The sequence below is a fragment of the Cellvibrio sp. genome (genome assembly GCF_046347455.1).
Lineage (GTDB): Bacteria > Pseudomonadota > Gammaproteobacteria > Pseudomonadales > Cellvibrionaceae > Cellvibrio.
Genome location: NZ_JAXMGC010000001.1, coordinates 230,687 through 288,357, shown reverse-complemented (window position 1 = coordinate 288,357; position 57,671 = coordinate 230,687). Strand labels below are relative to the sequence as shown.

General features: G+C 46.1%; 53 protein-coding genes (2 of these 53 running past the window's edge). 34 read left to right on the top strand and 19 right to left on the bottom strand.

Features of this window, described 5'->3' with window-relative positions; genetic code table 11:
- Window positions 1-1,356, top strand: the 3' portion of a protein-coding gene (sthA, locus tag U1F02_RS01285; RefSeq protein ID WP_409988539.1) for a Si-specific NAD(P)(+) transhydrogenase. 42 nt of this gene lie to the left of the window's left edge; the window shows 1,356 of its 1,398 coding nt (coding positions 43-1,398); the start codon falls outside the window, past its left edge; it ends in the stop codon at window positions 1,354-1,356.
- 43 nt (window positions 1,357-1,399) lie between these two features.
- On the opposite strand, the gene U1F02_RS01280 is transcribed toward sthA, so the two are convergent.
- Window positions 1,400-1,750 (bottom strand): hypothetical protein, encoded by a 351-nt coding sequence (locus tag U1F02_RS01280; RefSeq protein WP_409988538.1) that lies wholly within the window; start codon window positions 1,748-1,750, stop codon window positions 1,400-1,402.
- 9 nt (window positions 1,751-1,759) lie between these two features.
- Window positions 1,760-2,329: a PilZ domain-containing protein gene (locus U1F02_RS01275; protein WP_409988537.1), complete on the bottom strand. Its 570-nt coding sequence runs from the start codon at window positions 2,327-2,329 to the stop codon at window positions 1,760-1,762.
- A gap of 150 nt (window positions 2,330-2,479) precedes the next feature.
- Here U1F02_RS01275 and U1F02_RS01270 point away from each other — a divergent pair, with 150 nt between their 5' ends.
- Genes U1F02_RS01270 through U1F02_RS01260 form a run of 3 tightly spaced genes read left to right on the top strand, consistent with a single transcriptional unit; the run spans window position 2,480 to window position 5,653 of the window.
- Entirely contained in the window at window positions 2,480-3,715 is a 1,236-nt protein-coding gene (locus U1F02_RS01270) for a lipoprotein-releasing ABC transporter permease subunit (RefSeq protein WP_409988536.1), read from the top strand.
- Window positions 3,708-4,406: a lipoprotein-releasing ABC transporter ATP-binding protein LolD gene (gene lolD, locus U1F02_RS01265; protein WP_409988535.1), complete on the top strand. Its 699-nt coding sequence runs from the start codon at window positions 3,708-3,710 to the stop codon at window positions 4,404-4,406. Before U1F02_RS01270 ends, lolD begins: the two co-directional genes overlap by 8 nt.
- Window positions 4,403-5,653, top strand: a complete 1,251-nt coding sequence (locus U1F02_RS01260) for a lipoprotein-releasing ABC transporter permease subunit (protein WP_409988534.1) — start codon at window positions 4,403-4,405, stop codon at window positions 5,651-5,653. The genes lolD and U1F02_RS01260 overlap by 4 nt, the downstream gene beginning before the upstream one ends.
- 10 nt (window positions 5,654-5,663) lie before the next feature.
- Here the strand turns inward: U1F02_RS01260 and U1F02_RS01255 are convergent, their stop codons facing one another.
- Together U1F02_RS01255 and U1F02_RS01250 are read right to left on the bottom strand one after the other, a co-directional pair.
- Window positions 5,664-6,161 (bottom strand): DUF2062 domain-containing protein, encoded by a 498-nt coding sequence (locus U1F02_RS01255; protein ID WP_409988533.1) that lies wholly within the window; start codon window positions 6,159-6,161, stop codon window positions 5,664-5,666.
- A gap of 112 nt (window positions 6,162-6,273) precedes the next feature.
- Window positions 6,274-7,008 carry a phosphoadenylyl-sulfate reductase gene (locus U1F02_RS01250; RefSeq protein WP_409988532.1) on the bottom strand — a complete coding sequence of 245 codons (735 nt, stop codon included), beginning with the start codon at window positions 7,006-7,008 and terminating at the stop codon, window positions 6,274-6,276.
- A gap of 300 nt (window positions 7,009-7,308) precedes the next feature.
- Here U1F02_RS01250 and ndhC point away from each other — a divergent pair, with 300 nt between their 5' ends.
- The 14 genes from ndhC (at window position 7,309) to thrH (ending at window position 22,856) form a co-directional block, all read left to right on the top strand.
- Window positions 7,309-7,707: an NADH-quinone oxidoreductase subunit A gene (gene ndhC / locus U1F02_RS01245; RefSeq protein WP_409989055.1), complete on the top strand. Its 399-nt coding sequence runs from the start codon at window positions 7,309-7,311 to the stop codon at window positions 7,705-7,707.
- A 68-nt stretch (window positions 7,708-7,775) separates the two neighbouring features.
- On the top strand, window positions 7,776-8,396 hold the full coding sequence (locus U1F02_RS01240) for a NuoB/complex I 20 kDa subunit family protein (protein ID WP_409989054.1): 621 nt from the start codon (window positions 7,776-7,778) through the stop codon (window positions 8,394-8,396).
- Window positions 8,397-8,426: 30 nt separating this feature from the next.
- Window positions 8,427-10,208, top strand: coding sequence for an NADH-quinone oxidoreductase subunit C/D (gene nuoC, locus U1F02_RS01235; protein WP_409988531.1), 1,782 nt, complete (start codon window positions 8,427-8,429; stop codon window positions 10,206-10,208).
- Window positions 10,195-10,713, top strand: a complete 519-nt coding sequence (gene nuoE, locus U1F02_RS01230; protein ID WP_409988530.1) for an NADH-quinone oxidoreductase subunit NuoE — start codon at window positions 10,195-10,197, stop codon at window positions 10,711-10,713. The genes nuoC and nuoE overlap by 14 nt, the downstream gene beginning before the upstream one ends.
- A complete protein-coding gene (gene nuoF, locus U1F02_RS01225) occupies window positions 10,710-12,011 on the top strand; it encodes an NADH-quinone oxidoreductase subunit NuoF (RefSeq protein WP_409988529.1) in 1,302 nt (433 codons plus the stop codon). Before nuoE ends, nuoF begins: the two co-directional genes overlap by 4 nt.
- A 107-nt stretch (window positions 12,012-12,118) precedes the next feature.
- Window positions 12,119-14,821, top strand: a complete 2,703-nt coding sequence (gene nuoG, locus U1F02_RS01220) for an NADH-quinone oxidoreductase subunit NuoG (RefSeq protein WP_409988528.1) — start codon at window positions 12,119-12,121, stop codon at window positions 14,819-14,821.
- Window positions 14,821-15,822, top strand: coding sequence for an NADH-quinone oxidoreductase subunit NuoH (gene nuoH / locus U1F02_RS01215; RefSeq protein WP_409988527.1), 1,002 nt, complete (start codon window positions 14,821-14,823; stop codon window positions 15,820-15,822). Before nuoG ends, nuoH begins: the two co-directional genes overlap by 1 nt.
- 15 nt (window positions 15,823-15,837) lie before the next feature.
- Window positions 15,838-16,374 carry an NADH-quinone oxidoreductase subunit NuoI gene (gene nuoI, locus U1F02_RS01210; RefSeq protein ID WP_409988526.1) on the top strand — a complete coding sequence of 179 codons (537 nt, stop codon included), beginning with the start codon at window positions 15,838-15,840 and terminating at the stop codon, window positions 16,372-16,374.
- Window positions 16,375-16,396: 22 nt separating this feature from the next.
- Window positions 16,397-16,921 carry an NADH-quinone oxidoreductase subunit J gene (nuoJ, locus tag U1F02_RS01205; RefSeq protein ID WP_409988525.1) on the top strand — a complete coding sequence of 175 codons (525 nt, stop codon included), beginning with the start codon at window positions 16,397-16,399 and terminating at the stop codon, window positions 16,919-16,921.
- A complete protein-coding gene (gene nuoK, locus U1F02_RS01200) occupies window positions 16,914-17,234 on the top strand; it encodes an NADH-quinone oxidoreductase subunit NuoK (protein WP_409988524.1) in 321 nt (106 codons plus the stop codon). The genes nuoJ and nuoK overlap by 8 nt, the downstream gene beginning before the upstream one ends.
- The gene (gene nuoL / locus U1F02_RS01195; protein ID WP_409988523.1) at window positions 17,231-19,069 is read left to right on the top strand and encodes an NADH-quinone oxidoreductase subunit L; all 1,839 of its coding nucleotides are present in this window, start codon (window positions 17,231-17,233) and stop codon (window positions 19,067-19,069) included. Before nuoK ends, nuoL begins: the two co-directional genes overlap by 4 nt.
- Before the next feature lie 18 nt (window positions 19,070-19,087).
- Entirely contained in the window at window positions 19,088-20,611 is a 1,524-nt protein-coding gene (gene nuoM, locus U1F02_RS01190) for an NADH-quinone oxidoreductase subunit M (RefSeq protein WP_409988522.1), read from the top strand.
- 7 nt (window positions 20,612-20,618) lie between these two features.
- Window positions 20,619-22,121 (top strand): NADH-quinone oxidoreductase subunit NuoN, encoded by a 1,503-nt coding sequence (gene nuoN / locus U1F02_RS01185; protein WP_409988521.1) that lies wholly within the window; start codon window positions 20,619-20,621, stop codon window positions 22,119-22,121.
- 117 nt (window positions 22,122-22,238) lie between these two features.
- Window positions 22,239-22,856 (top strand): bifunctional phosphoserine phosphatase/homoserine phosphotransferase ThrH, encoded by a 618-nt coding sequence (thrH, locus tag U1F02_RS01180; protein ID WP_409988520.1) that lies wholly within the window; start codon window positions 22,239-22,241, stop codon window positions 22,854-22,856.
- A gap of 74 nt (window positions 22,857-22,930) precedes the next feature.
- Here thrH and U1F02_RS01175 read toward each other — a convergent pair whose 3' ends face one another.
- Window positions 22,931-23,683 carry a dienelactone hydrolase family protein gene (locus U1F02_RS01175; protein ID WP_409988519.1) on the bottom strand — a complete coding sequence of 251 codons (753 nt, stop codon included), beginning with the start codon at window positions 23,681-23,683 and terminating at the stop codon, window positions 22,931-22,933.
- Between the two features lie 20 nt (window positions 23,684-23,703).
- The gene (gene pabB, locus U1F02_RS01170; protein ID WP_409988518.1) at window positions 23,704-25,104 is read right to left on the bottom strand and encodes an aminodeoxychorismate synthase component I; all 1,401 of its coding nucleotides are present in this window, start codon (window positions 25,102-25,104) and stop codon (window positions 23,704-23,706) included.
- A 160-nt stretch (window positions 25,105-25,264) separates the two neighbouring features.
- Here pabB and U1F02_RS01165 point away from each other — a divergent pair, with 160 nt between their 5' ends.
- The 7 genes from U1F02_RS01165 (at window position 25,265) to U1F02_RS01135 (ending at window position 33,673) form a co-directional block, all read left to right on the top strand.
- Window positions 25,265-28,096 (top strand): DUF2339 domain-containing protein, encoded by a 2,832-nt coding sequence (locus tag U1F02_RS01165; protein ID WP_409988517.1) that lies wholly within the window; start codon window positions 25,265-25,267, stop codon window positions 28,094-28,096.
- A gap of 4 nt (window positions 28,097-28,100) precedes the next feature.
- Window positions 28,101-29,495 carry a DUF3999 family protein gene (locus tag U1F02_RS01160; protein ID WP_409988516.1) on the top strand — a complete coding sequence of 465 codons (1,395 nt, stop codon included), beginning with the start codon at window positions 28,101-28,103 and terminating at the stop codon, window positions 29,493-29,495.
- A gap of 51 nt (window positions 29,496-29,546) precedes the next feature.
- Window positions 29,547-30,077, top strand: a complete 531-nt coding sequence (locus tag U1F02_RS01155) for a hypothetical protein (protein WP_409988515.1) — start codon at window positions 29,547-29,549, stop codon at window positions 30,075-30,077.
- Between the two features lie 71 nt (window positions 30,078-30,148).
- Window positions 30,149-31,129, top strand: coding sequence for an HPP family protein (locus tag U1F02_RS01150; RefSeq protein ID WP_409988514.1), 981 nt, complete (start codon window positions 30,149-30,151; stop codon window positions 31,127-31,129).
- A gap of 115 nt (window positions 31,130-31,244) precedes the next feature.
- The gene (locus tag U1F02_RS01145) at window positions 31,245-32,078 is read left to right on the top strand and encodes a peptidylprolyl isomerase (RefSeq protein ID WP_409988513.1); all 834 of its coding nucleotides are present in this window, start codon (window positions 31,245-31,247) and stop codon (window positions 32,076-32,078) included.
- Between the two features lie 101 nt (window positions 32,079-32,179).
- Entirely contained in the window at window positions 32,180-32,548 is a 369-nt protein-coding gene (locus tag U1F02_RS01140) for a hypothetical protein (RefSeq protein ID WP_409988512.1), read from the top strand.
- A 129-nt stretch (window positions 32,549-32,677) separates the two neighbouring features.
- On the top strand, window positions 32,678-33,673 hold the full coding sequence (locus U1F02_RS01135; RefSeq protein ID WP_409988511.1) for a right-handed parallel beta-helix repeat-containing protein: 996 nt from the start codon (window positions 32,678-32,680) through the stop codon (window positions 33,671-33,673).
- Between the two features lie 96 nt (window positions 33,674-33,769).
- Here U1F02_RS01135 and U1F02_RS01130 read toward each other — a convergent pair whose 3' ends face one another.
- The 5 genes from U1F02_RS01130 to U1F02_RS01110 form a co-directional block, all read right to left on the bottom strand.
- Entirely contained in the window at window positions 33,770-36,886 is a 3,117-nt protein-coding gene (locus U1F02_RS01130; protein WP_409988510.1) for a glycoside hydrolase family 15 protein, read from the bottom strand.
- Window positions 36,887-37,155: 269 nt separating this feature from the next.
- Complete coding sequence (locus tag U1F02_RS01125) at window positions 37,156-37,374, bottom strand: DUF2892 domain-containing protein (RefSeq protein ID WP_409988509.1); 219 nt, start codon at window positions 37,372-37,374, stop codon at window positions 37,156-37,158.
- A complete protein-coding gene (locus U1F02_RS01120) occupies window positions 37,364-40,591 on the bottom strand; it encodes an efflux RND transporter permease subunit (protein ID WP_409988508.1) in 3,228 nt (1,075 codons plus the stop codon). Before U1F02_RS01120 ends, U1F02_RS01125 begins: the two co-directional genes overlap by 11 nt.
- Before the next feature lie 10 nt (window positions 40,592-40,601).
- A complete protein-coding gene (locus tag U1F02_RS01115; RefSeq protein WP_409988507.1) occupies window positions 40,602-41,612 on the bottom strand; it encodes an efflux RND transporter periplasmic adaptor subunit in 1,011 nt (336 codons plus the stop codon).
- Window positions 41,613-41,635: 23 nt separating this feature from the next.
- Entirely contained in the window at window positions 41,636-41,959 is a 324-nt protein-coding gene (locus tag U1F02_RS01110) for an ArsR/SmtB family transcription factor (RefSeq protein ID WP_409988506.1), read from the bottom strand.
- Between the two features lie 176 nt (window positions 41,960-42,135).
- Between U1F02_RS01110 and U1F02_RS01105 the strand changes: the two genes are divergently transcribed.
- The 5 genes from U1F02_RS01105 (at window position 42,136) to U1F02_RS01085 (ending at window position 49,973) form a co-directional block, all read left to right on the top strand.
- Window positions 42,136-45,129, top strand: a complete 2,994-nt coding sequence (locus U1F02_RS01105) for an EAL domain-containing protein (RefSeq protein WP_409988505.1) — start codon at window positions 42,136-42,138, stop codon at window positions 45,127-45,129.
- 170 nt (window positions 45,130-45,299) lie between these two features.
- Window positions 45,300-45,698: a hypothetical protein gene (locus U1F02_RS01100; RefSeq protein ID WP_409988504.1), complete on the top strand. Its 399-nt coding sequence runs from the start codon at window positions 45,300-45,302 to the stop codon at window positions 45,696-45,698.
- Window positions 45,699-45,820: 122 nt separating this feature from the next.
- The gene (locus U1F02_RS01095; RefSeq protein ID WP_409988503.1) at window positions 45,821-47,857 is read left to right on the top strand and encodes a copper resistance system multicopper oxidase; all 2,037 of its coding nucleotides are present in this window, start codon (window positions 45,821-45,823) and stop codon (window positions 47,855-47,857) included.
- Between the two features lie 9 nt (window positions 47,858-47,866).
- Complete coding sequence (locus tag U1F02_RS01090) at window positions 47,867-48,583, top strand: copper resistance protein B (RefSeq protein ID WP_409988502.1); 717 nt, start codon at window positions 47,867-47,869, stop codon at window positions 48,581-48,583.
- A 616-nt stretch (window positions 48,584-49,199) separates the two neighbouring features.
- Entirely contained in the window at window positions 49,200-49,973 is a 774-nt protein-coding gene (locus U1F02_RS01085; RefSeq protein ID WP_409988501.1) for a tyrosine-type recombinase/integrase, read from the top strand.
- A gap of 128 nt (window positions 49,974-50,101) precedes the next feature.
- On the opposite strand, the gene U1F02_RS01080 is transcribed toward U1F02_RS01085, so the two are convergent.
- Window positions 50,102-50,380 (bottom strand): glycosyltransferase, encoded by a 279-nt coding sequence (locus U1F02_RS01080; RefSeq protein ID WP_409988500.1) that lies wholly within the window; start codon window positions 50,378-50,380, stop codon window positions 50,102-50,104.
- Between the two features lie 8 nt (window positions 50,381-50,388).
- Window positions 50,389-50,577, bottom strand: a complete 189-nt coding sequence (locus tag U1F02_RS01075) for a hypothetical protein (RefSeq protein ID WP_409988499.1) — start codon at window positions 50,575-50,577, stop codon at window positions 50,389-50,391.
- Here U1F02_RS01075 and U1F02_RS01070 point away from each other — a divergent pair.
- Together U1F02_RS01070 and U1F02_RS01065 are read left to right on the top strand one after the other, a co-directional pair.
- The gene (locus U1F02_RS01070; RefSeq protein ID WP_409989053.1) at window positions 50,554-51,453 is read left to right on the top strand and encodes a U32 family peptidase C-terminal domain-containing protein; all 900 of its coding nucleotides are present in this window, start codon (window positions 50,554-50,556) and stop codon (window positions 51,451-51,453) included. The two genes, U1F02_RS01075 and U1F02_RS01070, sit on opposite strands and share 24 nt — an antisense overlap.
- Window positions 51,450-51,689 (top strand): 4Fe-4S dicluster domain-containing protein, encoded by a 240-nt coding sequence (locus U1F02_RS01065; RefSeq protein WP_409988498.1) that lies wholly within the window; start codon window positions 51,450-51,452, stop codon window positions 51,687-51,689. The genes U1F02_RS01070 and U1F02_RS01065 overlap by 4 nt, the downstream gene beginning before the upstream one ends.
- Before the next feature lie 80 nt (window positions 51,690-51,769).
- On the opposite strand, the gene U1F02_RS01060 is transcribed toward U1F02_RS01065, so the two are convergent.
- The gene (locus tag U1F02_RS01060) at window positions 51,770-52,012 is read right to left on the bottom strand and encodes a hypothetical protein (RefSeq protein WP_409988497.1); all 243 of its coding nucleotides are present in this window, start codon (window positions 52,010-52,012) and stop codon (window positions 51,770-51,772) included.
- A 109-nt stretch (window positions 52,013-52,121) separates the two neighbouring features.
- The gene (locus tag U1F02_RS01055; protein ID WP_409988496.1) at window positions 52,122-53,735 is read right to left on the bottom strand and encodes an antiporter; all 1,614 of its coding nucleotides are present in this window, start codon (window positions 53,733-53,735) and stop codon (window positions 52,122-52,124) included.
- A gap of 259 nt (window positions 53,736-53,994) precedes the next feature.
- Here U1F02_RS01055 and narL point away from each other — a divergent pair, with 259 nt between their 5' ends.
- Both narL and glp read left to right on the top strand, forming a co-directional pair.
- On the top strand, window positions 53,995-54,645 hold the full coding sequence (gene narL / locus U1F02_RS01050) for a two-component system response regulator NarL (RefSeq protein ID WP_409988495.1): 651 nt from the start codon (window positions 53,995-53,997) through the stop codon (window positions 54,643-54,645).
- A 3-nt stretch (window positions 54,646-54,648) separates the two neighbouring features.
- Window positions 54,649-55,899 (top strand): gephyrin-like molybdotransferase Glp, encoded by a 1,251-nt coding sequence (gene glp / locus U1F02_RS01045; RefSeq protein WP_409988494.1) that lies wholly within the window; start codon window positions 54,649-54,651, stop codon window positions 55,897-55,899.
- 22 nt (window positions 55,900-55,921) lie between these two features.
- On the opposite strand, the gene moaE is transcribed toward glp, so the two are convergent.
- The 4 genes in view from moaE to moaB are tightly spaced (at most 6 nt apart) and all read right to left on the bottom strand, a layout consistent with a single transcriptional unit that may run on beyond the window.
- Window positions 55,922-56,362 (bottom strand): molybdopterin synthase catalytic subunit MoaE, encoded by a 441-nt coding sequence (gene moaE / locus U1F02_RS01040; RefSeq protein WP_409988493.1) that lies wholly within the window; start codon window positions 56,360-56,362, stop codon window positions 55,922-55,924.
- Between the two features lies 1 nt (window position 56,363).
- Window positions 56,364-56,612: a MoaD/ThiS family protein gene (locus tag U1F02_RS01035; protein ID WP_409988492.1), complete on the bottom strand. Its 249-nt coding sequence runs from the start codon at window positions 56,610-56,612 to the stop codon at window positions 56,364-56,366.
- Between the two features lie 6 nt (window positions 56,613-56,618).
- Window positions 56,619-57,131, bottom strand: coding sequence for a cyclic pyranopterin monophosphate synthase MoaC (gene moaC / locus U1F02_RS01030; RefSeq protein WP_409988491.1), 513 nt, complete (start codon window positions 57,129-57,131; stop codon window positions 56,619-56,621).
- Between the two features lie 3 nt (window positions 57,132-57,134).
- Window positions 57,135-57,671: the 3' portion of a molybdenum cofactor biosynthesis protein B gene (moaB, locus tag U1F02_RS01025; RefSeq protein ID WP_409988490.1), read on the bottom strand. It continues 9 nt past the right edge of the window; 537 of the gene's 546 nt are visible here — the last part of the coding sequence; its start codon lies beyond the right edge, outside the window — the gene reads right to left on this strand; the stop codon is at window positions 57,135-57,137.

Below are 57,671 nucleotides of genomic sequence, written 5' to 3'. Positions count from 1 at the left end.
CCTTCCGGTGAAAGTTCCGCTATTGCTGCCGCTAAAGCGGGCAAAAAGGTAGGAATCATCGAAAACAGAACTGTGGTTGGCGGCAGCTGTGCTCACAAAGGTACGATTCCCTCAAAATCCCTTCGCCATGTTGTTAAGCAAGTTATCCAGTTTAAAAACAACAGTTTGTTCCGTGAGCTGGGCGATACCCGCCGCCTGACATTTCCCCGCGTACTGGAATCTGCTGCGCGCGTTATCCCGAAACAGGTGGAGCTTCACACTAACTTTTATGTGCGCAACCGAGTGGCTGTGCACATTGGTGATGCATCTTTTATTAACAAACACGAAATTGAATTGGTAGCACCGGACGGCGCTAAAGAAATTATCGGCGCGTCAGATATTATTATCGCCACTGGTTCTCGCCCTTATCGCCCAGATGATGTTGATTTTACCCATCCCCGCATTTACGACAGCGATACGATTTTGGATATGCAACATACTCCGCGTCATTTAATTGTTTACGGCGCGGGCGTGATTGGGTGTGAATATGCCTCGATTTTTTCTGGCTTGGGCATGCGCGTTGATTTGATCAACAACCGCGATCGTTTGCTGTCATTTTTGGATGACGAAATTTCGGACGCGTTGAGTTATCACTTACGCGATAGCGGTGTGACTGTTCGCCACGGCGAAGAATACGAATCTATTGAGGCCAGCGAGCATAGCGTGACCCTGCATTTGAAATCCGGCAAGCGCTTACGTGCGGATGCAATTTTGTGGTGTAACGGCCGAAGCGGTAATACCCATACGCTCAATTTGGATGCGATTGGTTTGAAGGCGGATCATCGCGGCAACTTAAAAGTGGATGATTGCTATCGCACCGAAGTTGAGAATATTTATGCCGTAGGTGATGTTATTGGTTGGCCTGGTTTGGCGAGTGCGTCTTACGGTCAAGGTCGTGCCGTGTCTGGTGGTATTTTGGGTGACGCGTGCATCAAGCTTTCCAACGTACCAACCGGTATTTATACACTACCTGAAATCAGCTCTATTGGTCGCACAGAAACCGAACTAACCCAAGCAAAGGTTCCATATGAAGTGGGCCGGGCTTTCTTCAAAAATACTGCGCGCGGGCAAATATCGGGCGAATATGTGGGCATGTTGAAGCTGCTGTTCCATGTGGATACCTTGGAGGTTTTGGGCGTTCATTGCTTTGGCGCTGAAGCCGCTGAAATTGTGCACATTGGCCAAGCCATTATGGGACAAAAAGGCGAGGGCAATACTATTCAATATTTCCTCACAACAACCTTCAACTATCCGACCATGGCAGAAGCTTATCGAGTAGCGGCTCTGGATGGAATGAATCGTATTAGTCGTCGATAGGATTTGATACTGCGAAAAAAAACGCATCTTCGATGCGCTTTTTTTATTTCAGCTTTAAATTCTCTTCCGGCATCTCATCCGTTGTTTCTATTTTAATCTCCTCGCTTTTGTGCAGCTTGGGTTTAATAACGCTGTGAATTACGTGGTCGCTCTCAAAGTAAACCGTAAATTCTCCGTAATCCCAGCTGGAAATAGGCGGCTTACCTTTAGCGGGGTTTTCTTTTTGAGGTTCGCCGTATTGGCTTTTAACTTGAGCTTTGGTTAAGCCTGTTGTGGGTGTAGCAATATGTTGGCTTCCCGCTTGTTCGCCTAACGGAATTTTAACGTCGTCCGCCAAAGCGGCTGCACCTAAAAGGCTTAGGCTTAGAGCGCTGGATAAGATCATCTTTTTCATAGGTATTCCTTACGCATTTCCTTGAAGACGGCGTTTTTCCGCCATTTGGGCGCGCATGATTTGTTGGCCTATCAGTTGCTGTTGAATTTCTGTAATTCGGTGAAACTTGGCGGCAACTTGGAACTCGCCGGTGTTGCTGGAATCGCAGCGGATTATCTTGGCAAAAAGAATTAAGCCTGCGTTACTCGGCAAAAAAACAATACGTAAAGCGATGTAATCATCCACTTTCAGCTCGCCCGAACTACCAAATGCAATTCCGCCTTCACTCAGGTTAACCTGCTTAATCGTTTTTGAGGGTGGTTGCGGCTTTTGGTCCGCCATAAGCTGCTGGCCTAGCAGTTCGATTTTTCGATTCAAATTGTGCAGATATTCAGCAAGTGGACGACTCAATTCCTTAATTTGAAACATAAACTGCGCATTTTCTGCGTCTATTTTTTTTAGCTCCGAATAGAGCTTCAAGGAATTGGCGTTGCTGAAAAGTGCTTCTGGTTCGCTTTTATTAGCAGCGAGTTCGTCAACCTTTTTGAACTCAAGGGCGATAGTTTCATCAATCCGGAAAAAACTGCGTCGTTCTGACATGGTCATTTCTCTTGTAAATCAACAGGTATGGTTACAAACATAGCACAAGCTCACGTCTGCCGCGAAAACTTGGATCTTCAGCGAGAATAATCCGGAGCTTGTCAGCTTCAGCTTTACATACATGGCCTTAGTCGGTTTAATGCGCCCATGATGAAAAACATACCTCTCTATATCGGCTTGCGTTACACCCGCGCCAAACGTCGAAATCAGTTTATCTCGTTCATTAGTGCGTTTTCGCTCATTGGGATGGCTCTGGGTGTAACCGCACTTATCCTCGTGTTGTCTGTCATGAATGGCTTGGACCGTGAGATGAAGCAGCGGTTGTTAAGCGTTATCCCGCATGGATACATTGACCGTGATCCTGCACTGAATGACTGGCAGCAAATCGCTCAACAAGTCCAACAGCACCCCAAAGTGGTAGGTACTGCGCCATATATTGCGAGTGAAGCTTTGGTGGGTTACGGGAGTGATATTCAAGGCATTCAGATTGAAGGTGTTTTACCTGAAGAAGAATTGAAAATCTCCGTTATCGATAAGCATATGCTTTTGGGGTCACTCGAAAATCTCAAGCCCGGTGAATTCGGCGTGGTAATGGGAAGCATGATGGCTCGCCAACTCGGCTTGGCGCCGGGTGACAAGGTGATGATTACATCGCCTGATATCAACATTACTCCCGCTGGCGTTTTTCCGCGCAACAAAAATTTTACTTTGGTTGGTGTGTTTGAAGTGGGTGGGCAGGTTGATTTTAATTTGGCGTTAATACATTTAAACGATGCGCAAAAATTCTTTCGTGTGTCTGGTGCGCAAGGTCTTCATGTTAAAACAACAGATCTCTATGAAGCCGCGTCTGTTATGAAAGAATTGCGTGAAAAATTTGGCAGCGACTATAGCGTAAAAGATTGGAGCCAAACCCAAGGCAGTCTTTTCCAATCGGTAAAGATGGAAAAAATCGTCACGGGTACATTGCTAAACATTCTTATTTTTATCGCCGTATTTAATATAGTTTCGAGCTTGGTGTTGATGGTCGCAGACAAACGATCTGACATCGCCGTGTTGCGCACGCTCGGCTTAACGGCCAAACAGGTGATGGGTATTTTTATTGTTCAGGGCAGTGCAGTGGGTTTTGTGGGAACTTTGGTTGGCGTAGTTGCTGGATGCATTTTAACCTGGTTACTCAACCCGATTATGGCTGTGCTTGAATCGCTCTTTGGTTTTCACTTTTTTGATCCTGAAACTTTTTATATCACGGGCTTACCGAGCTACTTAATGTGGCAAGACGTGCTGACGATTACGCTAACTGCACTCGTCTTAAGTTTTCTAGCCACTCTTTATCCCGCTTATCGCGCCAGTAAAATTGAGCCCGCTGAGGCATTGCGTTATGAATAATCAATCAATGACAACATCGACAAATGCGGTTTTGACTTGTGCAAATGTCAGTAAACATTACGGCGACGGCGCGCTGCAAGTAAATGTGCTGCGCACAATTAATATGTCCATTAATTCTGGCGAACGTGTTGCAATTGTGGGCGCTTCAGGTTCTGGAAAATCTACCTTGCTGAATATTCTCGGCGGATTGGATGTTCCTGATTCAGGTGAAGTGACTGTAGCAGGTGAAGTGCTTTCCAGAATGAGCGCAGATGCGCGCGGCTTTTTGCGAAATCGAAAATTGGGTTTTGTGTATCAGTTCCACCATCTGCTTCCCGAATTTACTGCGCTTGAAAATGTGTGCATGCCTTTATTAATTGGCGGAGAAAGCAAAGCTCAGTCGCAAGAAAAATCTACTCAAATGTTGCAACGAGTGGGCTTGGGGCACCGCTTGCATCATAAACCGTCTGAGTTGTCGGGCGGCGAGCGCCAGCGTGTCGCAATCGCTCGTGCCTTAGTGACTTCGCCCGCCTGTGTGTTGATGGATGAACCCACCGGAAACTTGGATACACACTCTGCCGATAGCATCCAGCAACTTATGTTGGAATTGAATCAATCTATAGGCACCAGCTTCGTGGTTGTCACACACGATTTACGACTCGCAGCAAAAATGGATAGAACGCTTACCTTGGCTGATGGCGTTTTGGTATGAAATTGAAAGCACTGTTTAATCGATTTACGTTTTTGGTCGGTGCACGTTACGGTATTTCACGTAAGCACAGCCAACTCGTATCGTTTATATCCACACTGTCCACGGCAGGTTTAGTGATTGGCGTTGCGCTTTTAATTGTAGTGATGTCAGTTATGAACGGATTTGATCGTGAATTGCGCGAACGAATCTTGGGCATCATGCCGCAAGCGATGATTTATCATCGCGAAGGCATTACAGATTCCACCGCACTTATCGCTCAATTAAAGCGAGATAAGCGCGTTTTGGAAGCTGCCCCATTTGTGCAAATTCAAGGGCTGTTTAATCATCAAAAACATGTAGCTCCTGCTAATGTGTTCGGGGTAGATCCAGCCCAAGAATCTCGCCTCAATTCTCTTGAAGATTATTTGCCGCCCAAGGCATTCGAACAACTTGATCGGAATCCTCAAGGCGTTATTGTTGGTCAGGGAATTGCGGACAAACTTCGTGTAGTCGTTGGCGATAAAATTAGTTTGATTATTCCGCGTTCGAGCGATGCGAATTCGGCGCCGGGTATACTGATGTTGGATGTAGTTGCCATTTTAAGAAGTAACACCAACGTGGATCAAACGCTTGCCTTAATGAATGTAAACACCGCCTCGCAAGCGTCGGAATTTCCAGGCAAGGTGAGCGGAATTCGTCTTAAGGTAAATGATCTGTTTGAAGCACCGACTATCGTAAGTGATCTCATCAATGTCTTACCAGTCGGTTATTTCGGCTCTCATTGGATGCGCACACATGGAACGATTTATGAAGCCATTCACATGTCGAAAAATCTCGTCGGCTTGCTGCTGTTATTAATCATCGGTATCGCGGCATTTAATCTGGTGTCCACTTTAATTATGGTTGTGGTGGATAAACAAGGTGACATTGCGATCCTGCGCACACTAGGTGCATCCAGCAAAGAAATTATCGGAATTTTTATGATTCAAGGCGGGCTGATTGGCTTGATCGGTACCAGTATTGGTGCGGTCTTGGGTGTGATCTTGTCTTGGGTGGTGACTGATTTAATTGCTGGGTTAGAAAAAATATTAGGCATCCAATTTTTGCACTCGGATGTTTACCCAATTAGTTATTTGCCATCCAATTTATCCTGGCTCGACGTTGTGCAGGTTTCTGCAACATCCTTATTCATTTGTTTCTTTGCGGCACTTTATCCCGCTTGGCGAGCAAGTCGTGTCCAACCGGCTGAAGCTTTGCGTTATGAGTAATTAAAGTTTTTTAATGGCTATTCAAACGCTCATTTTTTCTCGCTGTCCACTTTCGCTTTACATTTAATCGCCATAAGTAATTTGATAAGAAATAGGCGAGGGTGGATATTCCTGTTGCACCGATTAGTGAGCCGAGTAGATAAGGTCTCCAAATCACCTCGAATTCGTGCACAAGCCAAGCCCAGGTAAATTCAATATCAGGCGCAGGTTCTAAATTTAAAATCAAACGCCCCAAGTGATAAAAAGCGTACATGATGAAAGGAATGGTGATGGGATTGGCGATCCAACAAGCCGCAATTGTCAGCGGTAAATTAGCTCGCGTTACCAGAGCAGCCGTTGCAGCCGCTGGCGTATGAACGGGCACTGGCGGCAACAAGCCGATAAAAATTCCCCAAAAAAAAGCTTTGGAAACTGACCGGCGATTCATATGGAATAGGTTTGGGTCGTCCAGCACATCTCCCAGAAAGCGCAAAGATCTGCTGTTCTTCACTTTCTCTGGGGGAGGCATAAATTTTTTTAACGAAAAGCGTGACATCCTGAAACCATCGCATCATCAAGCGGCGTTTTGCTAAAACAAATGCCTTCGACCGCTAGGTTTCAGGCTATAGGTTTATATTATTTTAGATTTTTGGGCTGGGGATATTTCCGGAATGCAACCCACACTCCTTTTTAGTGGCTTCTTCCCACCACCACCTGCCTTCTCTCTCATGCTGATTGGGGCCAACGGGACGAGTGCAGGGCTCACAGCCAATTGAAATGAAGCCTTTCTCATGAAGCTCGTTATAAGGAATTTCACACATGCGGATGTAGGCCCACACATCCTGCGAGGTCCAATTCGCCAAGGGGTTAAATTTGGTGAGTGTGGCTTCCGGGCGAGCGAACAAAGTGTCGTTTTGGATTACCGGAATTTCAGCGCGGGTAGGGCTTTGGTCTTTTCGTTGGCCTGTTATCCAAGCATCAACAGTTGCGAGTTTTCTGCGGAGAGGTTCGGTTTTGCGAACTCCGCAACATTCTTGGTGCCCATCTTCATAAAAACTGAACAAGCCTTTTTCGGTTGTTAGCTTGTGCAAGGCTTCGCTGTTGGGTGTCATGATCTCAATTTTGATACCGTAATGCTTACGTACTTTTTCCAGATAACGATAAGTCTCCGAGTGGAGTCTGCCGGTATCGAGACAAAAAATCTGAACGTCTGGGCGATAGTTGCGAGCCATCTCGATAAGTACAACGTCTTCAGCTCCGCTGAAGGAAATAGCGATATTTTCAAATTGTGAGAGCGCATATTTAATGATTTTTTGTGGCGACTCTTGCTGCAACTTTTGTTCAATATCAACAAGCGAAATTAGAGGGTCATTCATAAGAGCAATTCTGTTGGTATAAACGAAGGGCGCCTAGAATAGCAGAGCTACACTAAAAACTCTTGGGGCCAGCGGGGTAAATTATTCTGAATTTGCGGCTCAATGTAGTGCAAATAACTGAATTTTGAAGGAATAACAATTTGTCGTTATTCCTCATCTTTGCTATATTACACCCCGATTTTGTTGGGTATGTCGTGATTCGGTTACTTTTTATACCAATTGCGCATTTTGTTTTCTCATCTAAAAAGTAGGGTGATTCGCTTGTCATTATCCCCGGAAAACAGCACTGAATTTTGGTCAATTGCAGCCTACCTCGGCGGAATTGGCTTCCTCCTCTTCGTAATGCTTTTTATTCCCCAGTGGCTCGGTGGTAAGGCCTGGGGTAGAGCTAAAAACGATCCGTTTGAATCGGGTGTAGTCTCTCAAGGTAGTGCCCGTCTAAGGCTCTCAGCTAAATTTTATCTGGTAGCTGTATTCTTCGTAATCTTCGACGTTGAAGCACTTTATCTCTACGCATGGTCTGTTTCTGTTCGTGAAAGCGGATGGCTTGGCTTTGCGGAAGCCGTTTTATTTATCGCTATCCTGCTGGCAGGTTTGGTTTATTTGATTCGTATCGGTGGTTTGGATTGGGCGCCAGCCCAGCGTCATCGTCGCGCTGAGCTTGCGCGCGCTCGCCTTGCCGATAAATCAGCAGAATAATTGAGGTTTAATCAATGAAGTACACGCTTACTCGCGCCAACCCAGAAGGTGCACAAGGTACTTATCCTATGCAAACGCAACAAGTCGTTGCGGACCCAATGGAAGACGAAGTTCATAAAAGTGTGTTTATGGGTCGCCTTGAAGACATGATTCACGGTGTGGTGAATTGGGGACGCTCAAACTCCTTGTGGCCATACAACTTCGGTTTGTCTTGCTGCTATGTTGAGATGGCGACTGCGTTTACTTCCCCGCACGACCTCGCTCGTTTTGGTGCTGAAGTAATTCGTGCATCACCCCGTCAGGCAGATTTGATGGTTGTAGCGGGAACCTGTTTTATCAAGATGGCTCCTGTCGTTCAGCGCTTGTATGAGCAAATGCTCGAGCCCAAGTGGGTTATTTCCATGGGCGCGTGTGCAAACTCAGGCGGCATGTACGATATCTATTCTGTAGTGCAGGGTGTTGATAAGTTCCTTCCTGTTGATGTGTATATTCCTGGTTGTCCTCCTCGCCCTGAAGCATTCTTGCAAGCATTGACCTTGTTGCAACAATCCATCGGTGAAGAGCGCCGTCCATTGTCATGGACAGTGGGTGAGCAGGGCGTCTACCGTGCAGAGTTGCAACCTGAGCGTGACCGCAAGCAGCCGGAGCGTATCGCCGCTGTTAACTTGCGTACACCTGACGAAGTTTAATTTTAAAATTAGCCTAAGCGACCGTAAATAATGACCGAAAACGTCACCACAAGCCCACTACCGGGCGCTGAGCATGAAGTAGTGCGTGAACTGCATGAGCAGTTTGGCGCTGAGACTTTTGTGTTTCAGAACACTCTCGATAAGGTGCCTACGCTGTGGGTGCCGCGCGATAAGCTGATCGATGTATTGAGCTGCCTGCGCAAATTGCCACGCCCCTTCGTCATGTTGTACGACTTGTCTGCGACTGACGAGCGCCTGCGCCAAAATCGTTTGGGAATGCCTGTTGAAGACTTTACTGTTTTCTACCACTTGGTTTCCATCGACCGCAACAGCGATGTTCGTATTAAAGTTGCGCTCAAGCTCGATGACTTAAAAGTTCCTACTGCGACCGGTATTTGGCCAAACGCCAACTGGTACGAGCGTGAAGCTTGGGATTTGTTTGGTGTCGTATTTGAAGGTCATCCGCATTTATCCCGTATTTTATTGCCCCCTAAATGGGAAGGTCACCCGCTTCGTAAAGATTATCCTGCACGCGCTACCGAGTTTGATCCTTTCAAGCTTGATGCTGCAAAACAAGATTTAGAGCAGGAAGCTTTGTTGTTCAACCCTGAAGAATGGGGTATGAAGCGCAGCAATAAAGACAACACCGAAGACTTCATGTTTTTGAACCTCGGTCCAAACCACCCATCAGCGCACGGTGCGTTCCGTATAGTGTTGCAATTGGATGGTGAAGAAATTCTCGATTGCGTTCCAGACATTGGTTACCACCACCGTGGTGCTGAGAAGATGGCTGAGCGTCAATCATGGCACTCATACATTCCATACACCGACCGTATCGACTACCTCGGCGGTGTAATGAACAACTTGCCCTATGTTCTTGCCGTTGAAAAATTGGCGGGAATTGAAGTGCCTGATCGCGTTAAAACTATTCGCGTGATGCTGGCAGAGTTCTTCCGTATTACCTCGCATTTATTGTACCTCGGTACCTATATTCAGGACGTGGGCGGAATGTCGCCGGTGTTCTTTATGTTTACCGACCGTATGAAAGCCTATGACGTGATTGAGGCTATTACCGGCTTCCGTATGCACCCAGCTTGGTATCGTATCGGTGGTGTTGCTCACGACCTGCCAAAAGGTTGGGATCGTTTGGTGCGTGAATTTGTTGAGTGGTTGCCAGGTCGCTTGAAAGAGTACGAAAAAGCCGCTTTGCAAAACTCCATTCTCGTTGGTCGTTCCGTCGATGTTGCTAAATACAACAAAGACGACGCTTTCGCTTGGGGCGTTACAGGTCCAGGCTTGCGTGCGACTGGCGTGGACTTCGATTTGCGTAAAGCGCGCCCTTACTCTGGCTACGAAAATTTTGAATTTGATGTTCCTGTTGGTCAGCATGGCGATGCCTACGAGCGCGCGGTATTGCGCCTTGAAGAAATGCATCAGTCAGTTCGCATCATCAAGCAGTGCTTGGAAAATATGCCAGCAGGACCTTACAAGGCCGATCACCCATTGACTTGTCCGCCTCCAAAAGAGCGTACGCTGCAAGATATCGAAACCCTGATTACCCACTTCTTGTCGGTTTCATGGGGTCCGATTATGCCAGCGGGTGAAAGCTGTCAGATGATTGAGGCCACCAAAGGCATCAACAGTTATTACCTGACTTCTGACGCAAGCACCATGAGTTACCGTACGCGTATTCGTACACCCAGCTTTGCGCATTTGCAGCAAATTCCGTCTGTGATCAATGGTTCTATGATCCCTGATCTTATCGCCTACCTAGGCTCAATTGACTTTGTGATGGCCGATGTTGACCGCTAATACTACCCAGACAATTGCCAGCGATCGCGTTGGCGACTTTGAGTTCAGTGCTTTCGAGCGTGAACAAATTGAACACGCGATTCATCATTACGCAGAGCCTCGCGCTGCGATTATTGATGCGTTGAAAATCGTACAAAGCCAGCGTCGCTGGGTGCCGGATGGTGCTGTCTACGCTATCGCGGATATGCTCGGTGTAGGTGCGGGTGATGTAGAGGGCGTTGCCACCTTCTACAACCGTATCTATCGTCAGCCCGTTGGACGCCATGTAATTGCCGTGTGCGATAGCATCGGCTGCTTCTTGATGGGCTTTGACCAATTGTATGGTGCTCTCCAGCAAAAATTGGGCATCAAACCCGGTCAAACAACCCCCGATGATCGCTTCACCTTGTTGCCTATTGTTTGCCTGGGTGCATGCGATAAGGCGCCGGTGTTGATGGTTAACGACGCGACTCACTTTAACGTGACTCCCGACAATATCGATTCTGTGTTGGAGCAATACAAATGACCTCCAATATTAATGTTGGCCTCACAAACGTAGGCCCCGAAACACACCCACTTACTTGGCGTTATACCAAGGCTGGTAAGTCTGTACTGACCATTCAAGATTACGAAGCGCTTGAAGGCTATTCTGCGCTGAAGAAAGCTATCGCCATGCAGCCGACCGATGTTCAAGCTGAAGTGAAGGCTTCTAATTTGCGTGGTCGCGGTGGTGCAGGTTTCCCTACAGGTATCAAATGGTCACTCATTCCTATGGGGCCAGATGCCGGTCAAAAATACCTCGTTTGTAACGCAGACGAAATGGAACCGGGCACCTTTAAAGACCGTTTCCTGATGGAAGAGCTTCCACATCAGCTGGTTGAAGCCATGATCACCGCGGCTTATGCCATTGGTGCAACCAAGGGTTACATCTTTTTGCGCGGTGAATATGTACTGGCTGGCGAGCGTTTGAACGCCGCCATCCAACAAGCCACAGCTGCTGGTTATATTGGCGAAAATATTTTAGGTTCGGGCTTCAACTTTGAACTTCATGTTCACTTGGGTGCTGGCCGTTATATTTGCGGCGAAGAAACAGCGTTGATTAACTGCTTGGAAGGTCGTCGCGCCAACCCTCGTACCAAGCCACCATTCCCACAACAAGCAGGTGCATGGGGCAAACCAACCATCGTTAATAACGTTGAAACCTTGATGAACATTCCTGCTATCGTCTTGCGCGGTGCGGATTGGTTCAAAGGTTTGTCGCAAGGTAAAAGTCCAGACGCCGGTACCAAAATGTACGGTATCTCTGGCCGTGCAAAAATTACTGGTTTGTGGGAATTGCCTATAGGTACTACTGGTCGTGAACTGCTTTATACCCACGGCGGCGGTATGGCAGATGGTTACGAATTAATGTGCTGGTTACCTGGCGGTGCGTCTACTGACTTCCTGATGCCAGAACACCTCGATTTGGCCATGGACTACGACACCATTATGAAAGCCGGTAGCCGTATGGGGACTGCCTTGATCATGGTGGTTGATGATAAGCAAAACATAGTTTCAGCAGTGCGTAATTTAGAGCAGTTCTTTGCACGCGAGTCGTGCGGTTGGTGTACACCTTGCCGCGACGGTTTGCCTTGGACTGTGAAGCTTCTGCAATCCATTGAAGCGGGAACAGGGCAGGAGGGCGATATAGCCACCTTGCAACAACTGACCCGCTTCCTCGGCCCCGGCAAGACATTCTGTGCTCACGCTCCGGGTGCGATGGAACCACTGCAAAGCGCGTTGAAGTTCTTCCCGGCGGAATTCGCCAAGGGCATAAAAGCTTAAAACGTAAGAAACGCGCAGTTTTCACGAGGTGATTTCACGATCACCTTAAACTTTAAATCCGTTGATAACTATAACGGTAACGACCTTAAGAAAAGGTAAGACGCAGAATGGCGACCATTCACGTAGACGGTAACACATACGAAGTTGACGGTTCAGACAACCTCCTTGAGGCGTGTTTGAGTCTCGGCCTCGATATTCCTTATTTTTGTTGGCACCCCGCTTTAGGTTCTGTTGGCGCTTGTCGTCAGTGCGCTGTGAAGCAATTCAATGACGAAAACGACACTCGTGGTCGTTTGGTTATGTCGTGTATGACACCCGCCAACGATAAAACCTACATTGCAATTAAAGACGAAGAGGCAAAATCCTTCCGTAAGAGCGTGGTTGAATGGTTGATGACCAATCACCCGCACGATTGCCCTGTGTGTGCTGAAGGTGGCCATTGCCATCTGCAAGATATGACAGTAATGACCGGTCACAACACCCGTCGTTACCGTTTCTCCAAACGTACTCACGTTAATCAGGATTTAGGGCCTTTCGTAAATCACGAAATGAACCGCTGTATTGCCTGTTATCGCTGTGTTCGTTACTACGACGATTACGCGGGCGGTAAAGATTTCGGCGTTTACGGCGCTCACGACAATGTCTATTTCGGTCGCCCTGAAAGTGGTGATTTGGAAAGCGAATTCTCTGGTAACTTGACTGAAGTGTGCCCGACCGGTGTATTCACCGATAAAACTCATGCTGACCACTACACCCGTAAGTGGGATATGCAGTTTGCTCCAAGCGTGTGTCAAAACTGTTCTGTGGGTTGTAATACCAGCCCCGGTGAGCGTTACGGTGAAATCCGCCGCATCGAGAACCGTTTCAACGGCTCGGTAAACCATTATTTCCTCTGCGACCGTGGCCGTTTTGGTTATGGTTATGTCAACCGTGAGGATCGTCCAACAAAACCACGCTTGAACGCTAGCTCTGAGAGCTTCACCATCGATTCTGCTCTGGATAAAGCCGCGGAATTGCTGCGCGGCAAACGTGTTCTGGGTATAGGTTCTCCGCGCGCATCACTCGAAACCAATTTTGCGTTGGCGAGTTTGGTGGGTGCTGGAAACGTTTCTTATGGTGTATCTGCACAAGAGCAAACGCTCAATAGCTTGGTTCACAAGGTGTTGAAAGAGGGTAGTGTTACTACCCCAAACCTGCGTGATATCGAGAAAGCCGATACTGTGTTGGTTCTGGGTGAAGACATTACTCAAACCGCACCTCGCGTAGCCTTGGCGGTTCGTCAAGCAGCCAAAACCTTGGCTCTTAAAATGGCGGCCGCTAAGAAAGTTCCTGAGTGGAACGCCTATCCTATTAAAAACATTGCGCAATCTGAAAAGAGCCCTGTGTTCGTCGCCAGCGTTAACGCAACGCGTTTGGACGATGTTGCAACTAGCACTGCGCGTGCCTCTGCAAATGACATTGCTCGTTTAGGTTTTGCGGTGGCTAATATTATCGACCCAGCTTCTCCCGCTGTTTCTGGCTTGTCTGACGACTTGGCTGCGCAAGCGCAAGCTATCGCAGCTGGCTTATTAGCGGCAGAAAAACCTTTGGTCATTTCTGGTGTTGGTTTGAAATCCGAAGCGGTTGTTCAAGCAGCGGCAAACATTGCTTATGCGTTGAAGAAGCGTGAAAAAGATGTTGGCATTGCCTTAACCCTGCTCGAAGCGAATAGCCTCGGTACCGCTTTGTTGGATACCCAAGGCGGCCAATCTGTTGAAGCCGTTTTAACAGCGGTGCGCGATGGTCAAGCTGATGCATTGGTTATCGTTGAAAACGATCTTTACCAGCGTGCTCCTGCAGAATTAGTCGATGCAGCCCTGAAAGCGGCAAAAGCAGTCGTTGTGTTGGATCACCAATCAACCGCGACCGCTGAAAAAGCAACCTTAGTACTGCCAGCGTCTAGCTTCGCGGAAGGTGACGGTACATTAGTGAATATGGAAGGTCGTGCTCAACGCTTCTTCCAGGTGTTCGAACCCTCTTACTACAAGCCAGAAGTTCTGATTCGTGAAGGCTGGCGTTGGTTGCACGCAATCAAATCAACCTTGGATAACAAAGCGGTTGATTGGACTCAGTTGGATGATGTAACTGCGAATTTGGCTAGCTCAAATGCTGCATTAGCAACAATTGTTCAAGCAGCACCTGATGCGGATATTCGTATCGCGGGTGCGAAGATCGCGCGTGAGCCACGCCGTTATTCTGGCCGTACCTCAATGCGTGCGAACATCTCCGTTCACGAGCCTCGCCAACCACAAGATCAGGATTCAGGCATGTCCTTCTCAATGGAAGGTATTTCTGGCCCAACAAATACTACCCAGCTGATCCCATTCGCGTGGGCTCCGGGTTGGAACTCACCGCAAGCTTGGAACAAGTTCCAAGACGAAGTGGGTGGTAGTCTTCGTGCAGGTGATCCTGGTACTCGTCTGATCGAAGCGACAGGTTCAGCTAATTACTTTACAAGTGTTCCTGTGGCGGCTTCTGGCTTGCAAGTAGCACCGCTTTATCACCTGTACGGCAGTGACGAAATGTCTGCTCGCTCGGAAGTGGTTGCGACACGCGTTCCAACGAATTACGTTGCGGTGTCATCTGCAGATGCCCAACAGCTTGGTTTAGTGAACGGTCAGAACGCTGAAGTGGTAGTTGACGGTGCCGTGTTTGTAGCGCCAGTCAAAGTTGCTGCTGATTTAGCGGTCGGCGTGGTAGGTGTTCCGGTCTTGGCTGGTTTGCCGAAAGTTGTCGCTGGCTCTGCTGTTAGTCTTAAGGGAGGTGTGTAATGTCGTTTTTCACTCCCGAAATTATCGCTATCGTCTGGTCAGTTGTTAAAGCACTTATCGTATTGTTCGGTGTAGTGGTCTGCGCAGCGTTCCTCAGTTTTGTTGAGCGTCGTTTGCTAGCGTTGTGGCAAGATCGTTACGGTCCAAATCGCGCGGGTCCTTTCGGTTTGCTCCAGTTGCCAGCCGATATGATCAAGATGTTCTTCAAAGAAGACTGGACTCCTCCATTCGTTGACAAGTTGACCTTCTGGTTAGCTCCGGCGATTGCAATGAGCGGTTTGCTTTTGTCGTTCGCCGTGGTACCCATCATTCCAGGTTGGGTCGCCGCCGATCTCGACATAGGTATCCTGTTTTTCTTCGCAATGGCTGGCTTGGCGGTATACGCCGTTATGTTTGGTGGTTGGTCATCGAACAACAAATACGCTTTGCTCGGCGGTGTTCGTGCTACCGCACAAACCGTTAGCTACGAAGTCTTTATGGGGTTGTCGTTGATGGGCATTGTGGCCATTACCGGTTCCTTCAATCTCACCGATATCGTTAACGCTCAGAAGGACTGCTGGTTTGTGTTTCCACAAATTCTCGGCTTCCTAACCTTTGCTGTAGCAGGCATCGCGGTAACGCACCGTTCACCTTTCGATGCTCCTGAAGCTGAACAAGATTTGGCTGCGGGTTATCACACGGAATACTCTGGCTTGAAATGGGGTATGTTCTTCGTGGGTGAATATATTGGCGTAGTGCTGGTGTCTTCCTTGATCACCGTATTGTTCTTCGGCGGTTGGTTGCCACCCTTTGGATTCTTAAGTTTCATTCCGCCATTCTTCTGGTTCGCCATCAAAACAGCATTTTTTATCATGATGTTTATTTTGGTGCGGGCGGCTTTGCCCCGTCCACGTTATGACCAAATTATGGATTTTGGTTGGCGCGTTTGCTTGCCAATCACGCTTGTAAACCTTGTAGCTACTGCTGCGGTAGTGCTTATGCTAGAACCGTCAGCGGCTTAAGGGTGAGGTACAGACATGATTAAATTATTGAAAGGTACATATTCCCAGTTCCGCAGCTTGTGGATGGTATTTACCCATGCGTGGCGTAAGCGCGATACGATTCAGTATCCCGAGCAAATGCCCTATGTTCCACCACGTTACCGCGGTCGTATTGTTCTTACTCGTGATCCTGATGGTGAAGAGCGTTGCGTGGCTTGTAACCTTTGCGCTGTGGCTTGTCCGGTTGGCTGTATCTCGTTACAGAAAGCTGAGCGGGAAGATGGCCGTTGGTTCCCAGAATTCTTCCGCATCAATTTTTCGCGTTGTATTTTCTGCGGCATGTGTGAAGAAGCCTGCCCGACAACAGCGATCCAGTTGACACCGGATTTCGAAATGGCGGAATTCAAGCGTCAAAACCTGGTATATGAGAAAGAGCATTTGTTGATCTCTGGTCCAGGAAAATATCCTGACTACAACTTCTATCGCGTTTCTGGTTTGGCCATCGCTGGCAAGCCGAAGGGTAGTGCGCAAAATGAAGCACAACCTGTGAACGTGAAGAGCCTCTTACCTTAATCAATCAAAGGAATACACAGACGTGGGACCTGCAATAGCTTTCTACCTCGCCGCTGCGATTGCCTTGATTGCATCGATTCGAGTTATCACTAGTACAAATCCAGTACATGCATTGTTGTATCTGGTTGTGTCGCTACTTGCGGTAGCGATGATTTTCTTCGCCTTGGGTGCGCCTTTCGCGGCAGCGCTTGAAATGATTGTTTACGCCGGTGCCATCATGGTGCTGTTCGTATTCGTTGTGATGATCCTGAACCTCGGCGCCGTGATTGATTACCAAGAGAAAAAATGGTTATCACCGCGCGCGTGGATTGGCCCATCCTTTTTGTCATTAGCACTGTTGGTGGAATTGGTTTACACCATCAAACCGAATTTAGAAACACTCATCACCATCACTAAAGTTGGTCCAAAAGAAATCGGAATCGCGTTATTTGGCCCCTATGTGTTGGCGGTAGAGTTAGCGTCTATGTTGCTGTTGGCGGCTATGGTTGCCGCGTGGCATTTGGGTCGTGACGCGGATAAAGACGATAAGGAGACTAAAAATGCTTAGTATTCCCCAAGGCATTCCGCTTGAGCATGGTCTTGTTGCTGCTGGAATGTTGTTTGTTGTTGGCTTAGCTGGTGTGTTGATTCGTCGCAACCTGTTGTTTGTGCTCATGAGTATCGAAATCATGATGAATGCCGCCGCTATGGCATTTGTGATTGCCGGTGCGCGCTGGGTACAACCCGACGGCCAAATTATGTTTATTTTGATTCTGACCTTGGCTGCCTCCGAAGCTGCTATCGGCTTGGCAATCGTTCTTCAACTCTACCGTCGCTACCAGTCTTTGGATGTTGATGCAGTAAGTGAGATGCGCGGATGAACCAGCTCTATTTAACAATTTTATTTCCTCTTATCGGATTCCTTATTCTGGTAACCGCACGCAAACGTTTGTCTGAAAATGTTGCGGCTGTTGTTGGTGTGGGTTCTGTTGGTTTGGCAGCTATTTTTGCTGCTCTTGCCGGTTATGATTTCTTACAGCACAAACCTGAAACGGGTGCTTTCGTTCAGCCATTGTGGACTTGGGTAAACGTAGCTGGTTTCGCACCCGCGTTTAATCTGTATCTCGATGGTTTGTCATTAACCATGCTCGGTGTAATTACCGGCGTTGGCTTCTTGATTCATTTGTTCGCCTCTTGGTACATGCGTGGTGATGAAGACTTTGCTCGCTTCTTCTCTTATATGAACCTCTTCCTGGCCAGCATGATTTTGTTGGTATTGGGCGATAACTTGGTTTCATTGTATTTCGGTTGGGAAGGTGTAGGTCTATGTTCTTACCTCTTGATCGGTTACTACTATCGCGACCCTGCCAACGGCGCTGCAGCCCGTAAAGCTTTCGTGGTTACCCGTGTGGGCGATGCCTTTATGGCAATCGGTTTGTTCGTGCTTTATCAACATTTGGGCACCCTCAATATCCAAGAAGTTATAGCTAAAGCGCCTACCGTATTTGCTGTAGGTTCTTCAGCCGTAGTTTTCGCCACTATGATGTTGTTGGGCGGTGCAATCGGTAAATCAGCACAATTACCCTTGCAAACTTGGTTGGCTGATGCGATGGCGGGTCCGACACCTGTTTCTGCATTGATTCACGCTGCAACCATGGTAACTGCAGGCGTTTATTTGATTGCTCGTACTCACGCGCTGTTTGAATTAGCCCCCGATGTTCTTTACTTGGTTGGCGTAATTGGTGCGGTAACCTTGTTCATCGCCGGTTTCGCTGCTCTGGTGCAAACTGACATTAAACGCATCCTCGCTTACTCAACCATGAGCCAGATTGGTTATATGTTCTTGGCTCTGGGCGTTAAGGCTTATCAACCGGCTATTTGGCACTTGGTATATCACGCCTTCTTTAAAGCTTTGCTGTTCCTTTCGTCTGGTGCGGTGATTATTGCGTGCCATCACGAGCAAAACATCTTCAAAATGGGCGGTTTGCGCAAAAAGATTCCGTTTGTTTATGCGTGCTTCCTGGTTGGTGGTGCAGCGCTTGTGGCCTTGCCATGGGTTACCGTTGGTTTCTATTCGAAAGACGAAATTTTGTTAGAAGCTTACAGTCATCCAGAGCTGTTCTATGCCGGTTTGGCTGGCGCCTTCATGACTGCAATTTATACCTTCCGCTTGATCTTCATTGCCTTCCACGGTGAAGCTAAAACTGAAGTTCATGCAATTCACGGAGCAGATTACTGGCTGCCATTGGGTATCCTGTTGGTGCTTTCAACGGGGCTTGGCGCCTTGATAGTTCCTCCACTTGATGGTGTATTGCCGGGCAATCACGAAGTGGAAGCGGGCGCGAAGCATTTTGTGGAGATCATTACGATTGCAACAGCGATTACCGGTACTTTGCTTGCAGTCTTCTTGTTCTTGTTCGATACCAAAATTGTCCGTTCAATCGCGTCGTCTTCAATCGGTAAGGTGCTGACTAAATTTTGGTTTGCTGCATGGGGCTTCGACTGGTTCTATGACAAAGTTTTGGTTAAACCCTATTTGTTCTTCGCGCATCTTTTGCGTAGAGATCCAGTTGATAAAACCTTCAACCTTATTCCTGCTGGTGTTACCCAGTTATACAAAGGGTTGAGCGCAACTCAAACCGGTAGTGTACGTTGGTACGCTGCCACCATTGCTGCTGGTGTGGTGATTATTCTCGCCGCGCTCGTGTTGTTGTAAGACTAATAAGGAACCGAGATGCTTACCTGGCTCATACTCATTCCATTTATCGGCGGCTTGCTCTCTTGGCAGGCCGAGCGTTTCGGCAATAAAGCTCCGCGCTGGATTGCTTTGTTTAGTATGTTTGCGTTATTCGCATGCACTCTACAGTTGTGGCTTAAACACGATTACTCGTTGGCAAACTTGTCCGCTGGTCAATCCGTTTGGGCAGAAGAATTACAAGTAAATTGGATTCCACGCTTTGGCATTAGTTTTCATTTGGCCTTGGATGGTTTGTCAATTTTGATGTTGTTGCTCACCGCATTTTTGGGTGTGCTTGCCGTTATTTGTTCATGGTCAGAGGTTCAACGTAAAGTAGGCTTCTTCCACTTGAACTTGTTGTGGATTTTGGGTGCGGTTGCGGGTGTTTTCTTGGCTCTCGACTTATTCTTGTTCTTCTTCTTTTGGGAAATGATGTTGATCCCAATGTTTTTCCTAATCTCCCTCTGGGGCCACAAATCAGTGGAAGGAAACAGCAGGGTAGGTGCTGCAACTAAATTCTTTATTTATACCCAATCGTCTGGCTTGTTGTTGTTGCTCGCTATTATCGGTTTAGTGTTTGTTCACTACATGCAGACTAATGTCCTCACCTTCGACTACGCGGCATTGCGTAACACGCAAATGAGCGAAGGTATGGAAATGATTTTGATGTTGGGTTTCTTCATCGCTTTTGCTGTGAAGTTCCCCATCGTTCCTTTCCACTCTTGGTTGCCTGATGCTCACTCCCAAGCACCTACAGCGGGTTCAGTGGACTTGGCAGGTATTCTATTGAAAACTGCCGCTTACGGTATGTTGCGTTTTGCTATCCCGTTCTTCCCTCATGCATCGCAGGAGATCGCACCGATTGCTATGTGGCTCGGTGTTGTTGGCATTATCTACGGTGCCTTTGTTGCTTACGCGCAAGATGATATTAAACGCTTGATCGCCTATACCTCTATTTCTCACATGGGCTTTGTATTGATTGGTATTTACTCCTTCAATCAAATCGCAATGCAGGGTGTGGTTGTGCAGATGTTGGCGCACGGTGTTTCAGCGGCAGGTTTGTTCATCATTTCCGGCCAGTTGTATGAACGCTTGAAAACTCGCGACCTTAATAAAATGGGCGGTTTGTCTGCCCGTATGACCGGTATTCCACCTATCGCTATGTTCTTTGCTGCAGCATCGCTCGGCTTACCCGGCTTGGGTAACTTCGTGGGTGAATTCTTGATTCTGGTAGGCACATTCAAAGTTAACCAAACGATCACTCTGTTTGCGACATCTGGTTTAGTGCTGGGCGCGGTTTATTCATTGATTATGGTTCAGCGTTCAATCCACGGCGCACCGCAAAGTACAGAACAGTTGCCGGGCATCAACGCACGTGAATTAACCATGATGGCCAGCTTAATTTTAATTATGGTGTGGTTGGGCTTATATCCTCAGCCAGTGTTAGACACATCAGCAGCGGTTATGTCGAGTATCGAGCAAATAATAACTGCTTCTCAAAGCATTCCGGTTGCGCAGTGAGGTTGTAATGACAATAACTTTGGAAAATCTTCAGGCGCTTTTGCCTTTATTGATTACATGCGCGACCACCGTGTTTGTGATGTTGGCAATTGCCATTAAGCGTAATCATTGGTGGAACGCTACAGTAACCGTTGCTGGTCTCAATATCGCGTTACTCTCAACTGTTTTTGTGGCTTTTAAACCATACTTTTTTCCGCAAACAGAGGCACTTCTTCCGCAAACAATCACCCCGTTGTTTGTTGTCGATGGATATGCTTTGTTCTTTTCGGCTTTGACGCTCATTGCTGCCTTGGGTGCGACCACTTTAACCAACGCATACATTGAGTCTTCGAAGCGCAACCGTGAAGAAGTTTATTTGCTTATAGCAATCGCTACCGCAGGTGGCATTGTGATGTGTTGTGCGCACCATATGGCTTCGTTGTTTATTGGTTTGGAGATGATGTCGATTGCGCTATACGGTATGGTTGCTTATACCTATGATCGAGCTCGCTCATTGGAAGCCACTATCAAATACATGGTTCTCTCTGCAACTGCGTCAGCGATTATGCTATTTGGTATTGCGTTAATTTACGCTCAAATCGGTTCTCTCGCGTTCGCAGAAATCGGTGCCAAAATCACCCAAGAACCAAGTCTGCTTATTGTTGTTGGTGGCATGATGTTGGTGATTGGCTTGTTCTTCAAATTGTCGCTCGCGCCTTTCCACTTGTGGACCCCTGATGTTTACGAAGGCGCACCTGCACCCGTCGGCGCGTTCCTTGCCACCGCTGCGAAAGTAGCTGTGTTCGCTGTTTTGGTTCGCTTTGCCATTATTGAGTCAAAAAATGTATTGGCTTCCGCGCCTTTCGTTATCACGATGATTGCCGTAGCTTGTATTTCTATGCTCGTCGGTAACTTACTTGCGCTCAAGCAAAACAATATCAAACGTATGTTGGGCTACTCCTCAATTGCGCATTTCGGTTATCTGTTGTTGCTTGTTCTCGTAGGCGGCCCGCAATTTGGTGTTGAAGGTTTTGCGGTTTATCTCGCGATCTACGTGATGACCTCCTTGGCTGCATTTGGTGTTGTGACTCTGATGTCTTCTGCTGATGCTAAACGCGACGCAGATACACTGAATGACTACCGCGGTTTGTTTTGGCGTCGTCCTTATCTCGCCTCCATCTTTACCTTGGCGCTTTTCTCGCTCGCCGGTATTCCGCTCACAGCAGGCTTTATTGGTAAGTTTTATGTGGTGACTGCTGCGGTGGGCGCCGGCCCTTGGGGTTGGATGGCTGCTGCTTTTGTTGTTCTGGGTTCGTCTATCGCGATTTACTTTTACCTTCGCACAATCATTAGCTTGTACCTCGCCAAGAAAAACATGCATCGCTTCGATGCGGATATCAACTGGGGGCAACGCACCGGTGGCATCATGGTGTTAGGTGCTGCGGCATTTATTTTGGTGATTGGTATTATCCCGAACCCCTTGATGTTTATTGCACAAATTACTCAATTGATCTGGTTGCCAACGCCATAATAGGTTGAGTTAACCAATACGAATGCCGACCTAGGGTCGGCATTTTGTTTATGAGATCCCTAATTATCAGAAACCTATCTTTTACCAACTATACGCAGAGCTTTTTTGGAGGTTGTTGTGGAAATTGCATGTCTCGACTTGGAAGGTGTTTTAGTTCCAGAAATTTGGATTGAATTTGCAAAAGTAACTGGCATTGAATCACTTAAAGCAACAACACGCGACATTCCTGATTACGATGTGTTGATGAAACAACGTATTCGTATTTTGGAAGAAAACAATCTTGGTCTGAAAGAAATTCAGGACGTGATTGCTACTTTAAAGCCTTTGGATGGCGCAGTCGAATTTGTAGATTGGTTGCGTGAACGCTTTCAAGTTATTATTTTGTCGGACACTTTCTACGAGTTCTCACAACCGCTTATGCGTCAGTTGGGCTTCCCAACCCTTTTGTGCCACCGTTTAAATATTGATGAGCGCGGTATGGTTGCTGGTTACACTTTGCGTCAGCGTGATCCAAAGCGTCAGTCAGTGCTCGCTCTGAAAACCTTGTACTACCGTGTAATTGCGGCGGGTGATTCCTACAACGATACAACCATGTTGGGCGAGGCTGACCAAGGTATTTTGTTTCATGCTCCGCAAAATGTGATTGATCAATTCCCGCAATTCCCTGCTGTGCACACCTATGAAGACTTAAAGAAAGAATTCATTAAGGCAAGTAACCGCGAGCTAACTCTTTAGTTGTTTGGCTCTTTGCAGAAACAAAAAAGCCGAAGAATTTCACTTCGGCTTTTTTGTTTATCATCTGACGAAAATCAGTAAAGATTTGCTCTGAAAAAACCAATTGCCATTTGGTAGCCTAAGAGTTGTAACTCCGCATCGTACCTGTCTCCTTCATCACGCATAAACGCGTGTACGCCATTGAATTCATGCCATTCGAATTTAACTTTGGCATCAACCAGTTCTTTATAAACAATCGCGCGCCCTTCCGGTGGAATATGCGGGTCTTGTTTTCCCCAGATCATTTGCATAATACCGCGAATTTCTTTTGTCCGGGTACGACTATCGTTGCCAGGTTGTGACGGTGTTAGGCCAGAATGAATATCTGTTGCATAAAAACAACTTGTCGCGGAAATCGCTGGGTTGATTGCAGCGCGATAAGCTAAGCCACCACCTAAACAAAAACCCATAGCCCCGATGTTGCCTGAAAAATAGGGCAGGGTACGTACATAATCAACCATGGCTTGAGTGTCTGTATCGTGTGCTTCTAAAAATTTGGCAACTTTATCTGCATTACCTTTGTCTCGGCCTGCATCATCGTATCCCAGCACAGTTCCGATCGGATTAAGTTCGTGGAATACCTCGGGAACAATCACTATAAACCCATGGCCGGCCATGATTTGAGCGCTGCGGCGAATGGGTGAAGTTTGTTGAAAGATTTCGGAGTACAACAAAATAGCGGGATATTTTTTTGAAATATTCTCAGCGTCTTCCTTCGGACGATATACATAACAACGCATTGTTCCCGTTGGCGTTTCCAAATCGACCTGATGATTTTGAATGAGCATTTTTTCCTCTCTTGTGTTGTTTAATTGCCAAAATGGTTTTCGAGTGTGTCCAATAGCACCTTCACTTTGGCGATACTTTCTTGGTATTCGTTGTCCGCATCTGAGTCGGCCACAATGCCGCCACCGCCCCAGCAGTGAATTTTTTGCTGATCGCAAATCAAGGTGCGAATTGCGATATTGGTATCCATATTTCCGCACGCACTGATGTAACCAATGCTTCCACAGTAAACAGAACGGCGTACAGGTTCCAGTTCTTCAATAATTTCCATGGCGCGGATTTTAGGCGCGCCTGTGATGCTTCCTCCTGGAAAGCTATTGGCGAGTAAATCTATAACGGTTGCGCCATCTCTTAGGGTACCCGTGACGGTGCTGACTAGGTGGTGGACGTTGGCAAAGCTTTGCAAACGAAATAGCTCAGGAACCCTAACGTCTACACAAGTCTTGCTCAGGTCGTTGCGTAGAAGGTCTACGATCATCAGATTTTCGGCACGGTTTTTTAAGCTCGCTTCCAGTTCACTGGCGTTGGCTTTATCTTCTTCCGGTGTTCTGCCCCGCGCGATAGTACCTTTGATGGGCTTGGTTTCGGCTTGCCCCTGTTTCAGTTTTACAAAACGTTCTGGCGATAGGCTAAGAACGGCTCCTTGTTCAAACTCCATATAGGCGGAGAAAGGAGACGGCAGAGATTCCCGCAGCTTTAGGTAGGCCTGGTATTGGTCTCCCTCGTATTCGCTGCTGAATCGTTGGGCAAAGTTAACTTGGTAGCAATCGCCAGCGGCGATGTAATGTTTAATCTTCGCAATTGATTGGCGACATTCGTCTACATTAAGATTGGCTTTAAACCTATTGATTTTAAAGGGTTTTTCATCAGAGTTATCATTCTGCTTTAAGTCGTGAAACACTCCCATTTCCGATGCGGTCTTACAAATTTGCTCGATATCAAAAAAGTTATAAGCCGGAGCCAAGGCATTGTTAACCACAAGCCAAGCTTTTTTTTCGTGATGATCCTGAATAATTGCCCAAGGGTAAATGCCTACACACATATCGGGCAACTCAACATCCCGCTTAGCCAAAGAGGGTATATCTTCCAAACGCCTACCTAAGTCATAGGCAAAATAACCCAAAGCACCGCCACAAAATGGAACCTCAGTAAGCGTATTGGCGTTTCGGGTGAGGCATGTTTGAAGAATCTCGAAGGGTGCATCGCAAGAAGTAGTTTCCCCGGCGGGGCTATAGACGGTTGTTTTATCGCCGCAGGTGATGATCTTGACGGCTGGAGCTGCACATAGAATATCGAACCGACCATAACTGCTTTGCGGGTAACAGGAATCCAGCCAGATTGGCATAGGTAAATGGCGAATCTGCGTGAACCAATCAGATGACTTCTCACGATATGAAACGGGGATCAAACGAGCAGTGTGCATCAACTAAACACCTGAAAAATGTCGCTGCATTTTAGCCTAAAGCGGTACGTCTGTTCGCGCAAAATAGTGCTTTTGAGATACGCCTCTGTAACAAAAATGGTTTTTGCTGTCAGAATACCGCATCAATAAAAACGGGTATTTAAGCCTAAGGGAGTTTTTGATGGTGTTAATGATTGTTGGTGCAGTTCTTGGCTTGCTTTTCGGGTGGGGATTTTTAGGTTACCAAGGTTGGGTTTTAGGATCCATGCTAGGTGGGTTGGCTGGGCTTGTTATTCATCAATTAAAGAAAATTACTCTTCTCGAAAAATCTCTCCAGTTATTGAAAGAAGAGCAGTTCAAAATCAGTCATCAGCTATCAGAGCTAAAAAATAGCCCTCTAAGTAAACCCGCCAGTGCCATCGCGCCGGAAATCAAAAAGCCACTTGCAGACCGCGTAAACGAATTGGCAGCAACTCAATCCATAAAAGCTAATTCAACGAATAATGAATCGCTTAGTCTCGATCTAGATTTGCCTGAAACACCACAAAAATCCAACGTTAAGTTGCCTCCCGCGCAACCGCAAGTACAACAGCCGCGTGAACCGAGTATTGGGGAGAAAATTTTTTTTATGGTGCGACGTTTTTTTACCGAAGGAAATCCCATCGTCAATATTGGCATGGTGATTATGTTCTTTGGTGTGAGCTTTCTTGTTAAGTATGCGTCCGGCCAAGGTTATTTTCCCATCGAGCTTCGCCTCACCGGCGTGATCCTCGGCGCTATTGCGCTACTGATATTTGGATGGAAAACACGCACACGTGCGGGTAATTATGGATTGGTTTTGCAAGGTGGTGGTATCGCTATTATTTACCTGACGCTTTTCGCCGCCGCAAAAATGTACGGGTTGATTCCCTTGGGTGCAGCATTTGGTTTGCTATTTTGTGTGGTTGTTTTCGGCGTTTTACTGGCGCTTTTACAGAATACACAAACGCTTGCGATACTCGCCACAGCTGGTGGTTTCCTTGCGCCCATTTTGACTTCAACAGGTGAGGGTAGTCATGTCGGTTTGTTTAGCTTCTACCTAATTTTAAACTTGGGTATTTTGGCAATAGCGCTTTATAAAGCATGGCGCCTGTTAAATTGGGTGGGCTTTATGTTCACCTTTGTAATCACTACTGCTTGGGGTGTATTGAAATACGAGCCGATTTTTTACGTGAGCACACAACCCTTTTTAATTGCCTTCTTTGCGCTTTATCTTATTGTTTCCATCTTGTTCTCTTTCAAACAGCCAACCAATTTAAAAGGCGTGGTTGACGGAAGCTTAGTGTTTGGTTTGCCTCTCATAGCATTCGGATTGCAAACCGCTCTTCTAATACATACAGAGCATGGTCTTGCAATTAGCGCGATTGTACTAGCGGCGATTTACATTTTGTTATCGCTGTTTATGGCGCGCCAATACCTTGATACGCATCGCGTGTTGATTGAATCATTTTTGGCTTTGGGTATTTCCTTTGCCACTCTCTCAATCCCATTAGCCTTAGATGCAAGTTGGACTTCTATAACCTGGGCATTAGAGGCGACTGGGCTGGTGTGGATTGGTTTGCGCCAGCAACGTTTACGCGTGCGAGTTGTTGGTTATTTATTGCATGTGGCGGCAGCCTGTTCGTTAGTTATTTTCGGTGACTTGCATACAGGAATAAAACCGATTATCAGCGGCGATTTCGTGGGATTAGCCTTGCTCTCATTTACCTCATTTATTATTGGTTATTTGTTACATCTCTTTGTTGACAATACCAAATCGGTGGAACGAGTTATCACCAAGCTTGCAATAGTCTTTGGCGTTGTGTGGTGGTTTGTCGCGGGTATTAATGAAATCAATGCCCACATTTTAGAGCAACATTTATTCAGCGGTATTATCATTTTTGCAACGCTTTCGTCAGCAGTTCTAATGTGGGCGGGTCAAAAGCTTGTATGGGAAAGTTTGGGTAAGAGCGTATTTGCGTTGTTGCCGTTCATGCTAATTTTGTTTGGTTTGGAATGGTTTTTTAACCTAGATGATCAACATCCTACGCAAGGATTCACTCCACTCGCTATTGCTTTTTTCTTTGCTCTCCAATACCTATTCTTACGCAAGCAAGAAAGCGCGTCACAACCTCCCGTTAGTTTGTTGCGATGGTGGCAAGTTTTTAGTGCTTGGGGATTGATAGGTTTAATATTTTGGGAGGTGTCGTGGCAGAAAGACCATTTCAATTTGCACGGTACCGCTGGTTTAATGGTTTGGTTTGCTGCTTTGATCATTCCGGTGATTGCACTCATAGGTGCCGGCCAGAAAAAGTTGTGGCCTTTTGCTCGTTATCAACACGAATTTAAAAATTGGATTCCAGCGCCTTTATTTATATTGGCGGTCGCTTGGTTCGTTTCTGTTTGCAATAAAAACCCATCCGGTTCTACACATTACATACCGCTTTTGAATCCATTGGATCTGGCGCAGTTTGCTGTTGTGTTGGTGTTTGCCTACGCCGCTAAACATCAATTTATGAATGCGATTGGCTTTGTATCTAATAAGGTTCGCTTTAGCTTTTTGGGTGTGATGTTTTTTGCTTGGCTTAACGTGGTGGTTCTGCGTGCTGTTAGCAACTATCAGCAGATTCCCTATTACATGGATAGTTTATGGGATGCGGCACAAGTGCAAATGGCTTTATCCATTTTGTGGACTGCATGTGCATTAGTTATCATGAATCTATCGAGAAGAATACAACGACGCGAATTATGGTTAGTTGGGGCAGGATTCTTAGCCATTGTTATCTTAAAACTTTTCACTAAAGACCTTTCTGGCAAAGATACCTTGGCGGGTATTGTTTCTTTCTTGATTGTAGGTGTGTTAATTCTGCTAATCGGGTACCTATCACCCATCCCAGCCAAAATTGTAGCTGCTAGAGAAAGCGCGCCTGATAAACGAGGTGAAGACAAGCAGTTGTCAGGTGAACAATTACAAAAAGTAGGTGCTCAGGAATAATTTCATGAAATATTTTTTAAAAACCTTGTGTTTTGTACTTCCTCTAATTACTTCAGCTATTGGATATTGCGCAACACCCGTTTATGAAATCCAATCTGCCAATGGAACCTTTATACAGGTTCCATTGAGGCATGAGTTGTTTCGGTACAGCAAAACTCCAAGATTGGACGATGTTGTCGTGTTGGATTCGACAGGAGCGTCTCTGCCTTTTAGGGTTGTAAGTGTTGCGCCCGCACAACCAAAGAAAACGGAAGAAGTTGTTACAGAGCCTTTGGCTTATTTTCCGATTGCGTCTGATGCAACTCCAGATACATTACGCCAGTTGCGTACAACGCAAATAAAAACCAGTAGCGACAAAACCCAAGTTTTTACAAGCAACAAGGTACTCAACAACGCTACACCAGATTTCTATTTAGTTGATGTGAGTAAAATCGATAGGAATCTTTCAGGTATCGGTATTGATTGGACTGCTCAAACAAATAACCAGTACCTTGAGGTGGAGCTGGAAGCTACTCGAGATTTAACTAATTGGTTTTCTTTAGCTAAAGCCAATTTGGTTAATATCAATCAGGATGGCGAAAGTCTTGTACGCAATGTTGTTTCTGCAGTAATCGAGAAGGGAAATGTTGAGTTTCTGCGCATAAAAATTTTGCGCGGTGCAGATAATTTAATGATTAACCGAGTATTCGGAGAAATTCGCGAGCAACAACAGCTTGAAAAGCCAATGCAAGAAACTTGGAGTTTGCAAGGCGAATCTGCTAAAAGCCAAACAACAGCGTATTTGCCCAGTTCTCACAGCAAGGCAGTTACTGTGGCAGCCTGGGAATTTGTACGCAATGAAGTTACACCTGTTGATAGTGTCGCGATTGATCTCGAAACCCGCGCTTACGCAGGTGGTATAAAGATATTCTCGAGAGCCTCTGAAAACGCAAACTGGATATTACGCCATCAGGGGATTTGGTTTAATACTCAAATTGGCGATAAATGGGAGAAAAGTAATCCCATAAGTACTTACGCGGTTCGTGATACTTTTTGGCGTGTTGAACTCAATGAGTCGATGAAAGCGAGTGCTACACCGAAGATTCTTTTCGGTTGGTCCCCTTACCAATTACAGATAATCACCAACAACAAGCCTCCTTACACTTTGGCAATTGAAACTGGAAAGAAACCTTTAGATAACCGAGATCAAGTTTTTAACCAGATATTATCAGCAACTAATCCGCAGTGGATTCAGGCCAATCTAATCTCTCTAAGCGTGCCTCCCTCTGCACTAGCGGCGTCTGAACAAATAGATTGGAAGCAATGGCTTTTTTGGGTGGCGCTTATCTTGGCGGTAGGCGTATTATTGGCATTTTCTTTAAGGCTGCTTAAGCAGCTAAATATCGCCAAAACCGAATAAAATGTTTCGCTTCAAATACACAGGATTCATAAAACCATAATGAAAGAGTTAATGAGTGCTAGTTCTGCGATAGCAGTGCCATCCATACCTGCGGTCATTGACCTTGAGGCATCTGGTTTTGGCAGCAACAGTTATCCTATCGAAGTGGGCTTCGCTTTACCCAATGGTCGGTTAGCCTGCACATTAATTCGCCCTGAGCCGGAATGGACACACTGGGATGAATCAGCTTATGCGGTGCATGGGATAACCCGCGACCTGCTCATGGCATTTGGTAAACCCGCCAACCAAGTTGCGCACTGGTTGAATCAGCAATTGAAAGGGATGACCGTTTATTCTGATGCTTGGGGGCACGATTACGCGTGGCTCGCCATTTTGTTTGATGCTGCAAATCTCGCCCCAAGTTTCAAGCTGGATCATCTTGCGAGCATAATGCCGGAATGCGAAGCAGCACGCTGGAATTCCATTCATCAAGATATCGAAAAAGAATTAGGACTAAAACGTCACAGAGCCAGTAACGATGCGCTCATGTTGCAACGCACCTGGGTTCGTCTCATGGATAGTAACCGTTTCACTCACGCTTAAAAATGCGTTGAAAATTTAGCAAATTTTCACGCTGACGCTTCTAGCGAAATTGATAGTAATCCTTCATCCCTATGAATATAAGAACGGTTTTACATGAGCTACGTTTGCTCATCGGATTTGAACGCAATACAACTAGCCATGGCGAAAAATGGATTTCTGCGGTAGGCGCAACACTCGGTATAATTTCGGTTTATTGGATCACGCGTTGGCAGTTTCCCCATGGTTTTATGGAGAATGCCGGTTCTTTAATAATGGTCACGTCCATGGGAGCATCAGCGGTGTTGTTGTTCGCTGTTCCGCAAGGTGCGCTTTCACAGCCCTGGTCCGTTATTGGCGGTCATTTATTATCGGCGTTTGTCGGAGTGAGCTGTCAAAAATTATTTCCAGATCAAACTTGGACTGCTGCCGTGGCAGTAGGTGTGGCCGTAGGCGTTATGCATTACGCGCGCTGTATTCATCCACCCGGTGGCGCAACTTCATTGGCGGCAGTGATTGGCGGTTCGGAAGTTCATGCGCTTGGTTATCACTATTTAATCATGCCTATATTAGTTAACGTGATTGCTATTTTATCGATGGCCATTTTGTTTAACGCATTCTTTCATTGGCGTCGTTATCCTGCACATTTACACAAACGCATTCGCGAATCCAGACAAACACAACCCGCTGAGCGCCAATTTGAATTAACTCAGGAAGATTTTTCGGCAGCGATGCAGCAATTAAACTCCTATGTGGATATTACTTCGGAGAATTTGACTGAGCTTTTAGAGCTTGCAAAGCAGCATGCGGAAAAAAATATTACGCACCCTAGTGACATTATTCCCGGTAAGTTTTATAGCAATGGAAAGCTCGGAAAATTGTGGAGTGTTCGTCAAGTACTGGATGGGTCTGATGATAATGTGATCCCTGAAAAAGATCGTGTTATTTATAAGGTGCTTGCTGGCAATGGAGCTTATCAAACGGGAATTTGCCTGCGTAGCGAATTTCGCCAGTGGGCGCGTTTTGAAGTCAAGCCGCAAGGCAATGGGCGTTGGGTAAAAGTTGAGGCGGATTAATCTAATCACCCATTCGAAATCCCATTACAAATTTCAACAAATAATTTGATGTGCTTCATTGTTCTACTCCGATACCATAAGCACTTAATACATTTCAGCTTATTTGGATAATAAAATGCTTTCTAAGAATCTCAGTTTTTATAATTTGTTCAAGCGTCATTTTCGCATATTTGGTTTGGCTTTTTCGTTACTGATTGCTCCTTCAGCAATGGCAACTATTGTGCAGTTTCAAACGGTAATGGGCGACTTCCAGGTTAACCTCTACGATAAGAACACACCTAAGACGGTTGAGAATTTTTTAGCGTATGTTAAAGCGGGAGCCTATAGCAACACCGTTATTCATCGTGCCATCCCGGGTTTTATTGTGCAGGGTGGCGGATTCAAATATGACACCAAGTTTCCGTTAGTTGACGTTGTGCAAAATGCGGCTGTAATAAATGAGCCTGTATATGCAAATAAGCGTGGCACTATTGCCATGGCAAAAGTACGCGAAAACCCAAATTCCGCAACGAATCAGTGGTTTTTCAACGTGGCCGATAACAGCAGTAAATTGGATGCCCAAAATAGTGGCTTTACTGTTTTTGGTGAGGTGATGGGAAATGGTATGGCTATAGTAGATGCCATGGTTACGCTCAATATTTTCAATTTAGGTTCCAATACGGCGTTTACTGATATTCCGCTAAGAAACTACACATCAGCCAACGCAACTAATAATGTCGCCATAACCGACAAAAACTTGGTAATGATATTAAATGTTGTTGTTCTTGATGCTAACGTAGATACAGCTGCAAATTTAAATCCTACAAAAACGACTTACACTCCAAATTCTGGTGGCGGCTCTTCTAGTGGTGGGAACAATAGCAGCAGCGATGGCGGGGGAGGCTCTATAAATTTGTGGGGATTACTGCTTCTTGCTGGTCTTGCTTTACCGAGGCTGCGTCGCAAATAGTCGTTTACAAATGATCTAAACTCATTTGTAATACCGCGAATTTCGAATGAAACTGTTTGGTGAGTAATTGCCAAGCAGTTTTTTATTTTTAAGGAGTTCGCATGATTACCTATTTATATTGGCTTGCAGTGATTCTTGGGGCAGGCTTTGTGGGATGGGCCATTGGCAAATTTGTAAATTATAAATACGGCGCGCTCGCAGCACTTGTCCTTATATTTATCGGTTGGGTCGCTTTTTTCTTCAAGTACGAGCAAATGTTTGTGAAGAATTACGGTGGCGTGATGACTATTAGCGTGCCACAAGGTCAAATTCATTTGTCTTCAACCTGGAAGGACGATCATCTGTGGATCGAAAACTACGATCCTAAAACCAATTCCTGTTATTTCAATGAGTACTCAAAGGGGCACCTCTTGCAAGGCAAGGTGATCATTGAAAACTGCAATCCAGCATTGCCAGCCAGCTCCAAATAATATGAGTCTAAGGACTAAAAAATTAGATCATTTTCTTCTAACTACCCGTATTTCTTTAAAAGCTATCATTAGAAGCTACTTTTAAAGAATGCAAAGTGGTTTGCTAGTGTTTGAATATTGAGGTGTTTGATGAGACGTGTAAGTGTTTGGGCGAAATTAATTAGCGTAGTTTTAGTAGTAATGTGTTCCCACCAAAGTTTGGCTGTAACTGTTCGTGGCAATACCTGCGACGCAATCCAGAAAACCATTGATAAGTTGCCGGCAATTGGTGGTGAAGTCATCATTCCTGCGGGGACTTACACCTGTGCAACACCTATTATTTTGGATCGTGACAATGTGATTGTAAGAGGCGAGGGTGCAGCAACCTTGTTGCGCGTGGCAGATAAAGCCAATATACCCGTATTTGTGATGGGGCAAACCCAACGCTCTCCAACGGTGACCCGTCGTTATATTCAAGTGAAGAATTTACACATCGACGGCAACCGCGCAAAGCAAACATCAGAATGCATGGGTGGTCCCTGCAGTGATGAATTTCCATTGCGCAATAACGGCATAACAATTCGCCGCTGTGAAGACTGTGTTGTTGACAACGTCACTGTGTATGGCGCTATTTCGGGCGGCTTGGTAACCGAATTAGGATGCTATCGCTTGATGATTCGCGATTACACATCTTACGACAATGAGTTTGACGGATTTGCAGGTTATGAAACAGAGAACAGTACCTTTTCCGGGATAAACCTCTACAACAACAAAGGCGCGGGCATATCTGCCGACATACACTTCGACAACAACAAGTTTAGCGACGTTACCATTACTAACACCCAAACAGTGGGTATTTTTATGCGTGACTCATCTAACAATTCTTTTACAAACGTTCACATTCGTAATTCAAAAGAGCACGGTGTGTTTTTGGCGCAGGTCGATGATGACATTACCAAACCTGCGGCAGGCAATACTTTTAACAGCTTGGTAATTTCCGGATCGGGGGGGTACGGTATTTTGATTAGCGATGCGTCCTGCGTGAACAATTTATTTGTCGCAAGCCAATACATTGATAACGTGAAAGGTTGTTATGGTGAAGCGGCGTCTAACTTAATTGAAGGCGTTGGGGCTATTTGCCGTTAGATTGCTTTATATATGCGCCAACTGACATTCATGCCTAACTGATACAATTAGTAAGTAAAAAAATCCATCTGTCTAGATGGATTTTTTTTGATAGTTTTAAGTTAAAACTGGCTCAAAAGTTTCAGGTTTGGCCATGCTCGCATAAGTTAAATTTATGTATAAATTCAGAACATGTGGGGACTGATGCATAAATATATCTAAATAGCGGGCGCTGCTTGGTAACTTATCTTTTAAAGTCTCTACACAGAAAGCCTTGGCAGATTGCTCCAGAACTTCGCTAAATATCACAGGCTTTTTAAAGCGAGCGGTAGGGTTATTATTGCAGTATTGAGTGAAAGCATAAAGCGCTTCAACCACAGCGCTTTTATAATAGGCGGGGTGAAGCTGATGCGTCAGCTGATCAATAAGCAGCGCAAAGCTCTCTTCCCCAGCAGTCATTGAACTTAGAACCATATCGCAATCCAGCACAAAACTTTCCGGATTCGTCACACCAAACACGAGTTTTTTAGCGTGGCTCAAACTGTTCCATATTTCCTTCAAGAAGTGGTTATCAAAATGCGTGATGAGCCCGCGCGCTAATCGCCACTCTTGCCAATCAGTACTGGCTGCATCCGCAGCCATAATGTCGCTCATCATGGTGTATTCATCGTGGTGCATTTTATAAGGTACCAAATGGTTAACACCTTGTGCGAATACTTTGGTGCGCGATATCAATACGTTCTTCAACTTTTTATAAATTTTTGCCGGCGATTGCAAACCAATCCATTCCAGCATGCTTACATCTTCAGCATCGTCTTTATCTAACGCAAACAACATGAGGAAGTTACGCAATTGAATTGAGCGCAAGCCATCAAATAGTTTAGGATCTGTACGAATCAGACCGCCAATTGCTGACAACAGTTCGAGAACAAGTGTTTGTTCGAGTGGATCTTTAAAGTTGTGATAAATACCTTCGAAGAACTCTGTGTTTGAGAAAGATTGGTCCACTTTAATCTCGGTGTGATTATTGTCGCCCACAGTTATAGATAGGTTGCGAGCCGCAATTACGGTCAGACTATCGCCAAGATCTACCGGTGAATAATTCATACGGGCAAAACAATAACGCGCTAAGAGCCAGTTGTTTTTGCTTTGGGCGCGATAGTAAATTTCTTTAATAAAATCACGAATAGTTACGTTAGTATTTAAGTCATCGATGACCGTATCCATCGGTTTGTCGGCCAAATACGCAACAGATTTTCTGAAATTGATAATGTCATTTTCAGTATTGAAGTTGCTGAGAATGTTTTTAGCCGTAGCTTCAAGCCAGGTGCAGTCCAGCTCTTTGTCTAATACAGTGCTACTGTCATTCAACGAGGTAACAGAGTTCACGTGAAAGTAGGGGATAGTTAACTGATTCACCCGTGAGGCGCGGTAAGCGAGGTTTGCAGAGGCATAGCCCACATATTCTTGCTCAGTACGCAATTGATAATCGCGGAACATGGCAAACAAGCTGCCTGCATCGGGAATTTTGCTGAGCTTTTTATCCACTAAAAATGAAAACACAGCAACTTCAGAGCTCAACCAATGTTTGTGAATGTACTGAATTTCTTGCGTCACATATTCGATGACCATTTGCGAGTCGAACATGCGGTAATCTTCTTTCTCACTCTGCAGCCAACTCAAACACAAATAGACTTTGTTGTTAATTTCATGAGATTGCGAGGTGGTTAAACTTTGCAAACGACGACGTGGTCGGCCACTTAATCCCAAAGCTTTATTCTCACCAACGTGAGCGTAAGCTTCCATTAAGCTGGGTGCGCTTACCACCGCCATGGGTTTAATATCTTGAATGGTTTCTGCAATCACACCGTGTTTGGCCAAGGTGTTTTTAACTTCTTCGTTCTCAGCAAGCACAACCAATGCAATTTGTGATTTTACAAACTTGGTTGAACGGCGGCGCATTTTTAACGGATCCAAATCCTCTGTACGAAGTAAACCTTCGTCCATCATCAACCCGGTTAAATACAAACTTTGCGCCCACACGAGTGGTAAGTTTTCGTTGGGAACACGTGGCTGTGTACGTGGATTTTTCTTTTCGGCATCGATATTTTCTTTGGGTACGTAGTAAAGCTCAGGTAACAAACCAATACCATCTACGTGAACCATTAATGCTTCGAGTTTTTTTCGGTAATGTTTCGCTGTTGCTTCACTTCCATCGAACAGTGCGCTGATATAGAGATAGGTAAAAAACAGCGGCCACTCGGATTCAATGTTTTCGAATTTCCCTAATTCGGTTTGCTCGTAATAAATACGAGAACTTTCTTCTACAACGGTTTGGTGACCGTCGAGCAAGAAACGCTTGCAGCCGTAATTACCGCCGAGTTTGGTCATAATCGCATCGCGTGTTTGTGTGGCAAGCGTTTCTTTACCTACCGCGAAGGCTGGGAAACCAATAATACTTAAGAGCGCGCTGTCAGTTTCTTTTGAAAGTGATTCGCGCGGTAAGAGAGAGGTTAGGGTAGTGCGCGCCAAGGAAATCGCATCCGCGATTACGTGAATAACACCGCGTTTGGACGCGTGCTCACCGTACAAATTAAATCCATCCAATGCTTGCAACGCAGCTTTCGCCATGCCCACTGAGCTCGCATTAATTTCCGTACGCCCGTTGTTTACTTTATTTCCGCGCTCCCAAATACCGTAGTCGGGCATGCGGTATGCGCTGGAGATGTAATACACGAGGTTTTGAATAAAATCGACTTCGTCATGCGTGCAAATAATTCGCAGGCCGGATGCCGTCATTTGGGCGAGCATTAACAAATAGAGGGAAGTTGCGTCAATCTGCAAGTGCCCCCAAGCGTTATCGGCAACAACGGGCAGGCCAGTTGCAGTGTCATATTTCGCGTGAAGCGCATCTATGTTGTTAAGCGTGTGTTTGAATTTTTCGACCTTGGGCGCTTGGCGCATCATGGATTGCAGCAGGCCACGCATTAACTTGATGGTGGATTGTTCCAGCTGATCGCTCTTATTGGTTTCACCTTGGCGGCGGTAGGCCAAACCGAGGCCCCACACGCAAATGATCGAATAAACGTTATCGCGAACCCACGCATCGGTGTAATCGCCGTGAATGTTAACGCTGGTACTAGCGGGCAAGAGACCAGTCACAGGGTGCTGGCGGTTCAAAATGACTGTTTCAACTTCAGCGTACAAACGCTCTAACAGCTGGGTATGTTTCATAGTTAATCGCAAATTATCAATTATGGGAACGCGGTGGGGCGTGGATCAGGTAAGTCTTTCTAAGAGTTTAGCTTATATCGACCTGATGGTGGCTCCAAGGAAAACTTAAGCTTAGGAAATGCAGCAATTATGATGCCACGGACTTTTAGTAAAAGTCCTTCAGATGCGTGATGATGGTTTAAAAGCTTCAAACGTTAAGACGGATCAAATCTCAACCCCAAGATAGGTTAAAAGCGCCGATTTGACGCTCTTTTTGATCATAAAATTAACTACTTAGTGGCGCGGGCGAGTTCTTTTTCAGATTTCAACTTAAAAACTTTACGCATTATGAGCGTTGCTGGGCAGAAGCCCGTAAACGACTGCTGAAATAAATTTGCACCAATAAAGACCGTGAACCAGAAAAAGTTTGGATGAACCAATTGGGTGAGTGCAACACTGATAAGAACCATAAGGCCTGCAAAAGCGGTTAATGCACGTTCACTGGACATAGATGTCTCCTGAATGAGTTTGAGGATGTTGTTGATAGTGATAGGCGTAGTAAACGACCGGAATTACCACAAGGGTTAGCAGGGTTGAAACCAGCAAACCAAAAATAAGCGATACCGCGAGCCCGCCAAAAATGGGGTCGTCGATGATAAAGAATCCACCCATCATGGCTGCAATAGCGGTCAGACTAATGGGGAGTGCCCGAACGGCCGCCGCGTTGATAGTCGCGTCTTCAAGTGTTTTACCGTCGCGAACTTCTTGCTGGATGAAATCCACTAACAGAATGGAGTTGCGCACGATAATGCCCGCCAATGCGATCATACCGATCATGCTGGGCGCCGTGAATTGTTGGCCGAGCAGTGCGTGGCCAGGGAGAATGCCGATAATGGTTAAGGGGATTGGTGCCATGATAATGAGTGGCACTGAATAGCTGCGGAACATGCCAACCACTAACAGGTAAATCATCACCAAGCCTACCGAGTAGGCAATGCCCATGTCGCGGAAGGTATCGAGTGTGACTTGAAGTTCGCCATCCCATTTCAGGCTCCAGCGGTAGGGATTTTCAGGCTGGCGGTTTAAGAACTGCTGAATGGGCTGGCCGTCTACATCGGTTTCCTTCAGTGTGTTGTAAATCGCGCCCAAACCATAAAGTGGACTGTCAGCTTTGCCCGCAACATCACCGGTAACGTAAACCACCGGCAACAGATCTTTGTGATAAATACTCTGGTTTCTGTGGCGCTCCAGAGTTTGCGTTACCTCGGTAATTGGGACTAGCTGCCCTTGCTGGCTGCGCACCTGAATATTTTTCAGATGTTCCAAGCGATCCTTCTCTGTGGCTGGCAAAGTGAGACGCAAAGGAATGGGAGATTTGGATGTCTCACTGTGTAGATAGGAGGCATCGTCGCCTTTTAAGGCAGTGCTGATCGCTTGGGCGATAGTGGTTTGGTCAACACCCAAGCGTGCGGCGCGGGCGCGATCCACAGCGATAAGCCACTGGGTTTGGTCGGCTTCGAGTGTGTCATCCACATCAACAACATCAGCTGTGTGTTCGAATACATGGCGTACTTGTTTGGCAACTTCACGCTGGCGGCTGTAATCGAGCCCATAGATTTCCGCAACCAAAGGCGATAGCACTGGTGGTCCCGGTGGAACTTCGACGACTTTCACATTCGCGTTGTAACGCTTGGCAATAGGCGCTAACAATTCGCGTGCTTGCGCAGCAATCTCGTGACTTTTGCGCTGACGATCATGTTTCTCAACCAAGTTCACTTGAATATCGCCCATATGTGCTTCGCGGCGTAAATAGTATTGACGAACCAATCCGTTGAAGTTGATGGGCGCGGCTGTGCCCGCATAGAGTTGGTAGTCGGTAACTTCAGGAAGCTTATCCAGTTCAGTTGCTAAAGCCTGCAACGTTAGCTGCGTGTTTTCAAGCGGCGTACCTTCGGGCATATCTACAATGATTTGAAATTCGCTTTTATTGTCGAAGGGCAACATCTTAAGCATTACGGCTTGTATGACGACCAAACCTATCGACAATGTAATTAAACCGAGAATGCCACCGAGTAAATAAAGGCGCGCTTTTTTGCCGTCTTCCTGACGCAAAAATGGCGTCATTATTTTTGTGAATAGTGGTAAAAAACGATGTTGGTCGGATGTCTCGTGCTTGTGTACGTATTTAAATCTGGCAAATAATTTTCGGTATAGCCAAGGGGTAAACATAAAAGCTACAGCGAGTGAAATCAGCATCCCGCTGGATGCATTAATGGGAATAGGGAGCATATAAGGCCCCATCAATCCGCTGACAAATGCCATGGGTAAGAGCGCGGCAATAACCGTAAAGGTGGCAAGTATGGTGGGACCACCGACTTCATTCACCGCAAGTGGAATAGCTTCGTCAAGTGATAGTTTGCTGTGAGTAAGGTGGCGATGAATATTTTCAACAACGACTATCGCATCATCTACCAAAATTCCGATGGAAAAAATAAGCGCAAAAAGTGATACGCGGTTGAGCGTGAACCCCCAAGCCCAAGAAGCAAACAAAGTAATCGCGAGCGTAACAATAACGGCCGCACCAACAACAAGAGATTCACGCTTGCCCAGTGCAACTAACACTAAAACAATGACAGACAGTGTGGCAAAAATTAATTTTTTTATCAGCGTTTTTGCTTTATCGGCTGCGGTCTCGCCGTAGTTGCGGGTGATAGTTAGTTGTACGTTATCTGGCAGGCTAATGCCGCGCAAATTATCTATGCGCTTGATAATTTCATCAGCCACTTCCACTGCATTTTCACCGGGCTTCTTTGCAATAGCGATAGTAAGTGCAGGAAACTGTCCGCTGGGTTTTCCATTTTTTGCCGGGAAGCCGTGGGTGACATATTGCGTAGCGTAATCTGCTCCTATTGTGATCTGTGCAACATCCCGCATAAACACAGGAGCATCGTGGTATACGCCTACCACTAGTTCTGAGAGCTCCTCGGGCTTCATTAAAAAGCTACCAGCTTTTACTAACTGCACTTGGTTATTGCTTACTAAAGTGCCCGCGGCAATCGATGTGTTTGCACCACTTAATGCCTGGTGCAAATCAGCCAAACTTAAGTTGTAAGCAGCTAAACGTTGTGGGTCGAACGCAATACTCACAACTGGATCTGAGCCGCCAATAATCGTAATGTCCCGCGTGCCAGAAACACGTTGCAAATCTGTTTGCAGTCGATGTGCTGTCGCTAATAAATCGCTGTTGGTGAGCTCGCCTTCTGACCAAATTGTTGCGCTTAAAATTGGAACGTCATCAATACCTTTAGGCTTGATGAGCGGTTTTCCCACGCCAAGGTTTGCGGGCAGCCAATCATTTTTTGCGTAAAATGCATTGTATAAACGTACGATTGCATCTGTGCGTGGTTCACCTACTTTGAATCGTACTGTTAAGGCGGCCATTCCCGGAGAAGAGGTGGAATAAATATGTTCGACACCTTTTATTTCAGAGATTAAATGTTCTGCGGGATTGGTAACTAAAGCCTCCACCTCGGCAGGACTCGCACCGGGGAAAGGAATAAATACATTGGCAAAGGTTACATTAATTTGCGGTTCTTCTTCGCGCGGTGTAATTAACACGGCGAAAATTCCGAGCAGCACACCTGTGAGCGCTAATAGTGGTGTTATCTCAGTGGTGAGAAATGTTTTTGCAATGCGACCGGAGATGCCCAAAGATTTTTTTTCCATCGCTTTCACCTTAGCGTGAAGCTTTTAAAGTTGTTGCAGCAACTAAAGGATCTACCGCTATGCGTTCACCCGGGTTCAAACCTGCCAACACAGGAAGGCGGTTATTGCTGGTGCGGCTTCCTAAACGCACTTGGCGCAAAGTTAAGTTTTTGTCTGTCACTACATAAACTCCAGACATTTCGCCGCGCTGCGCCACAGCCGATGCTGGCACCAATAGTTGTTCCGTTTCGCCTGTTACAAAAGCAACCTTTACCAAAGTGCCTGGAAAGAAATCATGTTGACCTTCAGGTAAATTAATCAACAGCTTAAAGCTATGACTTAGGGCGTCTGCGCTGGGAGGAATTCGTAAATCCCTAGTGTCTAACCAACTTCCATTGTTTAGTTGCACGCGTGCAGTTTTAAATTTTCGTATAGCACCCATGTAAGCTTGCGGAACATTTACCTGAACGCGTAATTGTTCCAGTGACAATCCGGTCATTAATGGAGTGCCAGGGGCAACTGATTCGCCCAGCTTCACTAAACGGTTGACAACAATTCCAGCATAAGGCGCATAAACGGCTGTGTACCCCAAGGCTTGTTCCGATTCTTTTTGCGCAGCTTCGGCCGATTTGAAAGCGGATTCGGCTTTATCAAAATCAGCTTTGGCAATTAACTTTTTAGCCAGCAAATCTTGCATGCGTTCATATTGCGCTTTTGATTCAGCGTATTTTGCTTGTGCTGAGTTCGCGCGTGCTCTTTGCTCAATATCAGTAATTCGTAAAATCAAATCGCCTTTTTTAACAAAATCACCCACGTCCACGGGCAAGTCGGTCACGCGGCCGCTGGTTTGTGCAGATACAGTCGCTTGATTAAGCGCTTCAATAACTCCATCAAACCGAATCTCTTGCGCGACCTTGGTGTTCTCCAGCGTAATGGTTGCAAGTTGAGGCACGCCAAATGCCGACTCATCTTTTGTCTTTTGGGAGCAGGCGCAAATCATTATTGCTGCTAATAAGAGCGAGCTAAGAGTTTGTAGAGTCATAAATATGTCCTGATTATTGGCGTTTAGACCGGGCAATAAATCGATTTCAATACGCTAATTACTTGCGATGCTTCCGTACCATTTAACCGGTAATAAACAGTTTGGGATTCTTTGCGGGTGCTTACCAAACCTGCCTCCCGCAAACCAGCAAGATGTTGGGAGAGTGCCGATTGGCTCAATGGAACGACTGCATTTAGGTCGCTTACGGACATCTCGCCAGGTATAAGGGTACAAAGAATCATCAAACGGTTTTCGTTTGCCAGGGCTTTCAAAAGCGCGGCTGCGGCTTGAGCGTGAGCACGAATATCGAGCGGGTCTTCGGGCGACATAGGTTGTGGATTGTTCATGGTTCACCTCCTTTTAACCATTATATTAGAGATATCTAAATTAGCAATATCTAATTTTGTGTTCACCTAAGTGGAAAAAGGCGAAATAAGCGCTAAGGTTAGGTGCATATAACAAAAAATTTAGAGGGTGATAAATGCCTGCGGCACCAATAACAAATACTGAAAATGAACGCCTAATGGCATTACTGGACCTTGAAGTACTTGATACACCACCCGAAGAGGAGTTCGATAGTTTGACGAATGCGGCCGCCATTGTGTGCGGGGCGCCCATTGCGTTGATTAGCTTGGTGGATGAACATCGCCAGTGGTTTAAGTCAAATGTCGGCCTGGATGGGGTTGTTGAAACCCATCGCGACTTAGCCTTTTGCGCGCATGCAATCAACGAAGATCATCTCTTTGAAGTTACCGATGCCTCTCGCGACTCTCGTTTTTGCGAAAATCCATTAGTCACTGGTGAGCCTAATATTCGTTTTTATGCGGGGGCTCCGCTTAGATTATCGAATGGCGCAAACGTGGGCACACTATGTGTTATTGACCGAGTTCCCCGAGCGCTTACCGACCAACAAAAGCAGGTGCTAAATCAGCTTGCCCGCGCCGCAACAAAAGCATTGGAAAGCAGACGCTCCTTCGTAAACTTGCAGAAAATGAAATTGGCAATTGCTGAAGTTGCTAAATCATTAGCGGAAAGTGAATCAGATTTTAGAGCCCTTGCTGAATCCAGTCCCCTCGGTATTTTCAAAACCGATGAAGCGGGGTCCTGTATTTACACCAATGAACGTTGGCAGCAAATTTTTGGGATGAGCTTGCAGGGTAGTTTGGGGGAGGGCTGGGCTTATGGAATTCACCCAGAGGATTCATCTAAAGTTTTCAATATCTGGAAAGAAAAATCCGCATTAGGTTCAGAGTTTGATCTGACATTCAGGACGCGTCATCCAAACGGGCGTGTTGTACACGTTTCATCGCGCGCCCGACCCGTTCGTAACGAGGCAGGGGATATAACCGGTTGGGTAGGCACTGTCGAAGACATTACCCAGCAAATGCTTCAAGAAGAATCCCTGCGAAAAAGCCAGTCGTTACTCAACCGTACCGGTCGTCTTGCCGGCGTTGGTGGTTGGGAGCTGGATATCAATACCCAATCCGTATACTGGTCTGACGAGACTTGCCGAATTCACGGCGTCGAAATCGGATACAAGCCACAGTTGCACGAGTCCGTCAATTTTTACGCGCCCGAAGCAAGGCCAATCATATTAAATGCAGTTAAAAATGGTTTGGAAAAAGGTGAGGCTTGGGATTTGGAATTGCCCTTGATAAGGCGAGATGGAACACCTTTATGGGTGAGGGCTGCGGGCCAAGTCGAATTTTCCGAAACAAAAACACCCTTACGAATCACCGGAGTATTTCAGAATATCACCGAGCAACACGCTCAGAGATTAAAACTCGAAGAGCTAGCGCGCGAAATTAAAGAGCAACATGAATTAATGCGCGTGACGTTAAAATCTATTGGCGACGCAGTAATCACGACAGATACACAAGGTTGTGTTGTTTGGTTGAATCCTGTTGCAGAAAGAATGACGGGCTGGTCATCTGAAGATGCGAAAGACAAACCACTTGCGCAGGTATTCAATATCATAAATGAAGAAACCGGCCTAACAACGCAAAACCCCATTCAAAAAGCGCTAGAGCTCGGAAAAATTGTAGGGCTTGCTAAAGATACCATTCTCATTTCAAAAAATGGTGATCGCTTTGGAATAGAAGATTCCGCTGCCCCCATAAAAAATGAGGCGGGAGAACTTTTAGGCGCTGTGCTTGTTTTTCACGATGTTACCGAACAGCGACGAATGAGTAATGAGATTAGTTACAGAGCTTCTCACGACTCGCTGACGGGGCTGCTAAATAGAACCGAATTTGAAACAAAGTTGCAAAAGCTGTTGAAGAGCGCGCAGGAAACACAAAAATCACACGCGGTCATGTTTATCGATTTGGATCAATTCAAAATCGTTAACGATTCGTGTGGGCATTCTGTGGGCGATCAACTGCTGCAGCGCATCAGCAAATTGTTATCAGAGTCAACGCGTAGCAGCGATTCTTTGGCGCGGCTTGGCGGCGATGAATTCGGACTCATTCTTGAGCACTGTGATCTCGATAAAGCCGAGCGAGTTGCGGAAAACATTTGTAACAAAATGGATGCATTCCGATTTGAACATGATGGCCAAAAATTCAGAATCGGAGCCAGCATTGGCGTTGTCGAAATGAACTCGCGTTGGGTAGGTGCAGCAGAACTTATGCAGGCGGCTGATCAGTGCTGTTATGCAGCGAAAGAAGCGGGAAGAAATAGGGTTCACTGCTGGAGAGATTCTGATCTTGCCATTCGCGAGCGCCACGGCGAAATGCGCTGGGTCACGCGTATAGAGCATGCGCTTGATGAAAATCGTTTTGTGCTTTTTGCCCAAGCCATCAAACAAATTTCTTATCCGTCTGATGGGCTGCATTTAGAGGTATTGCTAAGGATGGAGGACGAAAATGGCGAAATCATTGGCCCGAATGCGTTCTTCCCAGCAGCTGAGCGATACCAATTAGCAAGCCGGATAGATCGCTGGGTGCTGACTGAAGTTATCAAACATCTTCGAGACTTACAGGCTAACCATAAACTTCAAATGGTGTGCGTTAATTTGTCTGGTCAGTCCATTGGTGATCGCGCCTTTCATCGATTTGTTCTTGAGTTGCTGAGCTCGGCCGGCAGTAGAATTTGTCACTTGATTTGTTTTGAAATTACCGAAACTGTTGCCGTAACAAATTTAACCGATGCCGCAATCTTCATTAACGATGTTAGGCAGCTGGGTGCAAAAGTAGCTTTAGACGATTTTGGCGCAGGAGCTTCTTCATTTACATATCTCAAAAATTTGAGCGTGGATATTATTAAAATAGACGGGCAGTTCGTGCGCAATGTCACCACTGATCCGCTGGATACAGTTGCGGTTAAATGCTTTATCGATTTAGCCAAAGTTGTTGGTGTTAAAACCGTAGCAGAGTTTATTGATAGAACCGAAACTCTCAACAGAATGTCAGAGCTTGGCGTCGATTATGTGCAAGGATTTTTGTTGCATCAACCAGAGCGTCTTTCAAACTTTTACGGCGACATAGGATTAGCAACACTAGAGTGCGCAGGATAAGCGCATCGCTGGTGCGCAGGTCAGAGTCTCGGCGAGCCAAAAATTAACGCAACGCTTTACAGGTCGTTTGTTTTTCATTTTACAAAATGGAATAGGTGGACTGGCAGGTTGCGATTGAACTATGCTTTAAGCATAGCTTCTTAGAAATTCGTTCTTCTTGTGATTGCACAATGACCCAAGCTCGCTACAAAAAAATTCTGATTGCGTTGCTGCTCTTGGCTTTTACCAGCCAATCCTTCGCTGCTTTGGTTATGCCGTGTCAGTTTGCATCCCAGACATCCATGACCATGGATATGGACATGAGCGATATGGCTGCGATGGATCACGCGGGCATGGCCGATATGGATCATTCTGGCATGCATCATTCGGATCAACCGTCGACTACAGGTGCTGGTGATTGCTGTAAAACCATGGGTCATTGCGGTTCAGGTACTTGTTCATGGGTGTTTTTCGGTCACTTCTTTGATGCACCTATGTTTTCCCTAAGTTCTGAAGTCAATGCGGCTTACGCAGATGTAATTCCTGAACGTCTCGCTTCCTCCCTCTTTAAACCCCCGATTTTCCGTTAATACAGGACAGTTACGCCCGAAATTTGGGGTTTCTGCCAGTTCTGATCTTGACGGGAGCCGCTTTGCTCCTCGTTATCTAGGTTTTTACCGCACTTGAACATTGCTACGGAGCATGAAAATTTATGAAGACCCCCTCTTTATCGACACTGAACCGACGGAGTTTTGTGTTAGGCGCTTCATCTGCAGTTGCCTTAAGCGCTATACCCTTTTCCAAACTCGCTTGGGCAGATACGTCTCCCGATCTCAAAGGACCAACCGTCCTCAGCGGGAATCAGTTTGACCTCCAGATCGGTTACCAAAAAGTCAATTTCACGGGCACCGAGCGCATTGCGACCACGGTGAATGGCAGTTTTCCGGGACCTACCTTGCGCTGGAAAGAAGGCGAACGCGTAACTCTGCGTGTAACTAACAACCTTAAACAAGACAGCTCGATTCATTGGCACGGTATCGTCTTGCCATCGAATATGGACGGTTCGCCAGGCTTCGACTTCGCTGGTATCAAACCTGGTGAAACTTACGAATATCAATTTGATGTTAAACAAAACGGTACCTATTGGTATCACAGTCATTCGGGTTTTCAGGAACAAACAGGACTATTAGGTTCGATCATTATCGAGCCTAAAGACGCAGATCCCGTTGTCTATGACCGCGAGATGATCGTGCAACTCTCAGATTGGTCTGACGAAGTGCCGGAACAGGTTTACGCCAATCTGAAAAAAATGAATGACTACTACAACTTTAGCGAAAGAACGCTCGGTGATATGTGGCGCGATCTAAAAACCAAGGGTATTAGCAATACTTGGAACGAGCGCCGCATGTGGAACCAAATGCGCATGAATCAGAACGATATTGCGGACGTGACCGGTTATACCTACACCTACCTGATGAATGGTGTTACACCGGAGCAGGGCTGGCTAGGGCTGTTTAAACCCGGTGAAAAGGTGCGCTTGCGCATCATCAACGGCGCAGCCATGACTATTTTTGATGTGCGCATTCCCGGTTTGAAAATGACAGTGGTGGCTGCTGACGGCCAGAACATACAGCCCGTAGTGGTCGACGAATTTCGTATTGCCGTGGCCGAAACCTATGACGTTATCGTTGAGCCCGATGCCAATCAAGCCTACACCTTATTTGCCCAAAGCATTGACCGCACCGGTTTTGCGCGCGGTACTTTGACCGCGAATCCCAACTTGCGTGCCGAGATCCCTGCAATGGACCCAGTGCCAGTGTTAGGCCACAGAGATATGGGTATGGACATGGGCAGCATGGATCACAGTGGTCACGACATGAGTACAACGACGAGCCAGAACGTGGACCACAGCGCACATGACATGGGCAAAATGAATATGAATGATATGGGTCATAGCGGACATGACATGAACAAAATGGACATGAAAGGCATGGATCATAGCGGGCATGACATGGGCAAAATGGGCATGGAAGGCATGGATCATAGCGGGCATGACATGGGCAAAATGGGCATGGAAGGCATGGATCACAGCGGTCACGACATGAGCAATATGATGGGGCAGGGTATGGATCACAGCGGTCATGATATGGCAGCTATGGATTCCAGTCCGTCAGCAGCTTCCCTGACCAAAGCAGGGTTCGGCAATACCGAGAGCGCCCCCAAAATTACCCATGCACAAACCGAGTTTGGCCCTCATGTCGATACCCGTTCCATGGCACCGCAAAATGGACTTACCGATCCCGGTGTTGGTCTTCGAGATCATCAGGCGTTATACGGCCGAAAGGTATTAACCTATGCCGATCTTCGCGCGTTACATCCCACCCGCGACAAACGCCAACCCTCCCGCGAGATCGAGCTTCATCTCACCGGCAATATGCGCCGTTACATGTGGTCGCTTAATGGCATCAGTTTTATGGATGCAGCGCCGCTCCAACTGAAATATAACGAGCGAGTACGCATCACGCTGGTTAACGACACCATGATGACCCACCCGATTCATCTACATGGCATGTGGAGCGAACTCGAAACGGGAGATCCCGATTTTATCCCGCGCAAACACACGGTTATTGTGCAGCCCGGCGCCAAAATCAGTTACCTATTGACTGCTGATGCCAGGGGCCATTGGGCGTATCACTGCCATTTGCTGTACCACATGCTCGGCATGATGCGCACGGTCAAGGTGGTGTAGGAGATGAATATGAAAGCAAACTTGTGGAAAAAACGCGTTCTTGCAATGCTCATACCTGTTTCACTGACGTGCCTCAGTGCCTACGGTCACGAAAGCGATGACCCAGTACTAACGCGCGTCCTGCTCGACCAATTTGAGTTAAGCGATGGCGATAACAACCCCGTTAATCTGGAAGCGCAAGCGTGGATAGGTAAAAGCCTCAACAAACTCTGGCTCAAAACGGAGGTGGCGCGGAGCGATGGGCAAACCCAGGACGCCGAAGTGCAGGCGCTTTACAGCCATGCAATAGCCCCGTTTTGGGATGCGCAAATCGGCGTTCGCCACGACATCAAACCCAGACCCTCACGCGATTGGGGCGTAATCGGTATTCAGGGTTTGTCGCCTTATTGGTTTGATGTAGATGCTGCATTTTTCGTGGGCGAGTCTGGCCGGATCGCAGCGCGCCTTAAGGCTGAGTATGAGTTGTTAATTACCCAGCGATTAATTCTGAGCCCCAGCTTTGAGGTAAACCTCTATGGGCAAAACGACGGCGAGACCGCGACAGGTTCAGGAGTCTCCGACACCAAAGCTGGGTTGCGGTTGCGCTATGAAATTCACCGCGAGTTGGCGCCTTACGTGGGCATTAACTGGAACAAGAAATTCGGCAAAACCGCTGAATTCGCAAAGGCCGAAGGAGAGTCTTTTAAGGACACTGAATTAGTGGCTGGGCTGCGCATCTGGTTTTAGATGCGCGGCTCCAGATCGCTAAAGCTTTTTTTGATAAGTTCATCTTGGGTTTACAAGTCGGGTGAAATCAGCGGGGCTGAATCACCTGACGTTTTATTTCAAAATGGAGAGAATCTCAGGGAGCAAACGGATAGGTAGGCATAAGGGATTGAGGCTAAATATACGATTTAACATAATATACATTATGCGAAATTAACAACCAAGGTTCACGAACGGAAACAAGGTTAAGTTTAAACAAAACCCCGATTTTCCCCATAGCGTTTAATCAACTAAAACCCTATCTATTCTGCAACTAACCACCTAGGGGATGAGCTGTATTTAACGGTAACTGTAAATAACCCCCCGATTTTGTCCATAAAGCTAAATAAAATTAATGTATTCAGATAGTTGCATAAATGCGCAATTTCTATGGCTATTGTTTAGAGTTTGCTGTGCTGCTTGCTGGTCTCTCTAGGTTTGCGCTTGGATTAAGCAGAATTAGAGGCAGAACTGGAGACTTTCAAATATCCTTCCGGTTTTACCATTTCAAATTTTTCCCTATCTCTATCTTCTTTTAAATAATCCGTTAAAATAACATTATTACGGATTACTAATTCTCTCCTTCTTCGGTCTCTTTATGCCCAAATCTGGCCAGGCACGAGTACTTACTCAGCAGCAACAATGCGATCTGTTTCAAGCGATCGAGCAGCATCGTCATAAAGAAAAAAATAAAGCTATTATGCAAATCAGCTTTAAGCTAGGACTTCGTGCCCAAGAAATTGCATTGCTGCAAGTGAAAGAAGTTGCACGACTAAATAGCTCTTCATCTGACTTCACCCTTTTGGAAATTATGAGTTTGCCGGCAGCCTATACTAAAGGTTCGGATGCGATGAATCGATCTAAAAGCACATATCAGCGTAACCGTATTAGTTTCGATACAGAGAGCTTCAAAAAAGTTGTAAAACAGATTGAGACACTTGCAAAGTCAAATGCAAAAATAAATCCAGAAGATTTTTATCCTCCCTCGAAAAAGCATCGTGGGAAAGCCCGGGATTTACCTATGGTTGATAAAGAGCTTCGGACTGCATTGATCGAATATTTAAGATATCGAATATCTGTGAAATCATTTTTAAAACCATCCTCCCCTCTTTTTGTTACCCAAAAGGGTGGCCCCTATTCCCCTAACACTCTTCAAGAACACATGGCGCTAATGTTACGAGATTGGGCGGGAATTGAAAAAGCGAGTTCCCACAGTGGGCGTCGGTCTTTAATCACAAACATAATCCATCGTCAAAAAAAGTCGGTCAAAATCGCGCAAAAGATCGCCGGACATGTTAACTCATCTACCACCTTAATTTATGAAGAACCGCCAGAAGAACTTATTGATCATGCCTTAAGAAATTTGACATAACGTAGTCGCGCGTTGATAACTTTAGAAAGCTGTTCATTAACATGGAAACTATGTGAGTCGAGGCAATTTCTAGATTCGTGATAATTTCTTCCGCTACCATCTTGACGTGCGCTAGATAATATCAGTGATCAATAATGATTTAGCTTACCTGGGCTGACTCCCAATTCTCCAACCCATTCAAGTTGCCGACCAAGACAAATCGTCTTTAAATCATAGTTTTCAACAATTAATCTTCGCGCAGCGCACCCAAGTTTTTCGCGAAGATCTGGCTTCTCCAGAAGCTTGAGAATTTGTACAACCAGGTTTTTCCAATCGAAAAAGTTCACGAGAAGCCCTGTCTCATTAGAATTTATTACTTCCTTAACCGGATCTGTATTGCTTCCAACAATTGCGCAACCTACACCCATCGCTTCGATTAAGCTCCAGCTGAGAACAAATGGGTATCTGTTCCAGTATGTACTACTTCGGGCTCTTCAAATGTCAGAGGAGTATTGATAAGACTTGCAGGAATTGACGGCAGATTGGCTTGCAACAGCAAGCCATTTACGATTGCTTCATAAGTTTTAATGGATGAAAGCGAATCTGGCGCGTTATTAGCACGCAATACGCTAACCGCGTTATTCTTTCGCGCGAACTGGGTATAGATGAAATTGCAGAAATCAAACAACGCTGCCCGGACATGGAGCTAGAAATATTCGTCCACGGCGCGCTGTGCATGGCCTATTCCGGCCGCTGCCTCATTTCCAGCTACATGAACAAGCGCGACCCCAACCAAGGCGCCTGCACCAATGCATGCCGCTGGGAATACGGCGTACAAAGTTGTTCACACTCCAGCACAGATGAGCTCATCGCCAGCAGTAAAACCGCCGTGGTACAAAAAATAGAAGAACCTGGCGAGCACTACGAATTGGAAGAGGATGAACACGGCACTTATTTTTTCAACTCAAAAGATTTGCGCGCAGTACAACACGTTGAAAAATTAATTGCCGTGGGTGTGGATTCTCTAAAAATTGAAGGCCGAACAAAATCACCTTATTACGTTGCCCGCACTGCGCAGGTGTATCGCAAAGCAATTGACGATGCACTGGCAGGAAACACCTTCGATGAATCACTCTTAAGCGAATTGGAGGGGCTTGCCAACCGCGGTTATACCGATGGGTTTTTGCAACGTCATAAACCTTCATCTCTACAAAATTATGAATATGGCAGCAGCATTGGCCAGCAACAGGTCGTGGGCGATATTATTCACGTCCACAAACATAATTCTGACTGGGTTTTTGTAGACGTGAAAAACAAATTTTCTGTGGGTGATGAAATGATGTTAATGACACCGGCAGGAAATACGCGTTTTATTTGCTCGGACATTCACACCGAACAAGGCGAACCCTTAGTGTCTGCACTCGGCTCTGGGCATAAAGTGTTTGTCAAACTGCCCTTAGCGGTGAATCCCCACAATGCCATGTTGGTTCGTTGCTCATGAGTGAAATAGGATTATCCAAAGACAAAGTCGTTATAGATAACAGTTGCATTAACTGCGACATGTGCGTACCCGAGTGCCCCAGTGATTCAATTGCATTTCCCATGGACGAACAAGGTAACAAAGGCAAACATTACCAAATCAACAATGACACGTGCATTTTGTGCGAAGATTATTACCCTGCACCTAATTGTATTGATGTGTGCCCGATTGGTAGCGTAGAGCTGATAAAAGCATAGATTGATAATATTAAAGCGGGCATAGCTATAGGAAAGAAGCCAGCGAAAATATTTGTATATGCTTTGTTTTACGAGTAAAACTAAACCAACTCATTCAACTGCAAAACCTTATAGATTTTTTTTGCGCTGCGCGCGAGCCTGGTCACCTCGCCCAAGCTTAGCACCTCATTGTTTTTCAAACTGTATTCATAATAAATTAGCTCTTGCTCAAGATACTCAAGCAATTTTTTGGCACAGCCCACACACTTTCCTGAGCACACGCGTGCGTCATCAAGCTCATCAAAAGGAATGCTTGCGCGTATTTGCAGTATTAATAACCGCATTGCTTCATCTGTGTCAGGCTTTCTCATAATTCATAAGCGAACTGCTGTGACATCGTAAGCTGTCCAGCAGTTCGTTTTAAACATCAGTCTCGCTATTAAGCCTAATAGGTTATGGATTGTAGAACTCACCTTGTTTACGCAAGTAAAACCACCAATTCAGGAATACGCATACACCGTAGAATGCGGCGAAACCAACCATTGCATATTCAGGCGTAGCCGCTTTAATTTGCTCTCCAAACACTTGCGGTATATAAAATGCGCCGTAACCCGCAACTGCTGAAGTCCACCCTAACACAGGGCCTGCTTGCTCTTTGGGAAATACAGCTGCAATCGTTCTGAAGGTTGAACCATTCCCCAAACCACTAGCGGCAAACATTCCCAAAAACAACAGAAAAAACGGTATAAAGTATTGTTCAGGATGGACAGATTGATAGGCAAGACGCATGTAGTAAGCTGCAATCAAAGACAAGATAACCAAGGCTAGCGCGCACAGCTGTGTAACCAAAGCACCACCAAATTTGTCAGAAATCCATCCACCCACCGGACGAATTAATGCACCTATAAAAGGCGCTATCCAAGCATAAGTCAAGGCGCTCGGCCCTCCGGGGTTTACTGTAGTATGTGTTATCACACCATCAACACTAATATGGCTGTAACCAAAGATCACTTGAATCGATAGAGGGAAAGCAGCAGAAAAGCCAATAAAAGAACCAAAAGTCATTACGTAAAGTACGCTCATTACCCACGTGTGTTTATTGTTAAAAATTTTATACTGGCGATCCAAACTTGCTCTGATGGCGCCTGGCAAAAGTTTTAACAACATAACAGTTGCTAAAAGTACCAACACGAGCACCAATTCTTTAGGTATACCGAAACCCGAACCATTTACCTTCGAAGGTAAAATAAGCCACAAGCCAACGGCAGATGTTAAAAATCCAATTAACATCATTGCAATAATGATACTGAACGAACGAGCGGGACCGGTTAAGCGTGGGGTTACGTCATCAGTGTTAATATTGTTCATCCCGAACCAAATCACAAATGCCAAAGGCACTAGTAATAGCAACCAGACATAGCCCGCATTTTGAATCCAAGTAGGTGTTCCCGCAGGGATTGAACCTATTAAGGTTCCACTTGCGGCTTTAAGGGTTAGGGGATCGCCACCAATACTTCCAAACGCTGCAAAGGTCATGAATAGTGGAACCAAAATTTGCATTGTAGTTACACCGAAGTTACCTAAGCCTGCATTTAAACCAAGCGCCAGGCCTTGTTGTTTGCGTGGGAAAAAGAAACTGATGTTAGACATAGACGCCGCAAAATTTCCGCCTCCAATACCCGAGAGTAGAGCCATTAGTTGGAAAACCCATAAGGGTGTTGAGGGATCTTGCAACGCCAAACCGGTACCAAATGATGGTAGCATTAGCAACGAAGTTGTTAAAAATAAAGTGTATCGTCCCCCACATAAGCGAATCAGAAAGCTAGAGGGAATACGTAGAGTAGCGCCTGTCAAACCAGCAATTGCAGTGAGAGAAAATAAATCGCTAGCTTGATAGGGGAATCCAAGGTTTAGCATTTGTACCGTGATAATGCTCCACTGCATCCATACTGCAAAGCCGCACAACAAACTGGGAATTGATATCCACAAGTTTCGGTTTGCGATTGCTTTACCTTCTTTCTCCCAAAAACTGGCGTTTTCAGGTTCCCATTTTTTTAAATCGGCCATAACAATTCCTCTAGGCAGAATGAGCTTACCTTCACTATGCTGGATGCTCGGCAAAACCACTATTTACCTTGTGGATTAGCAGGCAAGCACGCAGGGGTTAGCTGGGCTACCCACAAAGAGGGATTTAATTTTAGAAGCAGCCTAATACCCTGCTTGTTTTGGTGCGCACAATAAAATAACCATAATGTGCCGTTAATTTATGCCTAGGTATTGCACCTATTGCGCGTTAAAATAGTTGAACTTTGAATGGAGTACGTTTATGTCAAGCAACGCCGCAAGCATCATGCTAGTCGATGACCACCCCCTGTTAAGAAAAGGCTTAAGACAACTTATTTCAATGGATACAGATCTGGAAGTGGTTGCAGAGGCCAGTAGTGGTGCAGACGCAATTACTCAAGGTGTAGAGCTTGACCCCGATTTGATCCTACTGGATTTAAACATGCAAGGCATGAATGGTTTGGAAACGCTGCGCAATTTGCGCGATCAAGGTGTCACTTCACGCATTGTAATGTTAACCGTTTCCGATGCCGATGACGACGTACTTCAAGCAATTTCTCTCGGAGCCGATGGTTACCTACTTAAAGATATGGAGCCGGAAGATCTTTTGGAGCAAATAAAACGTGCACTTAACGGGAAAATGGTATTAAGCGAAAAAGTAACGCAAATTTTAGCCACCGCAATACGCAGCCCAAACAATAAAGACGCAGGCGAAATAGATGCGCTCACGCAACGCGAGCTTGAAATTTTAAAGCTGATTGCCAAAGGCTTAAGCAATAAACTCATCGCACGCGAACTCGATATTTCAGACGGCACAGTAAAAGTACACGTAAAACATTTGCTTAAAAAATTGCATTTACGTTCGCGTGTGGAGGCAGCGGTGTGGATGATTAATCATCAAGCGCAGGATTAAAATATGGACTGCTGCTCACAACCGGGCCTACTGCCCGTAGCTCAAGCCATCAAACTAATGCGCGCTGCAATAACGCCCATCACCGCTACTGAAAACCTTAGTTTGGCCAAGGCGCTGGATCGAATATTAAGCGAACCCATTTACTCTGCCATTAATGTTCCCGGCCACAATAATTCCGCGATGGATGGCTTCGCCCTGCGCCATCAAGATCTAAACAGCGAAGCGCCCTTAAAATTAATTGGGCAATCACTTGCAGGTCACCCGTTTAAGGGCGTGGTAAATCAAGGCGAATGTGTGCGCATTATGACGGGTGCGGTTATACCCGAAGGCGCCGACACAGTTGTGATGCAAGAAAACGTGCGCGCCCATGACGACATTATTCACATAAACCAACGCCCAAAACCGGGTGAAAATATTCGCCGTGCGGGAGAGGATATTGCGATTAATTCGCTGGTATTTGCACAAGGAAAGCGCATTAGTCCGGTAGATATAGGTTTGCTCGCCTCGCTTGGCGTTGCAGAAATCAAGGTTTTTCAGCGCGTAAAAGTTGCCGTGCTTTCAACGGGCGATGAATTAAAACCACTCACCGATAAATTACAGGCGGGCGATATTTACGATAGCAACCGCCCCACCTTAATTGCCTTGCTTTCACGCTTGAATCTGGAAGTTATTGACATTGGTTGCGTTGCTGACGATCCCGAAAAGATTACTGCGGCTTTTACACGTGCAATTAATGTAGCAGACGTGGTAATTTCCAGCGGTGGCGTTTCAGTAGGAGATGCGGATTACACCAAAGAAGTGCTAGAAACGCTCGGCAACATAAATTTCTGGAAAGTCGCCATGAAACCGGGCAAGCCCTTTGCGTTCGGTGTTTTACAAAAGCCAAATGCAATTGCTAATAAAGGTTGGTTTTTTGGTTTACCCGGCAACCCCGTATCAGCAGTTGTCACTTACCACCAATTGGTCTTGCCTGCGCTGCGCTATTTAGCCGGTGAAGAATTTGATGAACAACCGCTCTTGAACATTAGCATTCAAAGCGATTTAAAAAAGCAACCGGGACGTGCCGATTATCAACGCGGAAGATTAACAACACAGGGCGGCAAAAATTACGCTGCCACAACTGGCAATCAAAGTTCTGGTGTACTGAGTTCAGTTGCACAAGCCAATTGCTACATAGTGCTGGAGCAAGAGCGCGGCTCAGTTAAAGCAGGTGAAAAAGTAAATATACTTATGTTTGATAAATTTTTGCTGTAATTCCTACCGGCTAGCGCAGTCATTAACTCCAGCGTGCGCGGGCTAGTTCATCCGCTTCGCGCGCCTGCACCCAAGCTTCTGAATTTTTCTGCTTCTCTTTTTTCCAAAATGGCGCGCTGGTTTTTAAATAATCCATGATAAATTCGGCGGCCATAAACGCTTCCGAACGATGCAAGCTCGCAACACCCACAAACACAATTTGATCGCTTGGCATTAACTCGCCTACGCGATGCACGACCCGCACCGACTGCAATAACCAACGCGTGTTGGCCTCTGCAATAATTTGCGCCAAGGATTTTTGCGTCATTTCTGGATAGTGTTCCAGTGTCATTTGCACTAGACCGCCCGGCATATCTCGCACTAATCCCACAAACATGACAATGCCACCCGGATTTTCTGCCGCACATTTCAGCGCATTATATTCTTCAGCTACATTGAAATCCTCATGTTGAACGCTAAGCATATTAACCGCCAGTTACGGGTGGAAAAAACGCAACTTCATCACCAGACCTTACCGCCCCCGAGAGGCCAGACATAGTGTGATTAATTGCAACCAGTACTTTTTGTTCCGTGAGAATATTGTACCAACGTGGATTTAATTGTTTGATGTCGTTAACAACATCTGCCACTGTGGAGCCGGAAAAATCCATCATAACCATTTCCGATTCGCCTAACCGCTCGCGCAATTCAGCAAAGAAAAGCAGTTTAATCATAAGCGTTCACACTCTTAATTTTTGATCTGGATATTTCAGCGACTGATTTTCATAGTCACCGCTTTTTCCACCGGTTTTTTCCATTAACGCGATGGATTCAATCTGCATATTTTTATCTACCGCTTTACACATATCGTAAATAGTTAAGGCAGCAATACTCGCCGCCGTGAGCGCTTCCATCTCAACACCGGTTTGACCGCTAAGCGCTACAAAGGATTCAACAAAAATATAGCCCTGCGCTTGATCGTGGTAAAAATCCACACTCACTTTTGACAACAAAAGCGTGTGGCACAGCGGAATCAGGTCAGCGGTTTTTTTTGCAGCGGTAATCCCCGCAATTCGCGCCACAGCAAATACATCACCTTTTTTAATTGCAGAATCCAACATAAGCTGAACCACATCTGGCCGCGTTTTAACACGAGCACATGCTCGCGCCGTACGACGCGTAGGCGCTTTAGTACTAACATCCACCATATTGGCAGAACCAGTTTCATCCAAATGCGTAAGTGGTTGATTCATCCATTAGCCTCGCGACGCACAAGCAGCACGATTTGCTTTTTTCAAATGTGGCACGAAATTACAGGGGCCTTGGCGCGAATCCAATTGGTATTTAATAATTTCATCCCACGCGGTTTTGCATGCATTGGTTGAACCCGGCAAACAGAAAATCAAGGTGTGATTGGCTAAGCCCGCAATTGCACGAGATTGAATCGTAGAAGTGCCAATATGGCGCAGTGATAGATGACGAAAGAGCTCGCCAAAGCCCTCGACTTGCTTATCAAACAACGGCAGCATTGCTTCAGGCGTTGAATCTCTATCGGTAAATCCGGTGCCGCCGGTGATTAAAATAACTTGAACACCGTCATCTGCAATCCAACCAGAGCAAACCGCGCGAATATGATAAATATCGTCTTTAACAATTGCCCGCTGCGCGAGTTGATGCCCTGCTTCTGCCAAACGATCTACCAACGATTGACCCGAGGTATCTGTTTCTAAACTTCGAGTATCTGAAACCGTGAGTACGGCAATAGATAGCGGTGACAGCTCTTGCGATGTGTG

What these genes read in the sequence shown, in the direction of transcription:
- nuoC (WP_409988531.1), top strand. Translation starts at nt 8,427, where the DNA reads ATGACCGAAAACGTCACCACAAGCCCACTACCGGGCGCTGAGCATGAA.
- U1F02_RS01145 (WP_409988513.1), top strand. Translation starts at nt 31,245, where the DNA reads ATGCTTTCTAAGAATCTCAGTTTTTATAATTTGTTCAAGCGTCATTTT.
- U1F02_RS01260 (WP_409988534.1), top strand. Translation starts at nt 4,403, where the DNA reads ATGAAATTGAAAGCACTGTTTAATCGATTTACGTTTTTGGTCGGTGCA.
- U1F02_RS01100 (WP_409988504.1), top strand. Translation starts at nt 45,300, where the DNA reads ATGACCCAAGCTCGCTACAAAAAAATTCTGATTGCGTTGCTGCTCTTG.
- U1F02_RS01175 (WP_409988519.1), bottom strand. Translation starts at nt 23,683, where the DNA reads ATGCTCATTCAAAATCATCAGGTCGATTTGGAAACGCCAACGGGAACA.
- U1F02_RS01105 (WP_409988505.1), top strand. Translation starts at nt 42,136, where the DNA reads ATGGCATTACTGGACCTTGAAGTACTTGATACACCACCCGAAGAGGAG.
- U1F02_RS01090 (WP_409988502.1), top strand. Translation starts at nt 47,867, where the DNA reads ATGAAAGCAAACTTGTGGAAAAAACGCGTTCTTGCAATGCTCATACCT.
- nuoL (WP_409988523.1), top strand. Translation starts at nt 17,231, where the DNA reads ATGAACCAGCTCTATTTAACAATTTTATTTCCTCTTATCGGATTCCTT.
- U1F02_RS01150 (WP_409988514.1), top strand. Translation starts at nt 30,149, where the DNA reads ATGAATATAAGAACGGTTTTACATGAGCTACGTTTGCTCATCGGATTT.
- U1F02_RS01060 (WP_409988497.1), bottom strand. Translation starts at nt 52,012, where the DNA reads ATGCGGTTATTAATACTGCAAATACGCGCAAGCATTCCTTTTGATGAG.
- U1F02_RS01275 (WP_409988537.1), bottom strand. Translation starts at nt 2,329, where the DNA reads ATGTCAGAACGACGCAGTTTTTTCCGGATTGATGAAACTATCGCCCTT.
- nuoE (WP_409988530.1), top strand. Translation starts at nt 10,195, where the DNA reads ATGTTGACCGCTAATACTACCCAGACAATTGCCAGCGATCGCGTTGGC.
- U1F02_RS01115 (WP_409988507.1), bottom strand. Translation starts at nt 41,612, where the DNA reads ATGACTCTACAAACTCTTAGCTCGCTCTTATTAGCAGCAATAATGATT.
- nuoH (WP_409988527.1), top strand. Translation starts at nt 14,821, where the DNA reads ATGTCGTTTTTCACTCCCGAAATTATCGCTATCGTCTGGTCAGTTGTT.
- narL (WP_409988495.1), top strand. Translation starts at nt 53,995, where the DNA reads ATGTCAAGCAACGCCGCAAGCATCATGCTAGTCGATGACCACCCCCTG.
- nuoK (WP_409988524.1), top strand. Translation starts at nt 16,914, where the DNA reads ATGCTTAGTATTCCCCAAGGCATTCCGCTTGAGCATGGTCTTGTTGCT.
- U1F02_RS01085 (WP_409988501.1), top strand. Translation starts at nt 49,200, where the DNA reads ATGCCCAAATCTGGCCAGGCACGAGTACTTACTCAGCAGCAACAATGC.
- nuoG (WP_409988528.1), top strand. Translation starts at nt 12,119, where the DNA reads ATGGCGACCATTCACGTAGACGGTAACACATACGAAGTTGACGGTTCA.
- U1F02_RS01035 (WP_409988492.1), bottom strand. Translation starts at nt 56,612, where the DNA reads ATGATTAAACTGCTTTTCTTTGCTGAATTGCGCGAGCGGTTAGGCGAA.
- U1F02_RS01055 (WP_409988496.1), bottom strand. Translation starts at nt 53,735, where the DNA reads ATGGCCGATTTAAAAAAATGGGAACCTGAAAACGCCAGTTTTTGGGAG.
- U1F02_RS01250 (WP_409988532.1), bottom strand. Translation starts at nt 7,008, where the DNA reads ATGAATGACCCTCTAATTTCGCTTGTTGATATTGAACAAAAGTTGCAG.
- U1F02_RS01255 (WP_409988533.1), bottom strand. Translation starts at nt 6,161, where the DNA reads ATGCCTCCCCCAGAGAAAGTGAAGAACAGCAGATCTTTGCGCTTTCTG.
- U1F02_RS01160 (WP_409988516.1), top strand. Translation starts at nt 28,101, where the DNA reads ATGAAATATTTTTTAAAAACCTTGTGTTTTGTACTTCCTCTAATTACT.
- U1F02_RS01065 (WP_409988498.1), top strand. Translation starts at nt 51,450, where the DNA reads ATGAGTGAAATAGGATTATCCAAAGACAAAGTCGTTATAGATAACAGT.
- U1F02_RS01130 (WP_409988510.1), bottom strand. Translation starts at nt 36,886, where the DNA reads ATGAAACATACCCAGCTGTTAGAGCGTTTGTACGCTGAAGTTGAAACA.
- moaE (WP_409988493.1), bottom strand. Translation starts at nt 56,362, where the DNA reads ATGCTTAGCGTTCAACATGAGGATTTCAATGTAGCTGAAGAATATAAT.
- U1F02_RS01135 (WP_409988511.1), top strand. Translation starts at nt 32,678, where the DNA reads ATGAGACGTGTAAGTGTTTGGGCGAAATTAATTAGCGTAGTTTTAGTA.
- nuoN (WP_409988521.1), top strand. Translation starts at nt 20,619, where the DNA reads ATGACAATAACTTTGGAAAATCTTCAGGCGCTTTTGCCTTTATTGATT.
- nuoM (WP_409988522.1), top strand. Translation starts at nt 19,088, where the DNA reads ATGCTTACCTGGCTCATACTCATTCCATTTATCGGCGGCTTGCTCTCT.
- U1F02_RS01125 (WP_409988509.1), bottom strand. Translation starts at nt 37,374, where the DNA reads ATGTCCAGTGAACGTGCATTAACCGCTTTTGCAGGCCTTATGGTTCTT.
- U1F02_RS01080 (WP_409988500.1), bottom strand. Translation starts at nt 50,380, where the DNA reads ATGGGTGTAGGTTGCGCAATTGTTGGAAGCAATACAGATCCGGTTAAG.
- U1F02_RS01240 (WP_409989054.1), top strand. Translation starts at nt 7,776, where the DNA reads ATGCAAACGCAACAAGTCGTTGCGGACCCAATGGAAGACGAAGTTCAT.
- glp (WP_409988494.1), top strand. Translation starts at nt 54,649, where the DNA reads ATGGACTGCTGCTCACAACCGGGCCTACTGCCCGTAGCTCAAGCCATC.
- U1F02_RS01165 (WP_409988517.1), top strand. Translation starts at nt 25,265, where the DNA reads ATGGTGTTAATGATTGTTGGTGCAGTTCTTGGCTTGCTTTTCGGGTGG.
- lolD (WP_409988535.1), top strand. Translation starts at nt 3,708, where the DNA reads ATGAATAATCAATCAATGACAACATCGACAAATGCGGTTTTGACTTGT.
- U1F02_RS01120 (WP_409988508.1), bottom strand. Translation starts at nt 40,591, where the DNA reads ATGGAAAAAAAATCTTTGGGCATCTCCGGTCGCATTGCAAAAACATTT.
- nuoI (WP_409988526.1), top strand. Translation starts at nt 15,838, where the DNA reads ATGATTAAATTATTGAAAGGTACATATTCCCAGTTCCGCAGCTTGTGG.
- U1F02_RS01270 (WP_409988536.1), top strand. Translation starts at nt 2,480, where the DNA reads ATGAAAAACATACCTCTCTATATCGGCTTGCGTTACACCCGCGCCAAA.
- U1F02_RS01280 (WP_409988538.1), bottom strand. Translation starts at nt 1,750, where the DNA reads ATGAAAAAGATGATCTTATCCAGCGCTCTAAGCCTAAGCCTTTTAGGT.
- U1F02_RS01110 (WP_409988506.1), bottom strand. Translation starts at nt 41,959, where the DNA reads ATGAACAATCCACAACCTATGTCGCCCGAAGACCCGCTCGATATTCGT.
- U1F02_RS01155 (WP_409988515.1), top strand. Translation starts at nt 29,547, where the DNA reads ATGAGTGCTAGTTCTGCGATAGCAGTGCCATCCATACCTGCGGTCATT.
- nuoF (WP_409988529.1), top strand. Translation starts at nt 10,710, where the DNA reads ATGACCTCCAATATTAATGTTGGCCTCACAAACGTAGGCCCCGAAACA.
- pabB (WP_409988518.1), bottom strand. Translation starts at nt 25,104, where the DNA reads ATGCACACTGCTCGTTTGATCCCCGTTTCATATCGTGAGAAGTCATCT.
- U1F02_RS01140 (WP_409988512.1), top strand. Translation starts at nt 32,180, where the DNA reads ATGATTACCTATTTATATTGGCTTGCAGTGATTCTTGGGGCAGGCTTT.
- U1F02_RS01095 (WP_409988503.1), top strand. Translation starts at nt 45,821, where the DNA reads ATGAAGACCCCCTCTTTATCGACACTGAACCGACGGAGTTTTGTGTTA.
- moaC (WP_409988491.1), bottom strand. Translation starts at nt 57,131, where the DNA reads ATGAATCAACCACTTACGCATTTGGATGAAACTGGTTCTGCCAATATG.